Origin of the sequence: Dyella sp. (assembly GCF_036746095.1) — a bacterium.
Classification (GTDB): domain Bacteria; phylum Pseudomonadota; class Gammaproteobacteria; order Xanthomonadales; family Rhodanobacteraceae; genus Dyella_B.
Genome location: NZ_DAIOEU010000010.1, coordinates 1 through 57,671 on the forward strand (window position 1 = coordinate 1; position 57,671 = coordinate 57,671).

Annotated in this window: 51 protein-coding genes and 1 riboswitch (1 of these 52 running past the window's edge); of the genes, 6 read left to right on the plus strand and 45 right to left on the minus strand. The window is 62.6% G+C overall.

Going from position 1 to position 57,671, the window contains the following annotated elements; translation table 11 throughout:
- Positions 1 to 2,831: valine--tRNA ligase (locus tag V7M64_RS06615; RefSeq protein ID WP_333677965.1), on the plus strand; the 2,831-nt coding region annotated here is incomplete at its 5' end.
- Between the two features lie 126 nt (positions 2,832 to 2,957).
- Here the strand turns inward: V7M64_RS06615 and rimI are convergent.
- Genes rimI through pssA form a run of 3 tightly spaced genes read right to left on the minus strand, consistent with a single transcriptional unit; the run spans position 2,958 to position 4,677 of the window.
- Complete coding sequence (gene rimI, locus V7M64_RS06620; protein WP_333677967.1) at positions 2,958 to 3,425, minus strand: ribosomal protein S18-alanine N-acetyltransferase; 468 nt, start codon at positions 3,423 to 3,425, stop codon at positions 2,958 to 2,960.
- Positions 3,425 to 3,904, minus strand: a complete 480-nt coding sequence (locus V7M64_RS06625; protein WP_333677968.1) for a hypothetical protein — start codon at positions 3,902 to 3,904, stop codon at positions 3,425 to 3,427. Before V7M64_RS06625 ends, rimI begins: the two co-directional genes overlap by 1 nt.
- Positions 3,901 to 4,677 carry a CDP-diacylglycerol--serine O-phosphatidyltransferase gene (gene pssA, locus V7M64_RS06630; protein ID WP_333677969.1) on the minus strand — a complete coding sequence of 259 codons (777 nt, stop codon included), beginning with the start codon at positions 4,675 to 4,677 and terminating at the stop codon, positions 3,901 to 3,903. Before pssA ends, V7M64_RS06625 begins: the two co-directional genes overlap by 4 nt.
- A 221-nt stretch (positions 4,678 to 4,898) precedes the next feature.
- Here pssA and V7M64_RS06635 point away from each other — a divergent pair, with 221 nt between their 5' ends.
- From V7M64_RS06635 to V7M64_RS06645, 3 genes are all read left to right on the plus strand, one after another.
- Positions 4,899 to 5,336: a DUF4124 domain-containing protein gene (locus V7M64_RS06635; protein WP_333677970.1), complete on the plus strand. Its 438-nt coding sequence runs from the start codon at positions 4,899 to 4,901 to the stop codon at positions 5,334 to 5,336.
- 164 nt (positions 5,337 to 5,500) lie between these two features.
- Positions 5,501 to 7,201 carry a proline--tRNA ligase gene (locus V7M64_RS06640; protein WP_333677971.1) on the plus strand — a complete coding sequence of 567 codons (1,701 nt, stop codon included), beginning with the start codon at positions 5,501 to 5,503 and terminating at the stop codon, positions 7,199 to 7,201.
- Between the two features lie 279 nt (positions 7,202 to 7,480).
- Positions 7,481 to 7,810 carry an H-NS histone family protein gene (locus V7M64_RS06645; protein WP_333677972.1) on the plus strand — a complete coding sequence of 110 codons (330 nt, stop codon included), beginning with the start codon at positions 7,481 to 7,483 and terminating at the stop codon, positions 7,808 to 7,810.
- A gap of 123 nt (positions 7,811 to 7,933) precedes the next feature.
- Here the strand turns inward: V7M64_RS06645 and V7M64_RS06650 are convergent, their stop codons facing one another.
- From V7M64_RS06650 to V7M64_RS06780, 27 genes are all read right to left on the minus strand, one after another.
- Positions 7,934 to 9,220, minus strand: a complete 1,287-nt coding sequence (locus V7M64_RS06650; protein ID WP_333677973.1) for a threonine/serine exporter family protein — start codon at positions 9,218 to 9,220, stop codon at positions 7,934 to 7,936.
- 71 nt (positions 9,221 to 9,291) lie between these two features.
- Positions 9,292 to 9,732 (minus strand): NfeD family protein, encoded by a 441-nt coding sequence (locus V7M64_RS06655; RefSeq protein ID WP_333677974.1) that lies wholly within the window; start codon positions 9,730 to 9,732, stop codon positions 9,292 to 9,294.
- A gap of 16 nt (positions 9,733 to 9,748) precedes the next feature.
- Positions 9,749 to 10,705, minus strand: a complete 957-nt coding sequence (locus V7M64_RS06660; RefSeq protein ID WP_333677975.1) for an SPFH domain-containing protein — start codon at positions 10,703 to 10,705, stop codon at positions 9,749 to 9,751.
- Positions 10,706 to 10,789: 84 nt separating this feature from the next.
- Complete coding sequence (locus tag V7M64_RS06665) at positions 10,790 to 12,157, minus strand: ATP-binding protein (RefSeq protein ID WP_333677976.1); 1,368 nt, start codon at positions 12,155 to 12,157, stop codon at positions 10,790 to 10,792.
- A gap of 194 nt (positions 12,158 to 12,351) precedes the next feature.
- Positions 12,352 to 13,695 carry a sigma-54 dependent transcriptional regulator gene (locus V7M64_RS06670; RefSeq protein ID WP_333677977.1) on the minus strand — a complete coding sequence of 448 codons (1,344 nt, stop codon included), beginning with the start codon at positions 13,693 to 13,695 and terminating at the stop codon, positions 12,352 to 12,354.
- Between the two features lie 374 nt (positions 13,696 to 14,069).
- A complete protein-coding gene (locus tag V7M64_RS06675; RefSeq protein WP_333677978.1) occupies positions 14,070 to 14,849 on the minus strand; it encodes a hypothetical protein in 780 nt (259 codons plus the stop codon).
- Between the two features lie 49 nt (positions 14,850 to 14,898).
- Complete coding sequence (locus V7M64_RS06680; protein WP_333677980.1) at positions 14,899 to 16,155, minus strand: FtsX-like permease family protein; 1,257 nt, start codon at positions 16,153 to 16,155, stop codon at positions 14,899 to 14,901.
- Positions 16,156 to 16,167: 12 nt separating this feature from the next.
- Positions 16,168 to 17,502, minus strand: a complete 1,335-nt coding sequence (locus V7M64_RS06685; RefSeq protein ID WP_333677982.1) for an ABC transporter permease — start codon at positions 17,500 to 17,502, stop codon at positions 16,168 to 16,170.
- Between the two features lie 29 nt (positions 17,503 to 17,531).
- A complete protein-coding gene (locus V7M64_RS06690) occupies positions 17,532 to 18,767 on the minus strand; it encodes an FtsX-like permease family protein (protein ID WP_333677984.1) in 1,236 nt (411 codons plus the stop codon).
- Between the two features lies 1 nt (position 18,768).
- Positions 18,769 to 20,073, minus strand: coding sequence for an ABC transporter permease (locus tag V7M64_RS06695; protein ID WP_333677986.1), 1,305 nt, complete (start codon positions 20,071 to 20,073; stop codon positions 18,769 to 18,771).
- A 12-nt stretch (positions 20,074 to 20,085) separates the two neighbouring features.
- Positions 20,086 to 21,315, minus strand: a complete 1,230-nt coding sequence (locus tag V7M64_RS06700) for an FtsX-like permease family protein (RefSeq protein WP_333677988.1) — start codon at positions 21,313 to 21,315, stop codon at positions 20,086 to 20,088.
- Between the two features lies 1 nt (position 21,316).
- Positions 21,317 to 22,621, minus strand: a complete 1,305-nt coding sequence (locus tag V7M64_RS06705; protein WP_333677990.1) for an ABC transporter permease — start codon at positions 22,619 to 22,621, stop codon at positions 21,317 to 21,319.
- A gap of 12 nt (positions 22,622 to 22,633) precedes the next feature.
- A complete protein-coding gene (locus V7M64_RS06710) occupies positions 22,634 to 23,842 on the minus strand; it encodes an FtsX-like permease family protein (protein ID WP_333677992.1) in 1,209 nt (402 codons plus the stop codon).
- Positions 23,843 to 23,851: 9 nt separating this feature from the next.
- Complete coding sequence (locus V7M64_RS06715) at positions 23,852 to 25,153, minus strand: ABC transporter permease (RefSeq protein WP_333677994.1); 1,302 nt, start codon at positions 25,151 to 25,153, stop codon at positions 23,852 to 23,854.
- A 27-nt stretch (positions 25,154 to 25,180) separates the two neighbouring features.
- A complete protein-coding gene (locus V7M64_RS06720; protein ID WP_333677996.1) occupies positions 25,181 to 26,434 on the minus strand; it encodes an FtsX-like permease family protein in 1,254 nt (417 codons plus the stop codon).
- A gap of 12 nt (positions 26,435 to 26,446) precedes the next feature.
- Complete coding sequence (locus V7M64_RS06725; RefSeq protein WP_333677997.1) at positions 26,447 to 27,772, minus strand: ABC transporter permease; 1,326 nt, start codon at positions 27,770 to 27,772, stop codon at positions 26,447 to 26,449.
- Positions 27,773 to 28,090: 318 nt separating this feature from the next.
- On the minus strand, positions 28,091 to 29,317 hold the full coding sequence (locus V7M64_RS06730; RefSeq protein ID WP_333677998.1) for an FtsX-like permease family protein: 1,227 nt from the start codon (positions 29,315 to 29,317) through the stop codon (positions 28,091 to 28,093).
- A gap of 9 nt (positions 29,318 to 29,326) precedes the next feature.
- Entirely contained in the window at positions 29,327 to 30,646 is a 1,320-nt protein-coding gene (locus V7M64_RS06735) for an ABC transporter permease (protein ID WP_333677999.1), read from the minus strand.
- A 40-nt stretch (positions 30,647 to 30,686) separates the two neighbouring features.
- Positions 30,687 to 31,919, minus strand: a complete 1,233-nt coding sequence (locus tag V7M64_RS06740; protein ID WP_333678000.1) for an FtsX-like permease family protein — start codon at positions 31,917 to 31,919, stop codon at positions 30,687 to 30,689.
- A 9-nt stretch (positions 31,920 to 31,928) separates the two neighbouring features.
- Complete coding sequence (locus V7M64_RS06745; protein WP_333678001.1) at positions 31,929 to 33,239, minus strand: ABC transporter permease; 1,311 nt, start codon at positions 33,237 to 33,239, stop codon at positions 31,929 to 31,931.
- Between the two features lie 36 nt (positions 33,240 to 33,275).
- A complete protein-coding gene (locus V7M64_RS06750; RefSeq protein ID WP_333678003.1) occupies positions 33,276 to 34,511 on the minus strand; it encodes an FtsX-like permease family protein in 1,236 nt (411 codons plus the stop codon).
- 18 nt (positions 34,512 to 34,529) lie between these two features.
- Positions 34,530 to 35,849: an ABC transporter permease gene (locus tag V7M64_RS06755; RefSeq protein WP_333678004.1), complete on the minus strand. Its 1,320-nt coding sequence runs from the start codon at positions 35,847 to 35,849 to the stop codon at positions 34,530 to 34,532.
- A gap of 213 nt (positions 35,850 to 36,062) precedes the next feature.
- Positions 36,063 to 36,785 carry an ABC transporter ATP-binding protein gene (locus V7M64_RS06760; protein ID WP_333678006.1) on the minus strand — a complete coding sequence of 241 codons (723 nt, stop codon included), beginning with the start codon at positions 36,783 to 36,785 and terminating at the stop codon, positions 36,063 to 36,065.
- A gap of 26 nt (positions 36,786 to 36,811) precedes the next feature.
- Positions 36,812 to 38,083, minus strand: a complete 1,272-nt coding sequence (locus V7M64_RS06765; protein ID WP_333678008.1) for an efflux RND transporter periplasmic adaptor subunit — start codon at positions 38,081 to 38,083, stop codon at positions 36,812 to 36,814.
- Between the two features lie 860 nt (positions 38,084 to 38,943).
- The gene (locus V7M64_RS06770; protein ID WP_333678009.1) at positions 38,944 to 39,501 is read right to left on the minus strand and encodes a hypothetical protein; all 558 of its coding nucleotides are present in this window, start codon (positions 39,499 to 39,501) and stop codon (positions 38,944 to 38,946) included.
- 54 nt (positions 39,502 to 39,555) lie between these two features.
- Positions 39,556 to 39,720, minus strand: a complete 165-nt coding sequence (locus V7M64_RS06775) for a hemin uptake protein HemP (RefSeq protein WP_333678112.1) — start codon at positions 39,718 to 39,720, stop codon at positions 39,556 to 39,558.
- 132 nt (positions 39,721 to 39,852) lie between these two features.
- Positions 39,853 to 41,349 carry an asparagine synthase-related protein gene (locus V7M64_RS06780; RefSeq protein ID WP_333678010.1) on the minus strand — a complete coding sequence of 499 codons (1,497 nt, stop codon included), beginning with the start codon at positions 41,347 to 41,349 and terminating at the stop codon, positions 39,853 to 39,855.
- 391 nt (positions 41,350 to 41,740) lie between these two features.
- On the opposite strand from V7M64_RS06780, the gene V7M64_RS06785 reads away from it, so the two are divergent.
- Positions 41,741 to 42,145 (plus strand): hypothetical protein, encoded by a 405-nt coding sequence (locus V7M64_RS06785; RefSeq protein ID WP_333678012.1) that lies wholly within the window; start codon positions 41,741 to 41,743, stop codon positions 42,143 to 42,145.
- Positions 42,146 to 42,203: 58 nt separating this feature from the next.
- On the opposite strand, the gene V7M64_RS06790 is transcribed toward V7M64_RS06785, so the two are convergent.
- The 12 genes from V7M64_RS06790 to ribD form a co-directional block, all read right to left on the minus strand.
- On the minus strand, positions 42,204 to 43,172 hold the full coding sequence (locus V7M64_RS06790) for an aldo/keto reductase (protein ID WP_333678013.1): 969 nt from the start codon (positions 43,170 to 43,172) through the stop codon (positions 42,204 to 42,206).
- 34 nt (positions 43,173 to 43,206) lie between these two features.
- Complete coding sequence (locus V7M64_RS06795; RefSeq protein WP_333678014.1) at positions 43,207 to 43,992, minus strand: hypothetical protein; 786 nt, start codon at positions 43,990 to 43,992, stop codon at positions 43,207 to 43,209.
- Positions 43,993 to 44,139: 147 nt separating this feature from the next.
- Entirely contained in the window at positions 44,140 to 44,637 is a 498-nt protein-coding gene (locus V7M64_RS06800; protein WP_333678015.1) for a phosphatidylglycerophosphatase A, read from the minus strand.
- Entirely contained in the window at positions 44,634 to 45,596 is a 963-nt protein-coding gene (thiL, locus tag V7M64_RS06805; protein WP_333678016.1) for a thiamine-phosphate kinase, read from the minus strand. Before thiL ends, V7M64_RS06800 begins: the two co-directional genes overlap by 4 nt.
- Before the next feature lie 209 nt (positions 45,597 to 45,805).
- Complete coding sequence (gene nusB, locus V7M64_RS06810; protein WP_333678017.1) at positions 45,806 to 46,252, minus strand: transcription antitermination factor NusB; 447 nt, start codon at positions 46,250 to 46,252, stop codon at positions 45,806 to 45,808.
- Positions 46,252 to 46,713 carry a 6,7-dimethyl-8-ribityllumazine synthase gene (gene ribE, locus V7M64_RS06815; RefSeq protein WP_333678018.1) on the minus strand — a complete coding sequence of 154 codons (462 nt, stop codon included), beginning with the start codon at positions 46,711 to 46,713 and terminating at the stop codon, positions 46,252 to 46,254. Before ribE ends, nusB begins: the two co-directional genes overlap by 1 nt.
- Positions 46,714 to 46,869: 156 nt before the next feature.
- Entirely contained in the window at positions 46,870 to 47,823 is a 954-nt protein-coding gene (gene ldcA / locus V7M64_RS06820; protein ID WP_333678019.1) for a muramoyltetrapeptide carboxypeptidase, read from the minus strand.
- Positions 47,824 to 48,053: 230 nt separating this feature from the next.
- Positions 48,054 to 50,276 (minus strand): glycoside hydrolase family 3 C-terminal domain-containing protein, encoded by a 2,223-nt coding sequence (locus V7M64_RS06825; RefSeq protein WP_333678020.1) that lies wholly within the window; start codon positions 50,274 to 50,276, stop codon positions 48,054 to 48,056.
- A gap of 139 nt (positions 50,277 to 50,415) precedes the next feature.
- Positions 50,416 to 51,507, minus strand: a complete 1,092-nt coding sequence (gene ribBA / locus V7M64_RS06830; RefSeq protein WP_333678021.1) for a bifunctional 3,4-dihydroxy-2-butanone-4-phosphate synthase/GTP cyclohydrolase II — start codon at positions 51,505 to 51,507, stop codon at positions 50,416 to 50,418.
- 118 nt (positions 51,508 to 51,625) lie between these two features.
- Entirely contained in the window at positions 51,626 to 52,267 is a 642-nt protein-coding gene (locus V7M64_RS06835; protein ID WP_333678022.1) for a riboflavin synthase, read from the minus strand.
- A 132-nt stretch (positions 52,268 to 52,399) separates the two neighbouring features.
- Positions 52,400 to 52,575, minus strand: a riboswitch (FMN riboswitch).
- A 75-nt stretch (positions 52,576 to 52,650) separates the two neighbouring features.
- Entirely contained in the window at positions 52,651 to 53,664 is a 1,014-nt protein-coding gene (locus V7M64_RS06840; RefSeq protein WP_333678023.1) for a Gfo/Idh/MocA family oxidoreductase, read from the minus strand.
- A 27-nt stretch (positions 53,665 to 53,691) separates the two neighbouring features.
- Complete coding sequence (ribD, locus tag V7M64_RS06845) at positions 53,692 to 54,786, minus strand: bifunctional diaminohydroxyphosphoribosylaminopyrimidine deaminase/5-amino-6-(5-phosphoribosylamino)uracil reductase RibD (RefSeq protein ID WP_333678024.1); 1,095 nt, start codon at positions 54,784 to 54,786, stop codon at positions 53,692 to 53,694.
- A gap of 145 nt (positions 54,787 to 54,931) precedes the next feature.
- On the opposite strand from ribD, the gene cysK reads away from it, so the two are divergent.
- Positions 54,932 to 55,888: a cysteine synthase A gene (gene cysK / locus V7M64_RS06850; protein WP_333678025.1), complete on the plus strand. Its 957-nt coding sequence runs from the start codon at positions 54,932 to 54,934 to the stop codon at positions 55,886 to 55,888.
- A gap of 339 nt (positions 55,889 to 56,227) precedes the next feature.
- On the opposite strand, the gene nrdR is transcribed toward cysK, so the two are convergent.
- The 3 genes in view from nrdR to glyA are tightly spaced (at most 5 nt apart) and all read right to left on the minus strand, a layout consistent with a single transcriptional unit that may run on beyond the window.
- Positions 56,228 to 56,764 carry a transcriptional regulator NrdR gene (nrdR, locus tag V7M64_RS06855; RefSeq protein WP_333678026.1) on the minus strand — a complete coding sequence of 179 codons (537 nt, stop codon included), beginning with the start codon at positions 56,762 to 56,764 and terminating at the stop codon, positions 56,228 to 56,230.
- A 3-nt stretch (positions 56,765 to 56,767) separates the two neighbouring features.
- Positions 56,768 to 57,481 carry a hypothetical protein gene (locus V7M64_RS06860; RefSeq protein WP_333678027.1) on the minus strand — a complete coding sequence of 238 codons (714 nt, stop codon included), beginning with the start codon at positions 57,479 to 57,481 and terminating at the stop codon, positions 56,768 to 56,770.
- Positions 57,482 to 57,486: 5 nt separating this feature from the next.
- Positions 57,487 to 57,671, minus strand: partial view of a serine hydroxymethyltransferase gene (glyA, locus tag V7M64_RS06865; RefSeq protein WP_333678029.1) — the 3' end only. The gene runs 1,069 nt beyond the window's last position; only the last 185 of its 1,254 coding nucleotides appear in the window; the start codon falls outside the window, past its right edge; its stop codon occupies positions 57,487 to 57,489.

The window sequence follows — 57,671 nt, forward strand, 5'->3', positions numbered from 1 at the left end:
CGTACTGCATCCTGCTGCCGCCGCCGAACGTCACCGGCACCCTGCACATGGGCCATGCGTTCCAGCAGACGGTGATGGACATGCTGATCCGCTACCAGCGCATGCGCGGCATGAACACGCTGTGGCAGGTCGGCACCGACCACGCGGGCATCGCCACGCAGAAGATCGTGGAGAACCAGCTGGCGGTAGAGAGCAAGACCCGTCACGACCTGGGCCGCGAACCGTTCGTGGAGCGCGTGTGGCAGTGGAAGGAGGAATCCGGGTCCACCATCACCAACCAGATGCGTCGCCTCGGCGTCGCCGCCGACTGGTCGCGCGAGCGCTTCACCATGGACGAAGGCTTGTCCGCCGCGGTGCGCAAGGTGTTCGTGGACTGGTATCGCGCCGGCTTGATCTATCGCGGCAACCGTCTGGTGAACTGGGACCCGGTACTGGGCACGGCGGTATCCGATCTGGAAGTGAATAACGTCGAGCGCGATGGGCATATGTGGTCGATCCGCTACCCGGTTAGTGGCAGTAACGAAAGCCTCGTTGTTGCCACCACCCGCCCAGAGACCATGCTGGCTGACGCTGCGGTAGCAGTGCATCCGGAGGACGAGCGTTACCAGCATCTGATCGGCAAGATGGTCGATCTGCCTCTCACTGGCCGCAAGATTCCGGTGATTGCAGACGAGTACGTGGATCGCGAGTTCGGAACAGGCTGCGTAAAGATCACCCCCGCGCACGACTTTAACGACTACGCGGTGATGGAACGCCATCTCGACATCGGCATTCAATCCATGCTTACGCTGGATGCGAAAGTCATCAGTCGTGCTGATGAAGAAAAAATTTGGGGTAGCGGCGTCGCACCACGAATCACGAAGCACCGCCTCATCACTATCGACAGCCCATTCCTTACAGACTTCATACCAGTGAAGTATCAAGGATTGGATCGCTTCGAGGCACGCAAGCAAATCTTGGTCGATCTAGATGCCAATGGTTTCCTGATCGAAACCAAGCCACACAAACTGCAGGTACCGATCAGCCAGCGCTCGGATGCCGTCATCGAACCGATGCTCACCGACCAGTGGTTCGTCGATCTGACCAGCGACACACAAAAGGATGGCCGTGCGGGTGGCCGCAAAGCGATCACCGACCCCGCACTCGACGCCGTGCGCTCGGGCGCGATCAAGTTCGTGCCGGAGAATTGGACCACCACCTATACGCAGTGGCTGGAAAACATCCAGGACTGGTGCATCAGCCGCCAGTTGTGGTGGGGCCATCGCATTCCGGCGTGGTACGACGAAGCCGGCAATATCTTTGTCGGCGAAAACGAAGCCGATGCGCGCAAGCATGCGTCCGTCGAACCCGTTGGCGCGTTGAAGCAGGACGAAGATGTGCTCGATACCTGGTTCAGCTCCGCGCTGTGGCCATTCTCCACACTCGGCTGGCCGTTCCAGGGCGAAGTAAAGAACGAACACGGCGACGTAGTCGCCAACTGGGAGCAAGACAAGCTCTTCCTGCCCAGCGCTGTGCTCGTCACCGGCTTCGACATCATCTTCTTCTGGGTCGCGCGCATGGTGATGGCGACCTTGTACTTCACCAAGCAGGTGCCGTTCCGCGAGGTGTACATCAACGCGATCGTGCGCGATGCGGAAGGCCAGAAGATGTCCAAGTCCAAGGGCAACACGCTGGACCCACTGGACCTGATCGACGGCATCGAACTGGAACCGCTGGTGGAAAAATCCACCAAGTCGCTGCTGATTCCACAGGTGCGTGAAAAGGTCGAAAAGCGCATCCGCAAGGATTACCCGCAAGGCATTCCCGCCATCGGCACCGATGCGTTGCGTTTTACTTTCGCGGCGCTGGCCAGCTACAGCCGCACGATCAACTTCGACATCAAGCGCGCGGAAGGCTACAAGGCGTTCTGCAACAAGCTGTGGAATGCGGCGCGCTTCGTGCTGATGAACCTGCCGGACGGTGAATTGCCTGCGCCGGCCGGTGCGCCGGTTACCGAAGCGGAACGCTGGATTCTCACGCGCTTGAAGCACACGCTGGTGGAGGTCGAACAGCACTTCGTCACTTATCGCTTCGACCTGCTCGCGCAGGCGCTGTACGAATTCGTGTGGAATGAGTACTGCGACTGGTTCCTGGAACTGTCCAAGCCCGCCTTGAATGGTGACGATGCGACGGCCGCGGCATCGACGCGCCACACGCTGCTGGTGGTGCTGGAAACCGTGCTGCGCGCGCTGCACCCGATCATTCCGTTCATTACGGAGGAGATCTGGCAAACAGTAGCGCCGAAGCTCGGCATTCACGTCGAAAGCATCTTCCTGCGTCCGTGGCCGAGGGCCGGCGAGATCGCTGCGGACGACGCTGCCACTGCCGAGATCGAGTGGTACAAGAACGTGCTGAGCGGCATCCGCCGCATTCGCGCGGAAATGAACATCGCACCCGGCAAAACCATCCCGCTGCTGCTGGCCGACGGCGATGCCAGCGATCGCGCGCGCGCGGCCAAGTTTGCCGCGCAGATCAGTTTCCTCGCACGCGTGGAAGCGCCGCAATGGATTGCTGCCGGCGCCGACGAACCCGCCGCTGCGGCAGCCGTGGTCGGCGCGTTGCGCGTGCTGATCCCGCTTGCCGGATTGATCGATCTGAGCGCCGAAAAAACACGGTTAGCCAAGGAAATCGCCAAGATCGAAAGCGAGATCAAGAAGTGCGAAGCCAAACTCGGCAATGCCAACTTCGTGGCGAATGCGCCGGCCGAGGTGGTGACGCAGGAACGTCAGCGCATTGCCGATTGGAGTACGCAACTGGGTGCGTTGCGCGAGCAGATGCGCAAGCTGGGTTGATGCACGATCGATAACGCGTAACGCCGATGGCCGTCATTCCCGCGAAAGCGGGAATCTATTTTTTGCTTTTGCATCAGAGCAAATGGATTCCCGCTTTCGCGGGAATGACGGCCATACATAGGCGGCCTACGCCGAAAACTCCAGCGCCATCACGATCGCATCCTCGCGCCCATCATGCGCGGGGTAATAGCGCGGACGCCGCCCGATCTCGCGAAAGCCCAGCGACACATACAGCGCCTGTGCATTCGGATTGGACGGCCGCACTTCCAGGAACACCCGCTCGGCGCCATTCCAGCGCGCGATATCCAGCAGGCGTTTCATCAGATGCCGGCCAAAGCCTTGCCCGCGCTGGTCCGGTGAGATGCATACGTTCAACACGTGCGCCTCGCCCGCGCCCACGGAAAGAATGCCGTAGCCGATGATCCGTCCTTCCAGGCACAACACCCACGAGGGATGCCCGGCCTTCAGGCAATCGCCGAAGATGCCCTGGCCCCACGGAAAGGCATAGGAAGCATGCTCCAGCTCACTCACGCGCGAGAGGTCTTCCCGCCGCATGGCGCGCATCTCCAAGGAGGGGCGCGCGACGGCAACCATCACCGGGCCCCAGCCGCCAGTGCGCGGCGCAGCGTGCGCAAGGCCTGCCACAGCCGCCGCTTGGCACTGGCCTGGGTGAGGATGTCCGAGGGCGCATCGGCCAGCACGATATGCGCATCGCGCATCACCTGCGCCGGCAGCGCACGCCCTAATGCATGCGCCTGGGCCTGGCCGAAGACCAGATAGGCCGGCGCATGCGGTACCTGCATGGATTCGCCGTCGAGGGCCTCGATGCGTGGCGCGCGCGCCAGCAAGGGGCCGAAGGCCGAGAGCGCGCGCCCGAGCAGATCCAGCTCACGCACCGCGCACCCGCGCGGCAATACCACCACCACACCGGCCGGCAGCTGCCGAGCTTCGGTCGCCTGGACAGGCGAGGCTACCGAGGTCGCCTCAGCAACGGCCCGCCGCTGCCACGCCACCACGCCCAGCGCGCGCAGCACGCGGGCTCGATGCACCGGGCTGGCAACGACAGCGTTCATACCGCGCCACGGCGCATACGCTTGCGGCGTGCGGCCAGGCCCCACACCGTCACCACCGGCCCGGACAGCAGGAACAGCGAAAACACCGCCAGCAACACGCGCGGCGGATCGACGAAGAATGGCACCAGGATCAACACGGCGATCAGGATCCACAGGAACGGCACCTTGTCGCCCATCGGCAAGGACTTGAAGCTGTAATAGCGGAAGCGGCTCACCATCAGCAGACCCACGATCACCGCCATGAAGGGCATGCCCATGTTGAGATCGGCGCCGCTGTAGCCCCAGCTGTCCATGCTCCACACGAAGGACATGCACACTGCCGCCGCCGCAGGGCTGGGCAGGCCCTGAAAGTAGCGCTTGTCGGCCACGCCGACCTGGGTATTGAAGCGCGCCAGGCGCAGGGCCGCGCAGACGGCATAGATGAAGGCTGCCGCCCAGCCGATCTTGCCCGGTAGCGGCCCGAATTCCTTCAGGCTGGAAAGCGACCAGTTGTACATCACCAGCGAAGGCGCCAGGCCGAAGCTCACCAGGTCGGAAAGCGAGTCGTACTGCACGCCGAACTCGCTCTGCGTATGGGTAAGGCGCGCCACGCGGCCATCGATGCCGTCCAGCAGGGCAGCCACGAACACCGCAATGGCCGCGTCCGTGTAGCGCCCGCCGATGCTTACGACAATGGCGTAGAAGCCGGCGAACATGGCGCCGGTGGTGAACAGGTTCGGCAGGAGGTAAATCCCGCGATGCCGCGGCACCCGCGATGGTGTCGTCTCGCTCATGAAGCCGTCCATGATGGAATGCGGGCCAGTTTAGCAGGGTGATGCCTGGCGCTTTCAGGGCGGTGAAGGCTGCGTGGAATGGATCGGAACGTCACTAGGCCCGGCGCAAGCGTGCGAGCCAGCACGTTCCCGATACTCCGCCGCATCGCCCGCTTGAGTCCCAACCGCGCCGGTTGTTAACTAGCCGTGTTTTCCACCGTTCCCTTTTTTGGAGTCTGCTCATGCGTCGACTGTCCATTGCCGTGGCGCTGCTGCTGGTTGCGCCCCTGGCCTGCGCCCAGGTCTACAAGTGGACCGACGCCCATGGCACCACCCATTACTCGGAATCGCCGCCGCCCACCGGCACCAAGTACAGCCAGGTCAGCGTCAACACCGGCAGCTCCGCGCCGGCCGCCGACAACACGCCGGCGGCGCCAGCCAGCAGCAACAGCAGCAGCCAAAACACCGGCAGCCCGCCACAGCCGAGCACCATGGCCGACACGCCAGAGAACCGTACCAAGCTGTGCGCCTCGCTGAAGGCGAACATCGCCACCTTGCAGGGCAGCGGCCCGGTGGTCATGACGGGTACTGGCGGCCAACAACAGTTGCTCAATGCGGACCAGCGCAAGCAGCAGCTGGGCGCGAGCCAGTCGCAGTACAACCAGTATTGCGGGACGTAAGGCGCAACGCGTCCCATGGCCGACATTCCCGCGAAAGCGGGAATCCATCGTGCTCTGGGCCAATGAAGCACAAATGGATTCCCGCTTTCGCGGGAATGACGGCCACGAGATAACCAAACTGCCGGCTATAATCGATCCTTTATCCCGATAGCCGACACGTCCCAATGCGCCTTAGCCAATTCCACCTGGGCACCGTCAAGGAAGTCCCTGCCGACGCCGAGATCGCCAGCCACCAGCTGATGATCCGCGCCGGGATGATCCGCAAGCTCGCCTCCGGCCTTTACACCTGGTCGCCACTGGGTTTGCGCGTGCTGCGCAAGGTGGAAGCGGTCGTGCGCGAGGAAATGAACCGCGCCGGCGCCATCGAAATGCTGATGCCTTCCGTGCAGCCGCGCGAGCTGTGGGAAGAAACCGGCCGCTGGGAAAAATTCGGCGGCCAGCTGCTCAAGATCAAGGACCGCAAGGAGCAGGAATTCTGCTACGGCCCCACGCATGAAGAAGTCGTCACCGATTTCGCGCGCAACGAGCTGAAGAGCTACAAGCAGTTGCCGGTCAACTTCTACCAGATCCAGACCAAGTTCCGTGACGAGATCCGTCCGCGCTTCGGGGTGATGCGTGCGCGCGAATTCCTGATGAAGGATGCGTACTCGTTCCACCTCACGCCCGAATCGCTTGGCGAAACCTACGATGTGATGTACCAGGCGTACGCACGCATCTTCACGCGTCTTGGCTTGACGTTCCGCGCCGTGCAGGCCGATACCGGCGCCATCGGCGGCAGCGCCAGCCATGAATTCCAGGTGCTGGCCGAATCAGGCGAAGACCTGCTCGCCTACTCCGATGCCTCCGATTACGCCGCCAACGTCGAGAAAGCCGAAGCGGTTGCGCCTGCCATCACACGCCCCGCGCCTTCCGCAACGCTGCAGCGCGTGGACACGCCGCGCGTACGCACGGTGGAGGACGTCACCAAGCATTTCGGCATCAGCGCCGATCGCGTGTTGAAGACCTTGCTGGTGCGCGGCAAGGATGGCCTGGTCGCGCTGTGCCTGCGCGGCGATCACGAGATCAACGAAGTGAAGGCCAGCAAGCTGCCCGAACTGCCGGGTGAATCCGTGCTGGCCTCCGACGAGCAAATACTTGCCAGTGTCGGTGTACGTCCCGGCTTTATCGGCCCCATCGGCCTGCCCGACAACATTCCCGTGATCGTCGATCGCAGCGCGGCGGTGCTGGCCGATTTCGTATGCGGCGGCAACGCCAACGACACGCACTACACCGGCGCGAACTGGGAGCGCGACGCGCGCATCACGCGCGTGGAAGACCTGCGCCAGGTCGTGGCGGGCGACCCTTCGCCGGATGGCCACGGTACCCTGCACATCGCACGCGGCATCGAAGTGGGCCATGTCTTCCAGCTCGGCAGCAAATATGCCGAGTCATTGAACGCCACCGTGCTCGACGACCAAGGCAAGAAACAGGTGATGCTGATGGGTTGCTACGGCATCGGCGTCAGCCGCATCGTGGCCGCGGCGATCGAGCAACGCCACGATGATGCCGGCATTGTCTGGCCGGAGCCAATGGCTCCCTGGCGCGTGGCGGTGTGCGTGATCAATCCCAAGAACGCACCGGAAGTGAATGCCGCTGCCGAATCGCTCTACGACGAACTGTCCGCGCGCGGCATCGAAACCGTACTGGACGATCGCGGCCTGCGCCCCGGTGCAATGTTTGCGGATATGGAATTGATCGGCATTCCGCATCGCGTGGTGGTGAGCGAGCGCGGCCTGGCTGCCGGCACGCTGGAATATCGTGCACGTACGGCCAGTGAAAGCAGTGCGATTACGCGCGACGGATTGTTTGAAATACTGACTGCATAAGTGTGAGGGACTTCGTTCCCTCACCATGCCGTCATTCGCGCGAAAGCGGAAATGACGACCATTGGGGTTTTGGTTACGTTGCTGCCACTACGCTAAACGGCCATACAACTTTTTTCACGCCATCGATAGCTACATTATCCGCAGGAAAATCCTTTTTCCTACACGAATGCGCTTTACAATTTCGCGTTTAATGCGAGAGAATCAAAATGCATCGGGCATTTACTTCTAAATCAATAGCCCGGCATATCCTGCTCATTTGCTTTTACCGGAGTCCATTTTATGGCGATTGATATCAAGAGCCTCAACCAAACCCAGCTCAATGACCTGATCCAGAAGGCGCAGGCGCGCCAGCAGGAACTCGAGAAAGAAAAAGTCACCCGCGTGCGTGAAAAGGTATTCGCATTGCTGAAGGCCGAAGACATCAGCTTTGATGAAGTGTTCGGCGGTGGCGTCGCGGTGCGCGGCAAGCGTCGCGGCACCGGCACGGTGGCGCCGAAATACCGTAATCCGGCCGATCCGGAACAGACCTGGTCGGGTCGCGGCAAGCGTCCGCGCTGGTTCAACGACGCACTCAAGGCCGGCAAGAAGGAAAAGGATCTGGCGATCTGATTTTCCTGTATGGATCAAAGAAAGCGCCGGCCAATGGCCGGCGTTTTTCTTTATCACGTCATGATGTAGAACTCGTCATTCGGCGAAGGCGCAATGACACCAGGCATGCCGCGAAATATGCGGCTACAAAGACCGTCGCGGCGCAATCAGCAATTCACCAAACATCAACCCGGCCACCAGCGAAATCAAAATCGTCACCAGCAGCACCATCGAATCAAAACCCAGTGACGCATTGCGCTCCAGCAAATACGAAACACTGCGAAAACCCACGCTTCCCGGCACCAGCAACAAAATGCCCGGTTCGCGGATCACTGCCCCCGGACGCCCGGCATAACGCGCGTACACATTCGCCAAGGCGCTCAACAACAGCCCGCCGAGAAACACACCGAACGGCGCACCGTTGAGATTCGGCGAAATCGCGCCGCCCAACCTGGTGGCCAGATAACCCACGATCACCGCGACGATCACCGCCGGCCAGTCACGCCACGCGGCACGAAACAGCATGGCAAACGCAATGGCTGCCACGAGCAGCGCCGGATAGTCCATCCATTCCGGCAACGCCGGCAACGCGAAATCGCGCGGCTCGATACCGAACACCGCGCACACTTGCGTCGCCGCCACCGTGCCGAAGGTGAGCTTGAGCAGCGTCGACATCGCCCCGCCCATGCGCGCCATGCCCGCCACCAGGTGCAGGCTGGAAATCTCACGCACCGCGGTCGTCAGCGACATGCCCGGCACCAGTACGATCAAACCCGCCAGCACCACTGACTTGATCGCCAACGGCACCACGAAAGCACTGAAGACGATCGCCACCAAGGTCGCCACCATCGCGCAGATCGCGTCGCTGGCTACCTGCAAGCGGGGGCGCGTGGCCGAGAGGATGGTGATCATGCCGATGATCAGTCCCACCAAACCGGCGACGCAAAGATCCACCCACGAGCTGTGCAGGAACAACGCATCGATGGCCGCTGCGGACAAGCCGTAGCTGATGATCACGCCGGCCTGCTGACGCGGCGTATCCGGCAGCTCCAGTGCGCGCAACAGGCGAAAGCCCTCGCGCAGGTCCAATTCGCCGTCGATCACCCGATCGGCAATCTCGTCGGCGCGGCACAGCTTGTCCAGGTTCACGTCGCCGGGGGTCAGGCGGATCACTTGGGTGACCTGCGCAAGACGCGCCTCATCGCCGTGCGCCAGATCCGAGAAGGAAATGATGATGGCGGTGGGGCTGGACCACACATCCGCATGCAAGCCAATGCGTTGCGCCGATCCACTGATCGCCATTTCCAGGCGCGGCGAGGCGGCGCCGTATTTATGCAGGCGAGTGGCGAGTTCCACCAGAAAGGCGATACGGGTATTGAGTGCCGTGGTGGCGAAAGACGGCAACGGCGATCGGATGGCGGATGTGGGCATGGCGCCATTGTTACCGTAAGTGTGGCGCTTGGCACCCATCCTCTCCCCGAAGGGGAGAGGGAGTAAAAACATCAGGCTGGCCTTACTTTCAACGTCGTCCCTTCCACCGCCACCACTTCCACCGTGCTTCCCGCCGGCAGATCGGGGCCGTTGACCAGCCACTGGCCGTCGCCCACCTTGGCCTTGCCGCGCCCGTTGGCAATGGCTTCGATCAGCACATAGCGCCCGCCGATCAGCTGCTCCCCGCGCCGGTTGAGCCGTCCGTCGCCCTGCTCGCCTTTCTGCAACGCCGGCCGGACGGCATACCAATAAACCGCGCACGACACGAACGCGAGCACCACGAACACGATCGCCTGGGCCACCATCGACAAGCCCGGCATCAGCAGCACCAGCAGGCCGGTGGCGGCGGCGCCCATGCCGATCCACAGCATGAAATAGCCGGGCATGATCACCTCGATGGCAATCAGCACCAGCGCGACGATCCACCATAGGTAATGCGCAGCAACTGTCATGAGTGTCCCCTTCCGCTCAGCCCGCCGTTGGCGGCGTGCGCCGCGTGGCGGCCAGTTTTTCCTGTTGCTGTCCCAACGACTCCTTCGCCAGCTCCGCAATGCCGGCCAGCGAACCGATGATGCCCGTGGCCTCCACCGGCAACAGCAGCATTTTCTGGTTGGGTGAGTGGGCCATTTCCTTCAGCGCTTCCACGTATTTGTTGGCGACGAAGTAGTTCAAGGCGCTTACATTGCCATCGGCGATGGCGTCGGAGACCAGCTTCGTGGCTTCCGCTTCGGCTTGCGCCAAACGGATACGCGCCTCGGCTTCGCGGAATGCCGCTTCCTTCTTGCCGTCTGCCGCCAGGATCGCCGATTGCTTCTCGCCATCGGCCTTCAGGATCGCCGACTGACGCAGGCCTTCCGCCTCCAGAATCTGCGCACGCTTCTCGCGTTCGGCTTTCATCTGGCGCGCCATCGAATCGACCAGGTCGCGCGGCGGTGCGATGTCCTTGATCTCGATGCGATTGACCTTGACGCCCCACGGATGCGTGGCTTCGTCCACCACCGTGAGCAGCTTTGCGTTGATCGCATCGCGCTGGCTGAGCGATTCGTCCAGGTCCATCGAACCGAGCACGGTGCGGATGTTGGTCATCACCAAGGCCAGCGCGGCCTGCTCCAAATTGGCCACTTCATACGCCGCCTTGGCGGCATCCAGCACTTGATAGAACATCACGCCGTCCACGCGCACCACGGCGTTGTCCTTGGTGATCACGTCCTGGCTCGGCACGTCCAGCACCTGCTCCATCATGTTCATCTTGCGGCCGATCTCATAGATGAAGGGAACCAGGAAATGCAGGCCCGGCGTCAGCGTGCGCGTGTAGCGCCCGAAACGTTCCACTGTCCATTCGTATCCCTGTGGCACGATGCGCACCAGCTTCGCCAGCACGATGATCGCCACTACCACCACTACCAACGCAAAAATACCGCCCATGAAATGTCCTCCTTGTCGACTCGAAGGAGTATAGGGCAGTGCCCTGGACAGAATGGCGCCCGCCGACGCGTGCGCTTTTACGGATCACGCTGGCTGCGGCAGCAACAGCGTCACGCGCAAGCCGCCATCCTCGCGATTGGCCAGGGCGATTCGCCCGCCATGCGCCTCGCTGATCTCGCGCGCCAGCGCCAGGCCCAATCCTGTACCCGAACGCTTGGTGGAATAGAACGGCAGCAGCGCCTGCGCCAGCACCGCCTCGCTCATGCCGGGGCCGCGGTCGGCCACGTCGATGCGCAGCTCATGGCCGACCATGTTGAGCGACAAGGTGACGCCTTCCGGCGCGCTGCCCGACTCATGCGCATTCTTCACCAGATTGATCAGCACCTGCTCGATCTGCACCGGATCGAACCAGCCCGATTGCGATGGCACGCTGCTCGCCAGCTGAAACCGGCAATGCAAGGCGAGCGCATCCAGAAACGGCTTCCACTCCACCGACGCCGTACGCGGTGCCGGCAACTTGGCAAAACGCGCGTAGCCGTCGATAAAACCATGCAGGTGACGCGCACGCTCGCCGATGGTGGCAAACACGCCCGGCAGGCGCTGCACGTCGCCGCGGCGCGCCAGTTCGGCACCGGAGTGTGCGAGCGAGGAAATCGGCGCCAGCGAGTTGTTCAATTCATGGCTCACCACGCGGATCACGCGCTTCCACGCCGCCACTTCCTGCCGCGAGAGCTCGCGCGTCATGCGGCGGAACAATTGCAGGCGATGCGGCCGCCCCTGCAAGCGGAATGCACGCTGCGAAAGATGGAAGGTTTCTTCACTGCCTTCCATTTCCACGCTGAACAGCGCATCTTCCGTGCCTTCCGTCGCCTTGCGCAGCGCTTCGGGCATGGCGGCGATCAGCGTGCCAAAATGCAGGCCGTTGAGGCTGCGTCCTTCATTGAACAGGTGCCGGGCCGCGATGTTGGCGTAAGCGACACGGCCGCTGCCGTCGGTCAGCACCAGGGCCACCGGCGTGTTCTGCACCACGGTATCCAGCAACAGCTCGCGTTGCGCCAGATTCTGCCGTTGTTCGCGCAGCGTCTGCCCCAGCTGGTTGTGCACGCGCACGAGATCGCCCAGTTCGTCGTGGCGGTTGAGCGCCAGCGAAATACTGAAATCGCCGTCGCGATAGCTCGCCACCGCACCTTCCAGCGCACGCAGCAGGCGCTTCACCGGCACCATCACCATGTGCGCGAACCACCACGACAGCGGCGCCAGGATCGCCACGCAAATGATGATCGCTTCGGTGCGGTCAGGCGTGGCAATTTGCAGCGTCAGCTCTTTGCGTACCCACGCCAGCGTTGCCGGCAAGGGCCATTGCGTGACGCCGGTATAGACCAGCGCGCCCATCAATGCCGCCAGGGCCAGCAAGAAGGCGAGGCGGGCTTCCAGCGATCTCAGGCGGCGCATGGGATGGCCCTGGTTGGAGGCGCATGCATTGGCATGGCTCAGTCTCTCAGTGGATTGCGGCTGTTCTACACGTTGCTGCCCATGTGCGCCACTGCTGGAAGGTGAGTCAAACTTCCATGGCCGTCATTCCTGCTTTCGCTGGAATGACGACCATCAAAGACCATGAGCATCCTGGTTTGCTGACGCCTCACGCGTCACGCCTGCGTCATCAATCCATACCGCTCCATGCGCCGATACAACGCCTGCCGCGACAAGCCCAGCGTCTGCGCTGCACGGCTTACCACGCCGTCCGCCTTCTGCAGCGCTGCCTCCACCACCTCGCGGGTGGGTTCGTCCAGGTTGCGCACGGCGGTGGCTCCCGCCTGCTGCGGCAGATTGAGCAGTTCCGGCGTGATCGGTCCGCTACCGGCCAGCAAGGCCGCACGCTCAATGGCGTTTTTCAGCTCACGCACGTTGCCCGGCCATGCGTAGGTGAGCAATGCCTCGCGCGCCGCTTCGTTGAGCTGCGCACGGCCGGCCAGGAAATGCTCGGCCAATGGCAGTATGTCGTCGATGCGCTCGGCCAGCGGCGGCAGGTTCACGTCGATCACGTTGAGGCGGTAATACAGGTCCTCGCGGAACGTGCCCGTGCGAATCATGCCCTTCAGATCCGCATTGGTCGCACTCAACACGCGTACCTTTACCTTGCGCGTGCGGCCGGAACCCAGCCGCTCGAACTGTCCCGTTTCCAGCACGCGCAGCAGTTTCACCTGCCCTGGCAATGGCAGGTTGCCGATTTCATCCAGGAACAGCGTGCCACCATCGGCCAGCTCGAAGCGCCCTTCGCGCGCCTTGTTGGCGCCGGTATAAGCGCCCGCTTCGGCGCCGAACAGTTCCGCCTCGATCAGCTCGCCCGGCAACGCGCCGCAGTTCACCGCCACGAAGGGCCCGTTCTTCACCGACGAATTGGCATGCACGATAGCCGCGATGCGCTCCTTGCCGGAGCCGTTGGGGCCGGTGATCAGCACCGGCACTTCCGAGCGCGCCACCTGGCAGGCCAGGTCGATCGTGCGCGCCATCGCTTCGGAGGCGAACACCAGGCTGTCGAGCTCATAGCGGCGCTGCAGGTCTTCGCGACGCTTGCGGCGCTCCATGCGCGTGCGATTCACCTCGCGCGTGGACTCCGACAGCTCCAGCAGGTTTTCCACCGTGGTCAACAGCTTGGCATCGTCCCACGGTTTGGCCAGGTAATCGGCCGCGCCGGCCTTCACCAGCTCCACCGCGGTTTCCAGGTGGGTCCACGCCGTGAGCAGGATCACCGGCAGATCCGCATGACGCTGGCGGATCGTGCGGAACAGCGCCACGCCCTCCTCGCCGGAGGTGGTGTCGGCCGTGAAATTCATGTCCTGGATCACTACGTCCACGGACTGGCGCGCCAGCGTGGCCAGGCCATCCTCGGGCGTGAGCGCCACCAGCGGCCGCACGTCGTGCAGCGAAAGCAGCAGCGACAGCGCCTCGCCCACGGCCGGGTTGTCATCGATGATCAGTACGGTACGCATTCGTCGTCTACACATGCAGGCATGGATGCCGCTCCTGCCGGAAAGGTTGCCATGCCAAATGGCCTAGGGATGCTCTGGTCTATCCACGTGCCCGGCATGACGTCCAGAAGGCCCGCAGGGCGTGTCGCGTGGCGCAGGGAAGACTGGCGCCGCGCGGCACACCCTGCGGGCTTCTGGACGTCACCCCGTCTTTGTATTCAATGTGTTGGGCCACACGGTATGCGCGCCTCGCTTCGCCCCGCCGTCTCGACATACAACCAGTATGCCTTCACCGTCGGGGCGAAGCGAGGCGCGCATACCGTGTGGTGACGGGTACGTGGAATAGATCAGAGCATCCCTACGTACATCAAGACTGATGGCGGAGTACTTCATGCTCAGTCGATGGCCGGCAGTCTGGCGTCTTCCAGACGCTTGCGTGCCTTGTCGTATTGATCGCGCGGCATCTGCACCAGCAGCGGCGACTTTGCCGGATCGAACCACTCGATCAGCTGTACGACATCGTCCTTGGGCATGGCGGTACAGCCTACCGTACCCTGCCTCGCACCGCGCCAGATATGCAGGAAAATGCAGGAGCCGCCAGCAGGCCGGGTCGGGCTGGTGTTGTGATTCACGTAGACGCCCCAGTGATAAAGCTCGTCATCCCGCAACATGTGCTCGGAGCTGTTCCAGTCCGGCGCGTGGACCTTCTGGCGGTCGACGATGCGGTTGTAGTACTTCGAACCTGCATCGTCCACGCACTCGACCGATGGTGTGAGCGGTACGTAAGACATGCGCGAACCGGCCAGCAATTGCGCTTCGTACCCGAACGCCGTGCCCAGCGAGAACACACCCGCCGGCGCCTTGCCATCCCCTTCGTGCTTGATCGGGTCGCCCGCATCGGCGCCCAGCTGCTGGTTGCCGATCACGCCGCTGCCCCACGCCAGCCCGGCCTTTCCCACCACGATGGGAAACGGTTGGCCAATGGCTTTCCACTTGGCGTGGATATCGTGACGCTCGAAGCGTTGCAGCGTGCCGCTCACGCTGTTCCAGCCGGCGGTGGTGACGATCACCATCTGGCGCGCATCGCCGAGTGCGCCATGCGCGCGCACTGGCAATGAAGGAAGCAGGCCTGACGCGCAAATCGCCAGCAGGGAAAAGCGAAGCCACGTGCTCATCTGCCATTGGGCTCCTGCAAGAAAGAGTCAATACGGTACATCGAATCGCTCATACGGATCGCGTCGCCACCACCGGCGGCACTGCCGCGGCACGCATGGCTGGTGCCAACACGCCCACCTGCCCGATCGCCAGCATCACTAGCGCACCTATCGGCAGATAGGTCCACGGCAAATGCGGCAGCTCGTAGTAATGCATGAGCAGGATGTTGCCGGCATAGGCGAGCGCCATGCCGAGCACGATGCCCGCACTGACGATCAGCAGGTTTTCCGTCAAGAAATAACCCAGTATTTGTGCGCGACGTGCGCCAAGCGCGCGACGTATGCCGATCTGCCGCGTACGACGCTGCACCCAGAAACCGGTAAGACCCATGATGCCGGCCAGGGTGACGATCACGATCGCCAGCACCATGCCCAGCAGCAGCCACAACGCCGCGCGGGAATTCTTGAAGGCGCTGTCGCGCTTCTGGTTGTAGGTTTCCACGCGTGCCCGCGCGCCGCCCGCGGCCACACCACCGAATTGCCGCTTGATCGCGTCTTTCACTCCCTTCAACGCGATGTCGCGCATGGCCGGATTCACGCGCACGGCGTAACTCAACATGGCTGTATTGCCGATGTTGCGGGCGAGCAACACGGTGTAGTCCGCGCGCCCGTCCGTGGCCAATCCGATCTCGTTGCGCAGCAAATGCTTGACCACACCGACCACCTGGTAGCCGTGATCGCTCCTATCCGTTGAATCCGGATCGTGCAGCAACTGCCCCACGGCAGGCGCCGCGCCGAACAGTTTATCGGCCAGGGCCTGCGTGATGATGATCGGCTGCGTCACGCCGGTATCCCAATCCGAATCGGGGCCATTGCTGGCGCCCAAACCCCATGGCCGATATTCGCCAGGCAGAAAATCCCGCCCTGCCACCATCTGCAATCCCAGTGTCTGCACCAGGCCTTTGCCGAAGAACGCGTTGACGCTCACCGCTGCATGCGTCGCACCCTTGAGGTTCACCATAAGCGAGGCGATGCTCACCATCGGCAGGCCGAAGCCCGATGATGCGGCACGCACGCCGGGTACCGCGCGCAGCGCTTCTTCTCCAGCGACGGATTCGGCCGCGGTGTAGGTTCGCCCTTGCGCGGCCAGGTTATCCACCAGGATCAGGTTGTCGGCATCCACGCCGCTCGGCGCCAGCATCGGCTGCAAGCGCTGCCACGCCAGGAAAAAAACGTTGCACAGAATGGCGCACGCCAGCGCCACCTGCAGCAGAACCAGTGCAGGCATCAGGCTATGCCGACGCAAGGGAGCCAGGATGATATGCATGCGCATGTCTCCTCAAGCGCTTTTGACTTGCAAGCCGGGCTGTACCAGCGAGACTCGCCATGATGGCAATAGCCCCACCAGCACGCCGACAGCAAGGGCGAGCGCAAAGAGTCCCGCGAACATCGCCACGTCGAGCCGCGCCAGATCGGTGAAACCCTGATCCTGCATCCGCAACAAGCTCAGCCCCAGCAGGGTAAGCGGCCACGCCAAGAAACCACCTAACAGGCAAACCATGCCGGCCTCCAGCAAGTGATGCAGCATCACCGCGCGACGCGACGCGCCCAACGCGCGCCGAATGCCTACTTCCGCACCGCGACGCATGAACTTCGCCGCCAGCAAGCCGGCCACATTCACCATGCACAGCAGCAGGAACGAACCGGCCAGCCAGACGTTGAGCCGTACGTTATCCGGTATCGCGTTCTGCAGCGTCAGCCATTGCTGCACGTTCAACAGCTGCCATTGCGGCTTCTTGCCATAACTGGCCAGTGAATGTTGTTGCTGCTCGGCATAGTGCTCCAGAAAGCTGCGGTATGCCGCCACATCCTGCGTCGTATTCAACTGCACCCAAGCGGCCAGCCATTCGCAATGCACGGGATCAACGGCAATGTATTGCCTGCTTTTTTCCGTTACGTCATCGCAACTGTCCGTGCTGGACGCGGCGAGCCCCGCATCGATGGCGGCCCCGAAAGGCACGAGGATGCTTTCGCGATCGCTGCCGCTGAAAGCCCAGGCATTCAAACCATAGAAATGCGGCTGCGGTGAATAAGGCTGGCTGATGCCGATCACGCGAAAGGCGTGGTGTTTGATCTGCACGACTCGTCCGATGGCCTTCGTGGTACCGAACAGTTTTTGCGCCAGTTCGCTATCCATCACCGCGACGGGCGCGCGTGCAGCATCTTCTGCCGCGGTCCAACTGCGCCCGTCGCGCAACGCCACGCCGAACATCGGGATGAAATCGCTGCTCGTGGCCAACAAGTGCTCATTGGATGGCTCGCCCCGATCGCCCTCCACGGGCGCGTCCAAATCGGCGACGGCCGCTTGCAGCGATCCTCTATGCGCCGCCAGCAGCGCTTCGGCATCCGGCATCTTCAGGCGCTTGTAGTCATAGGTGGCCCAATCGTTATCGAGGGAGGTGTACGTCTGCGGCTTGGCCTGCACCGCATCGAACCATGCGAGATACAGATGCTGGCTTCGCCCGGGCAAGGGATCGGCGGAAAGCATGTGCAACAGCGCCAGGGTCGTCATGCTCGCGGCTAAGCCAATCGCCACGGTCAGCACGGCCAATGCCGTGGTCTTCGGAGAACGCCGCAGCCCGCGCAACGCCAATTCCATGCTGTATCCCATCATGTACGGCCGTCCTCCTGGTTTCCTGAACATCACACCGACCGCGTCGCCACCACCGGCGGCACCGCTGCCGCGCGTAAAGCCGGCCCCAGCACGGCGGCCTGCCCCAGACACCACAGCAGAATGGCGCCAGCGGGGAAGTACAGCGCCGGCAAACGCGGCAGTTCGTAATGCACGATCAGGAACAGGTTGATGCCGTAGGCCAGCACCATGCCCAGCGCGATGCCCATGGTGGTGAGCAGGAAGTTTTCGGTTTGGAAGTAGTGAAGGATGTTGCCGCGCGTCGCGCCCAGCGCGCGACGCACGCCGATGCTGTGGTTGCGTTGCGCCACCCAGAAACTGGCGAGGCCGACGATGCCCAGCGCGGTCACGATCAGCAAGGCAATGCAGATGCCTACCAGGATGCCGGCCATCGCGCGGTCGTTCTGGAAGAAATCATGCCGGTGCTGCTCCATCGTGCCTTTGTCCAGCACGATGCGGTCGGGATCGAGCGCCTTGAGTTTTTCCACCGCTGCGCGCAGTACGCGTTCGCGATCCTGCGGTGCGCAGCGGATGACAAAGGTAGCGTTCTGGTCCAGCGTCACGCGCAACGGCCACACGGTGCTGTATTGCGCACCCAGGTTCAACCGGCCCTGGTCCGGCCGGATCAGGTCGGCCATCACGCCAACCACCGTAAACGGCAGGCCCTGCCCGACGTAGAATTGCTTGCCGAGCGGATCCTGCCCCGGCCACAGGCGCTCGGCCATGGCGCGCGTGATCAACGTTGCGCTCGGCAGCTTGCTGTATTGTTTCTGCGCCAGCAGCGAGAACACCTCCGACAGGTCCATGTATTCCTCCGGCTGCAAGTCGCGCCCCTCCACGATCCGTACGCCAAGGGTCCGCACCACGTGCTCGCCGAAGTACTGGGTGGCGTTGAGCGTGGCCACGCGCTGCGCGGGATCGGTCCGCACATCCATGTTGTTGGAGCCGTAGTCGAACGGCAGTTCGTTGATCAACGTGGCCGATTTCACACCGGCCAACGACTGCAAAGCGGCCACGTCCTCGGTGGCGCGCGCCTTGGCATCCGCGCGATTGCCGATGTTGGCCAGCTGCAGGTACACCAGTTCCTGTTCGGCAACGCCGCTGGGCATATCCATGCGGCTCAGGCGCTGGCTGATCAGGAAAATGGTGTTGCAGACAATCGCGCAGGTAAAGGCAATTTGCAGCACCAGCAGGCAACACGTGAGCTTGTGCCGCCGCAGGGTAAACAATATCGGCCGTATATCCATGTCATTGCGCCTTCAATTGCAATGCGGGGGCAATGCGGCACGCACGCCACGCAGGCAACAGCCCTGCCAGCGTGGTTGCCGCCACCGAAGTCACAAACGTCGCCAGCAACATTGCCGCATCCATATGCGCGAGCTTGGCGTAGTCCGACGGCTGCTGGCGTATCAGCCACAGTCCAAGCAGGGCCAGCAGGAAACCCAGCACGCCGCCGGCAAAACCGATCACGCTCGATTCCAGCAGCAGTTGTCCGAACAGCGTGCGCCGCGAAGCACCCAAGGCACGGCGTACGCCAAGCTCGCCCGCCCGGCGCATGAACTTGGCCAGCATCAAACCCACCGTGTTCACCAGGCAGACCACCAGAAAACCCAGCGCCAGCCATGCCTGCAGGCGCGTGTCGCTAGGCACCACCTGGTTGACGTCCAGCCACTGCATCACGTTGCGCAACCGCACGTTGTTCGGACGCACGAAGCGGCCGGCGGCACGCTGGTCATCCGAATAATGTTCGAGAAAGCCCTGGTAGGCCGCCACGCTGGCGGGTGTATCCAGCTCCACCCAGAACTGCAGCCACGTGCACGGCGATTGCTCCATATGCGCCTGGTCGCCACCGCCGTCGCCCCAGCAGTCCATGGAACCATCGTGCTCCATATGCAAATCGCGCGAGGTCGACAGCGGCACATAGACTTGTTCGTAATTGGCATAGGTACCCATGTACAGATCGTAGAAGTGCGGATTCGGCCGCCAGTCGCCCAGCACGCCGATGATGCGGAAATCCGCCTTCTGCAAGCGCAGCGTCTTGCCCACGCTGTTCTGGCCGCCGAACAGCTTGTCATTGAGTTCCGCGCTGATCACCACCAGGCGCGCCTTGGCGTCATCTTCCGCCTCGCCCCAGCCATTGCCGTACTGGAACGGCACGCCGAACATCGGGAAGAAATCGGCGGTGGTGTAGCGTGCGCTTGCATGGAATGGATCAATGCTCGCCTGCGCCGGCTGCAATGGCACCATGCCGCCGGTCATCAGCGCCTGGCGCGTCGCGCGTTTCGCATGCAGCAGGTACATGCCGTCGATCCAGGTCAACTGCCCCGGCGGTTCGACACCTGGCGTGTAGGCCTGCATGTCGCGCGGATCGAGCTGCGGGTAATACAGCGATCCGCTGCGCCCTGGCAGCGGATCGCCGGAGAGCACGTGCAATACGGTCAGCGTGGTCATGCATGCACCGATGCCCAGGGCGATGGCAAGCACCATCAATCCGGTCAGCATCTTGTTTCGCCGCAGGCTGCGCACCGCCAGATCCAGGTAATAGCCAAACATGCTCGCTCTCCTTCAGGCCGATCGCGTTGCGACCACCGGTGGCACCGCTGCCGCACGCAGGGCAGGCCCAAGCACCGCCACTTGCCCCAATCCCCACAACAACAGCGCGCCAATCGGGAAATACGCAGCCGGCAGACGCGGCAATTCGTAGTGCACGATAAGGAACAGGTTGACGCCATAGGCCAGCACCATGCCCAGCACGATGCCGAAGGTGGTGAGCAGAAAGTTCTCAGTCTGGAAGTAGCGCAGGATGTTGTTGCGCGTTGCGCCCAGCGCCCGGCGCACGCCGATACTGCGATTGCGCTGCGCAACCCAGAAGCTGGCGAGGCCGACGATGCCCAGCGCGGTAATCACCAGCAGCGCCAGCGATACGCCGATGAGCATGCCGGCCATCGCACGATCGTTGCGGAAATAGTCGTATCGCAGCTGATCGTAAGTGCCCTGTTCCAACACGATGCGGTCGGGATCGAGCGCAGTCAGCCTGGCCACGGCTGCCTTCAGCACTCGCTCGCGGTCCTGCGGCGCGCAACGAAGCACGTAGTAGGAACCGGAATCCATCGCGAAGTGCAGCGGATGCATCACGCTGTAGCCGGCACCTGACTCGAAGCGGTTGGACCGTATCAGTTGCTTCACCACGCCGACCACCGTCAGCGGGATGTTTTGCCCCGCATAGACCTGCTTGCCAAGCGGATTCTGGCCGGGCCAGAGCCGCTCGGCCATCGCCCGGGTCACCAGGATCGGCTTGGGTATCTTGCTCAGGTCGCCGGTGCGCAATCCCGCGTAGACGTCGTCGAGGCTGCGGTATTCCTCGGGCCTGAAGTCACGTCCCGCCAGCAATTGCACACCGAGTGTGGGCAACACGTTCTCGCCAAAATACTGCCCGACGTTGATCGTATCCTTCTGTTGGGAAGGGTCCAGTTTTATGCCCATGTTCGACGAGCCGGCACCGAACGGAAGATGGTTGACCAGGGCCACGGAGGTTGCGCCGGGCACTTCGCGCAAGGCGGCCAGATCGGCCGCCGTGCGAGGCAGGGCATCGGGCTGGTCGCCGATATAGGCCATCTGCACGTAAACCAGTTCGTGCTCGGCGATGCCCGAGCTCATGTTCATCCGCTCGATGCGCTGGCCGATGAGGAACACCGCATTGCAGACGATCGCGCAGGTGAAGGCGATTTGCAGGATCAGCAGGGCGGCGGTGAACTTGTGCCGCTGCAAGGTGGAAAGGATCGGCTTGATGTCCATGTCAATTCGCCTTCAGCTGCAGGCCGGGGGCGACGCGGCAAGCGCGCCAGGCGGGAAGCAAGCCAGCCAGCAGGCTCGCGCATACCGCCAGCACGAACGTGGCCAGCAGCATGGCGGCGTCCATATGCGCGAGCCTGGCGTAATCTGCCGGTTGCTGGCGTACCAGCCATAAACCCAGCCATGCCAGCAGCAGGCCGCCCGAGGCTCCGGCAAGGCCGATCACCCCGGATTCCGTCAGCAATTGCGCGAACAATGTGCGCTGCGATGCGCCAAGCGCACGGCGCACGCCCAGCTCGCCAGCGCGCCGCATGAACTTGGCGAGCATCAACCCCACCGTGTTGACCAGGCAGACCACCAGGAAGCCCAGCGCCAGCCAGGTTTGCAGGCGCGTGTCGCTGGGCACCACTTGCTGGTAATCCAGCCACTGCATGACGTTGCGCAACCGCACGTTGGGAGGCCGCGCAAAGCGGCCGATGGCATGCTGCTCCTGCGAGTAGTGCTCAAGGAAGATCCTGTATGCCGCCACCTCGGCCGGGCTGTCCAGCTGCACCCAGAACTGCAGCCACGTGCAGGTCATGTGCTCCAGATTCTTCTCGTCCCCGCCGGAGTTGCCCCAGCAATCGGTGGAGCCGTCATGCTCGATGTGCAGATCGCGCGAAGTCGACAACGGCACGAAGACATCCTCGCTGTCCGAATAACTTCCCATGTAGAGCTGATAGAAATGCGGATTGGGATGCCAGTCGCCCAGCACGCCGACGATGCGGAATGTCGTCTTCTGCAACCGCAGTTCCTTGCCCACGCTGTTCTGGCCACCAAACAGCTTGTCGTTCAACTTGGCACTGATAATGGCAACGCGCGCCTTGCCGTCGTCTTCCGCGGCAGACCAGCCGCCGCCGAACTGGAAAGGCACGTCGAACATCGGAAAGAAATCTGCCGTGGTGTACAGCCCCGTCGCATGGAATGGGGCGATGCCCGACTGGGCGGGCTGCACGGGCACCATGCCCTCGGTCATCAGCGCTTGCCGGGTGGCACGCTTCGCCCTCAGCAGATTCATGCCGTCGATCCAGGTGAGCTGGTCGGGCGGTTCCACGTTCGGTCCATAGTTGTCCTTGTCGCGTGGATCGACCTGCGGGTAATACAGCGATCCGCTGTGACCCGGCAGCGGATCGCCGGAAAGTACGTGCATCACCGTCAGCGTGGTCATGCTCGCACCGATGCCCATGGCGATCGCCAGCACCATCAAGCCGGTCAGCGCTTTGTTGCGCTGGAGGCTGCGCACTGCCAAGCCGAAGTAGTATCCAAACAAGATTCGATCCTCCTACACAGTTCGCGTTGCTTCCACCGGCGGCACCGATGCGGCGCGCAAGGCGGGACCCAGCACGGCCAGCTGGCCGAGCAGCCACAACGCCGCAGCACCGCCGCCCAGGTAGTACCAAGGCATGCGCTCCACTTCGTAATGGCGCATGAGATAAATATTGATGGCGAAAGCCAGCATCAGGCCAAGCAGCACACCTGCGGTGCTCAGCAGAAAGTTTTCGGTCTGGAAGTAAGCAAGTATCTGTCCATACGACGCGCCGACCGCGCGGCGTATGCCGATCTGCTTGCGGCGCTGGCCCACCCAGAAACTGGTAAGGCCGACGATGCCCAAGGCCGTCACCGCCAGCATCACCACGCATACCAGCAGCAGCATCCAGGCCAGGTTGCGGCTGCCGGCGAAATAATCCGCGCGCACGTCGGTGAACGGCTTGCCATCCAGCACGGCACCTGGCTCAAGTTTGCCGAGCGTCTGCATGGCTTGCTGCAACACGCGATCGCGATCCGCCGGATCACTGCGAACGATGTAATCGTTCAATTCGGCGCTCGGGCGCTGCGGGAAGAACACGCCGGAATATTTGCCGGCGACACCGGCAAAGCCCGGATCCTGCGCGATCACGTCGGCGATCACGCCCACCACCGTCCAGGCGTCGCCGTCACTGTAGATTTGCTGGCCCAGCGCGTTTTGCCCCGGCCACCAGCGCCTGGCATCGTTCTGGTTGACCAGCACGACATGGCTGGCCGAATGCTGGTTGGGCAGCAGCTCGCCTTGCGCGTATTCCCCGGCGGTGAAATAGCGCCCCTGCAACAGCCGCAGTCCAAGCGCCTGCTCGGCGTTTCTGCCGATGAGGTACACCGAACTGTTGACCTGGCTCTCTGCATTTGGCTTGTTGGTAAAGCCATTGAACCTCGCACGCGGCCCCAAGGGCACGTCGTTGATGGCCGCCGCGGCTTTTACCTCTGGCACGGCACGCAAAGCGGCCAGGTCGCGCGACACGCTGTCGGCGGCGAGACGGCTATCCAGCCCGCCGATGTGGATCACCGAAATGCCTTGCTCATCGATGCCATTGGGCGCGCGGCCGTCGATCACGCATTGCGTGACCATGAACACGGCGTTGCACAAGACCGCGCACGCCAGCGCGATTTCCAGCACGATGAGCAAGGCTGGGATGCGGTGCTTGTGCAGGCTGGCGAGAATGGGGCGGATTTCCATGCTCAGTCCTCAAGCCGACTTCAGCTGCGGGGCGGGCGTCACGGCACAGGCGCGCCAGGCCGGCAGGATGCCGGCAACGAGGCTTGCCATCAGTGCCACGGCAAACGTGCACAAGAACATTTGGACGTCCAAATGCGCCAGCTCCGCGTACTCGGCCGGTTGCTGGCGGATGCACCACAAGCCGAACAGCGCAAAGATCAAACCCAGCGCACCACCGGCCAGGCCGATCAAGCCGGCCTCCGCCATGAACTGCGCAAAGATCGCCTTGCGCGACGCGCCCAGCGCACGCCGCACGCCAATTTCGCCGGAACGGCGCAGGCATTTGGCCAAGAGCAAGCCAACCGTATTGACCATGCAGATCAACAGAAAACTGAAGGCAAGTCCGGTCTGCATGCGCACGTTATCCGGAACCACTTGCTGGCTATCGAGCCATTGCATGAGGCCGGACAAGCCGATGCGGGAGCGCTGGAAACGCCCCAGCGCCACCTGTTGCTGCGCATAGCCGGCCAGAAAGGATCGGTACGCGGCGACCGCCGCCGCATCCGGCAATTGCACCCACAACCCCAACCAGATGCTTGGCGAATTCTCCAGCACCTGCTTGTCGCCGGTCCCGTATGACATCAGGTTGACCGGATCCATGCCCGCCGCCCTGGCCGACTGCAACGGCAGGAACACGGCCTCGCCCTTGCCGTAGTTGGGGCCACCCAGATACAGCGAATAGAAGCGCGGCTGCGGTGCCCACTGCCGGAGCACGCCAACAATGCGGAAATCCTGGTCGTTGATACGCAAGCTGCGGCCGACACTGTTGGCGCCGCCAAACAGCTGATCGTTCAGGAAGTCGGCGATCACCACCACCCTGGCGCGACCTTCGGCCTCCGCTTCGCTCCAGCCGGCGCCATATTGGAACGGCGCTTCGAACATGGCGAAGAAATCGGCCGTGGCCATCACGCCGGTGGCGAAGAAAGGATGCTGCTGCGTCGTCGTGGGCGTGAGCTTGACCTGCGTCATCGCCATCGCCGCCTGGCGCTCGGCCCGATGTGCGTGCAGCAGGTTCATGGCATCGGTGTAGCTCGTGAGCCAAGGCAGCTTGTCGCTGCGGGAGAACGGGCGATCCTTGGGGTACGGATCGAGCTGCACGTAAAACAGCCGCCCGCTCTTTTGCGGCAGCGGATCGCCGGACAGCAATCGCAGCACGGTCAACGTCGTCATCGACGCGCCGATGCCAAGCGCCAGGGTGATCACCATCAAAGCGGTGAGCACCTTGTTGCGCCTGAAACTGTGCAGCGCCAGATCGAGGTAGTAGCCCAGCATCCCGTTTTTTCCCCTGCCCAGGTCGCGTTATGCCGAGCGCGTCGCCACCACCGGCGGCACGTTCGACGCACGCCGTGCTGGCACGAACACCGCGATCTGCCCCAGCACCACGACGACGGCCAGCCCAACCAGCACGTAATAGACCGGCATGCTGTCCATCTCGAACTTGCTCATCAGCAGCCGGTTCAATCCCACCGCCAAGGCAATGCCGACCAGCGCGCCGCCGCCGGCGATCATCAGGTTCTCCAACTGGAAGTAGTGCAGGATGTCGATCTTGCGCGCACCCAGTGCACGGCGTACGCCGATCTGGCGATGGCGCTGCCCGACCCAGAAGCTGGTGAGCCCCACGATGCCGGCGGCGGTGACGGCCAACAGGATCAAGCAGATCACGCCCATCAAGGCGGCCATGCCGATATCGGCGCGATAGGCTTCGGCACGAATGTCCTTGAACGACTTGACGCTGTCGTCGTCGAGCACGCGCATCGGATTGACCGCGTACAACTTCGACGGCACCGCGCGCATGACGGCATCGAGCCGCCCCGGCTTGGTACGCACGGCATAGCGCGAGAAATTGGCGTTCAGGCGCACCGGTTCGATGGTGGAGTTCCATACGAAACTGCTGGCCCAGCTGCTGACGGAAGGCACCTGCAAGCGCTCCACCTCGCCGATGATCGTGCTGGGCGTGCTGGCGCCATCCAGATAAACCACTTTGCCCACCGCATCGCCGTGCGGGTACAACTTGTCCGCCAGTGCCTTGGTGACGATCACCAGATTCGCTTCGCTGGGATCACGGAAGCCCTTGTTGGTCACGTCCCCGGCGGTGAAGTTGCGCCCGGCGATCAAATGCAGGCCCAACGTCTTCATCAGGCTCTCGTCACCGAAGTAATAGGTGGTACGCGCATTGCCTGCGCGCAGCTCCGCGCCGGGCTTCAGCGACATCGCACCATTCCAGCTGGATGGAAACAGCGGCATGGAATTGATCGGCGTGACCGATTCAACATCCGGCATCGCGCGCAGGGCATTGATATCCTCGCGCAGCATGGCGTCCAACTTCTGGATGCTGGCCGCATCGTCGCCGCTCGGCGCGCCCACCCATTGCTGGGTGACCATGAAGAGATTGCTCTCGTCCATGCCGGTCGGGCGCTGCACGTTCTGGATGCGCGCGTAGATGATGAAGATCGCATTGCAGACGATGGCGAGCGTCAAGGCGATCTGCAACGCGATCAGCACCACGCCCGCCTTGTGCTTGCGCAATGCCGCGATCATGGGATGCAAGGTCATGGCAGCGTCTCCTCAGTTGGTTTTCAGCTGCAGCGCGGGCTGCACGCGCGAGGCGCGGAAGGTGGGATAAAGCCCGGCCAGCATGGTGGCGATCACCGCCACGGCCAGGGTGAGCGCCAGCAGGCTGAAATCGACACGCGCCAGCGAGGCGATTTCCTTGGGCAACACCCAGCTGATGCCGTGGATGCCTATCCAGGTCAGCAGCAGGCCGAGCACGCCGCCGGTCACCCCCACCGTGCCGGCTTCGACCAGAAACTGCGTATAGATGGCCATACGCGGCGCGCCCAGCGCACGGCGCACGCCGATCTCCGAGCTGCGGCGCAGGAACTTCGCCAGCAACAGGCCGGCCGTGTTCACCAGGCACGCGATCAGCAGGCCCAGCGCCACCACCAGCGATACTTTTGTGTCGCTCGGCACCACGTGCTCCGACTCCAGCCATGCCGGCAGATCGCGCAGGCGGTTGTTCAGGGGCCAGTTGAATCGTCCAGATGCCTTCTGGTCGTTGAAATAGCCGTCCAGATAATTTTTGTACGCGACCACCGCGGCCTTGTCGTCCAGCTGCACCATGTAGGAAATCCACACGCAGGACGACTGCTGCAAGCCGACGAAGCCCGAGCCCTTCGGAATCTCCGAGCAATTGGTATTGCCGTCGTTCGGCATGCCGACGTCGATGGCGCGGGTGAAAGGCAGGAATACGTCTTCCTGATCGGTAGTGAAGCCGCCGGTATTGACCACGTCGAAATACACCGGCTTGGGGTTCCAGTTATCCAACACGCCGACGATGCGGTAATCCTTGCCGTCGATGTCGATCGTCTTGCCGACGCTGTTGTTGCCGCCGAACAGTTTCTGGTTGAGCTTGGCGTTAATCACCACCACCGCGCTGCGCTGCGCATCGTCACTCGCATTCCAGGCGCTGCCGAACTTGAAGGGCACGTCCAGCATCGGGAAGAACTCGCTGTAGACCGCATGCCCGCCGACATTGATCGGATGCATGTGCGCATCCGGCGGCACAATCGACGGCGACACGCGATACATCGCCGACTGGTATTTGCCGCGGTGATCGCGCATCAGGGCGACGGCGTCGAGGTAGTCCATCGCATCCGGCGGATCATTGTTGTTGGTGGCGTCGAGATGGCCTTTCGGTCCCCAGATATCGATCTGCGGGACGAACAGACGCGAGGACTTCCACGGAATCGGATCGCCCGACACGGCGCGGAATACCGAGTAGCTGGTCATGGATGCGGCCACCCCGAAGGCGACGATCAAGATCATCAATGCGGTGAGGCCCGGACTTCTTTTCAGGCTTCTCAGCGCCAGATCAATGTAATAGCCAAGCATGGTTTGCCTCCCCGTTGTTGTTGAACATCCGTGTGCCTGAAACGCTGTTCTTCGCGGAAAGCGTGTTGTTTCCATCGATATTTGTGCCTGCAGTGATCAGCCTCCTCCCCTGCGACGGCACGAGAGGGTTGGGGCGGGATCGCTTGTGCTTTAGCGCGCGGCCAAATCTCGCCCGGCTATGCGTGCTGGCGACATCACGTCCCCGCCGCTCGCTTCGCGAGCACCCCGCCCTAGCCCTCCCCTGCACGCAGGGAAGGGAACAGTTCTTCGCTGCGATCGGCAGTACGCTCCACTCAAATAACTCACGTACCTGACTGCTCATACGGATCGCGTCGCCTCCACGGGTGGCACGCGGGATGCGCGTAGCGCGGGCGCCAACACCGCCCCCTGCCCGAGCAGCAGCAACGCCGCGACGCCCGCCCATACATAACCTGCACCGAGCCGCTCCATTTCAAACTGCTTCATCATCCAAAGGTTCAGACCCACCCCCAGGACACCGCCGAGCACGACGCCGGCCATGCCGATAAGCAGGTTCTCGGTGAGGAAATAACTGAGAATGTCGTGCTTGGTTGCGCCCAGCGCGCGCCGCACTCCGATCTGCTTGCGCCGCTGCCCGACCCAGAAGCTGGCAAGACCCACGATGCCTGCACCCGTGATCGCCAGCAGTGCCAGGCTGACGACGCCCATCAGGGTGGCCATGCCGCGATCATTGGCGTATGCGCTGTTGCGTATCTGCGCATATGTCTGAATGCCATCATCCGTGGCAATCACACGCATGCGATTTTCGGCATAGAGGGCACCGCGCACGCGCCTGGCCACCTCGTCGAGCTGCCCTGGCTGGGTGCGGACCACGTAATCGGTGTAGTCGGCGATCTGCCTCAGCGGAACCATGGTGGCGTTCCATTCCCATTTCATCATCGGGCTTTGCGTCCACGGAATGTGCATCCGCTCGACCACGCCGATGACGATGCTCGGTTTTGCGCTGACATAGACCATTTTGCCGACGGCATTGCCATCATGGAAAAGCGCTTGCGCCAGCTCACGGGTAATGATGACGACCGGCGGTTGAAGATTGTCATGGGCGTCCATTTGACCGATCTCATCCGGACGGAAGTTGCGTCCGGCGATCAACTTCAGGCCCAGCGTTGAAAGCGTGTGGTCATCCGCGAAGTAGATGGCGGTCTGGGCGACATATTTGAGTTTGTCCGGAACCAGGCCAATGCCATACGACATGCCGCCGCGACGAAGCGGATAGGCGTTGGTCGCATAGGCGTCGACGACACCCGGCACCTGTTTCAATGCGATCAGGTCGGCCGACATTCGGGATGCAATGGCATCCGCATCGGGCTTGCCGGCCCACTGGTTTTCTACGACCAGCACCCGATCTTCATCCACGCCGCTGAGTTCGGACAGATGGGCCAGCCGCGCGTGGATGATGAACAGCGCGTTGCATACGATCGCCAAAGTCAAGGCGATCTGCATGGCGATCAACAGGCCGCCAGCCTTGTGATGTCGGAGCGCCGCCAGGACAGGTTTGATCTGCATCGTCGCCCCTCAGTTGGATTTCAGCTGCCATGCCGGCTGCACGCGCGCCGCACGCCAGGTGGGATAGAAGGCAGCACCGATGGTCGTCACGAGTGCGACCGCAATGGTCAAGGCTATGAGGCTGGCATCCATATGCGCGAGCTTCGCGACATCCGGCTCGAAAACCAGGCCGACACCAAACATGCCCATGCCGGTGAACAACAGCCCAACCACCCCGCCTGTGACGCCCACCATCGCGGCTTCGGCCAGGAACTGCAGGATGATTTCTTTGCGCGAGGCACCCAAGGCGCGACGCACGCCAATTTCGCCAGCACGGCGCAGGAATTTGGCGAGCAGCAAACCCACGGTATTGACCAGGCAGACGAACAGAAAACCCAGCGACAGCAGTAAAGAGATCCGCGTCTCCGGCGGCACGACTTGTTCGAAGTCCATCCATTGCCCGAAGCCGAACAATTTCACCTCGGGCAACCAATCGAAGCGTCCGGCGCGCTTCTGTTCGGCGGCGTAACCTTGCAGGAAAGTGGTGTACGCCTGCACCGCGGCGGCATCCGGTAGCTGCACCCAAAAGGAAATCCATATGCAGTCCGATTGCACCCAGCCCTGCCAGCCGGGCTTGCGGCCTTCGCTACCGTAACAACTGTCATTGCCGTTGGTTTCCGATTGCAGTTCAACGGCGCGGCTGAAGGGCAGAAAGAAATCCGGGGAACCCGAGAACGTACGGCTGTAGACATTCACATCGTAGAAGCGTGGCTGCGGGTTCCAATCCGCGAGGACACCGACGATGCGATAGTCGTGGTCGTCCAGGCGGATCGTCCGCCCGACGCTGTTGGCGCCCCCGAACAATTGCTGGTTCAAATGGCTGCTGATGACCACCACGGCGGCATGCGCATCATCTTGATTGGCATCCCACCCGCTTCCGTAGGCAAACGGCGCACCGAACATGGGAAAGAATTCCCCATAGGTGGCATCGCCTTTGACGGCGAACGGTTCGCGCGAGACATCTTGTGGAATAACCGTGTAACTCACCGGATAGATCGCAGCCTGATGCATGGCCTTGTGCGCGCGCATCAGTGCCACCGCGTCGGTGTAGGTCAACATGTCCGGAAGCTGCCGCGCATTCGCGCGTGCCTTGGGGCCCCACACGTCGATGGCAGGCACGAACAATTGGCTCGACCGGTCGGGTATGGGGTTGGCGGAGACGGCGCGGAATACGGCATACGTCGTCATTGACGAGGCCACGCCAATGCCAATGGCCAACACCATCAACACGGTGAGCACCGGATTGCGGCGCAAGCTGCGCAGGCCGAGCCGGAGATAGTAGGCAAGCATCCCGTTTCTCACTCCCCTGTCCGTTGGCGCGAATGCCCGCTCATGCCGGCCTCGTCGCTTCGATCGGCGGCACGCGCGATGCGCGCAACGCCGGCGCGAACACCGCGCCCTGCCCCAGCAACAGCAAGATCACGATGCCGCCCAGTACGTAGGCCAGCGGCAGCACGGCCAAGGTGAAACGCGTGACCAGCCATAAGTTGAGACCGAAGGTCAGCAGCACGCCGATCAATACGCCCGCGAGACTGATCAGCAGGTTTTCCGTCATGAAGTAACTGAGGATGTCGCGATGCGTGGCGCCGAGCGCACGACGCACGCCAATCTGCCGCCGCCGTTGCCCGACCCAGAAACTGGTGAGCCCGACGATGCCGGCCGCGGTGATGGCCAGCAGCACCGCGCAGATGATGCCCATCAAGACCGCCATGCCGCGGTCGCGCTCGAACGCGCGATGGCGCACTTCGGCAAAACTGAGCACGCCATCCTTGGGATCGATCATGCGCATGCGGTTTTCCGCGTAGAGCGCCTTCGGTGCCGCGTGCATGGCTGCAGCAAGCTGGCCGGGCCTGGTACGTACGAGGTAATACACGCCCCAGGGCATGGCCAGGCGAACGGGCACCACCATCGATTCCCCTGCGTAGGGCGCGCTCCATGTGCCCACATCGGATCGCTGCAAGGTATCGACGATGCCGACGATGGTGATGGGCGCGCTGGTCATTGCGTAAAAACTTTTTCCCAGCGCATCCCCATGGGGGTACAGCTTGTCGGCCAATGGTTTGCTGACAATCGCCACCGGAGGCGCCATTTTTTCGCGCATACCGCGACTCTGTACTTCGTCGGGACGGAAATCGCGCCCGGCAATCAGCTTCACGCCGAGGGTGCCGAGAAAATGCTCGTCGCCGGTAAAATACGAGGCGTCGGTCGTCTCCCCGCGCTGCTCCGGCGTCATGGTGATCAAGTTGTCCCAGCCGCCACCCTTGAACGGATACTGGTTGCTGGGAGTCGCGTCCTGCACTCCCGGCACCTGGCGCAGCGTGGCCAGATCTGCCTGGATTCTTTCCAAAGACTCCTGCGTGGAGTACTGCTCGCCCCACATGTTCTGGATCACGAATACATTGGCTTCATCGACGCCGCTTGGCTCGTCCATGCGCGCGAGGCGCTGATGGATGATGAACAGCGCGTTGCAGACGATCGCGAGCGTCAACGCAATCTGCAGGGCAATCAGGATCGTGCCGGCTTTGTGGCGTCGCAGGGCGGCAAGAATGGGCTGGATATCCATGACTGCGCCTCAGTTGGACTTCAACTGCCAGGCCGGCTGCACTTGCGCAGCACGCCAGGCGGGATAGAACGCTGCCGCCACCGTGGCGAGAATCGCCACCGCGAAAGTCAGGCCGATGAGCGACACATCCACATGGGCGAGCCGTGCAATCTCCGGCTCGAACAACAGCCCCACGCCGGACATGCCCCCTATGGTCAACAGCAATCCCAGCAGCCCTCCAGCCAGCCCGACCGCTGCAGCTTCGATCAGGTATTGCGCATAGATTTCATGCCGCGTGGCTCCGAGCGCACGCCGCACGCCGATCTCGCCGGCCCGACGCAGGAATTTCGCCAGCAGCAATCCGATCGTATTGACCAGGCAGATGACGAAGAAGCACATCGCGACGATCAACGAGATGCGGCTTTCAGGCGGCACCACGTGCTGCACGTCCAGCCACTTCATGACATCGGGCAGTCGCACATTCGGTGCCCAGCCGAAACGGCCGGCGCGTTGCTGCTCGGCGGAATAGCTTTGCAGGAATCGGCGATAGCGCGCGACGTCGCTCGCCGTATCCAGCTCCACCCATGGCATCAACCAGACGCAATTGCTTTGCAGGAATTCATCCCAGCCGTTGTAGCTGATGGTTCCACGGCAACTGTTTCTGCCGGCGTTGTCCAGCTTGAGGTCCAGGGCGCGATTGAGCACCAGATAGAAATCCGGCGGATCGTTGAAACCGCTTTCGCCCCATACATCGTAAAAGCGCGGCGAAGGATCCCAGCGCCTGGTGACACCGACAATGCGGTAATCATGTCCCGATAGCGTGATGCTCTTGCCTACGCTGTTGGCGCCGCCAAACATGCGTTGATTGAAGTTCTGGGTCAGCACGATATCCGACGCGCGATTATTGTCTCCATCCGCATTCCAGCCACTGCCGTACAAAAACGGCACATCGAACATGGTGAAGAAGTCGGCCGTGGTGGCGAAGCCCTGGGTCGATACCGGCACGCTGTTGGCCTCATGCCGCAGGGCAGACAGCATCACCGTGTAAATCATGGCCATGCGCGGCGCCTGGTGCGCCTTCATCAAGGCCATCGCATCCACATAGTTCAACGCGCCCGGCGGCTCGCCTTTTTCGTTGTATTGCGGGCCCCAGCTATCGATCTGCGGCACGAACAGTTGCGACGACTTCGCCGGAATCGGATCGCCGGATACGGCGCGGAATACCGAGTAGGTAATCATCGACGCGGCCACGCCAAAGCCGATCGCCATCACCATCAGCGCGGTGAGCATGGGGTTGCGCTTGAGACTGCGCAGGCCGAGTTGAAAATAGTAGGCCAGCATTCCGCTATTCCCCTTGCCGCTGATACGAAGGTGTGTTCATGCCGTTCTCGTCGCTTCAATCGGCGATACGCGCGAGGCACGCAACGCCGGCGCAAACACGGCGCCTTGCCCAAGCAAAAGCAGCGCGACGGCAGCGGCAAGCAGGTAGCTGCCGGACAGATACGCCACGCCGTAATGCGTCACCATCCAAAGATTGATACCCACGGCCAACAGCGTCCCAACGACGATGCCGCCTACTGCAATCAGCAGGTTCTCGGTCATGAAGTAGCCGAGAATGTCGCCTCGCGTTGCCCCCAGTGCACGCCGGACACCGATTTGCCGACGCCGCTGGCCCACCCAGAAACTGGTGAGGCCGACAATGCCCGCCGCCGTGATCGCCAGCAGCACGGCGCTGACGATGGCCAGGAGCACAGCCATGCCGTAGTCGCGCTCGTATGCTTTGGCACGCACCTGGGCGAAGGTCATGATGCCGTCGCCGGCTTCGAAGATGCGCATGTGGCTTTGCGCGATCAATGCTTTCGGTGCAGCGCGCATCGCTGCGGCAAGCTGTCCGGGGCGCGCACGAACCAGGTAATGGACATAACCGCTGCCGACTTCGCGCATCGGCACCAGCACGGCGTTGTAGGCAAAGGCGTTGTCGTCGCTATCCATCATGTGCGACTGCAACGTATCGCTGATGCCAATGATCGTGGATGGCGTATTGTTGTTGGCGGCGTAGATCTGTTTGCCTAGTGCATCTCCCTTGGGAAAAAGCAGCTTCGCCAGATCCTTGCTGACGATGACCACCGGCCATGAACTCATATCTTGAATCGAGAGCGCCTGAATTTCGTTGGGCGTAAAGTTGCGCCCGGCGATCAGCTTCACGCCCAGCGTATTGAGCGTGTGGTCATCCGCCATATAGATCGACGAGTCCGTGGTCATGTGGACCTGCTCGGGTTTCATGCGGATGAAGTTGTCCCAGCCGCTGCCGTGAAGCGGAAAGCTGTTGAGCGCCGTCGCGTCCTCCACGCTGCCAAGCTGATGCAAGGCAGCCAGGTCAGCTTGAATCTGCGCCGCCGTCTGGCGGTCGGACAGGTTGCCCGCCCATATATTGGATATGACGAAAAGATTGGTCTCGTCCACGCCCGACGGACGGCTGACCCGGGCCATGCGCCCATGGATGATGAACAGCGCATTGCACACGATCGCCAGCGTCAAGGCGATTTGAAATCCGATCAGGATGGTGCCCGCCTTGTGGCGGCGCATGGCGGCGAGGATGGGCTTGATCTGCATCGTCATCTCGTCATCGCCTCAGTTGGACTTCAGCTGCCATGCCGGCTGCACCTGCGCCGCACGCCAGGTCGGATAGAACGCGGCGATAACCGTAGTCAGCACCGACACGACGAGCGTCGTGATCAACAGCGACACGTCCACGCGCGCCAGTTGCGCCACATCCGGTTCGAACAACAGGCCGACGCCCTGCATGCCCGTCACGGTCAGCAACAGGCCCAGCACGCCGCCGGCCAACCCGACCGTGGCCGCTTCCATCAGGAACTGCGCATACACTTCGCGACGGGTCGCACCGAGCGCACGGCGCACGCCGATTTCCGACGAGCGGCGCATGAATTTGGCGAGCAGCAAGCCGATGGTATTGACCAGGCAGATGATGAAGAAGCCGATCGAGACGAACAACGAAATGCGGCTTTCTGATGGCACGACTTTTTTGTATGCCATCCATTCGGTCACATTGCGCAGCCGCACGTTGGGCGCCCAGTGAAAGCGTCCAGCTCGCTGCTGTTCGGCGGAATAAGCCTCAAGGAACGCCCGGTATTTCTGCGCGTCGGCCTGGGTTGGAAGTTCCGCCCAGAATGGAATCCAGGCGCATTCGCGATGCAGCCACTCTTCGTCGCTTGAGAAATGCGCCGGCGACCCGCCGCAATTGTTGCGCCCGGTCATGCCCACGTGCAGGTCGATGGCCCGGTTGAAGACGATGAACACCTGGGGCGGATCGGGATAGAACTCCATGCCGTCGTAGGCGTCGTAATAGCGCGGCTTCGGGTCCCAGTGGCCGGTCACGCCCACGATGCGATACGCATGCATGGCCAGCGTGACCTCGCGGCCGACGCTGTTGGCGCCACCGAACAGCTTCTTGTTCAGCTCATTGCCAATGACCGCGACTGCCGCGTGCGCGTCGTCATCGGCATTCGTCCATGGCGAACCGTATTGGAACGGTACGTCGAACATGCTGAAGAAGTCGGCGCTGGTGGCGTAGCCGTAGGCCGTGGTCGGGAGATCGTTCGGATTCTGGGGCAGTACAGAAGGTCCGATGTCATACAACAAGGTTTGATGCGGCGCTTTGTGGGCTTGCATCAGTGCCATGGCATCGGTGTAGTTGAGCGCTTCCGGCGGCTCATTCGGCGGGTCGTCGTATTGCGGACCGCGGTTGTCGATCTGCACGTTGTAGAGCTGGCTGGATTTCCACGGGATGGGGTTGCCCGATACCACGCGAAATACCGACCAGGTGATCATCGACGCGGCGACGCCAAAGGCAATCGCCATCACCATCAACGCGGTGAGCACGGGATTGCGCTTGAGGCTGCGCAGACCGAGTTGGAGGTAGTAGGCGAACATGGGCTCTTTGGTTTGAGGGATGAAGGCAGCGTGCAAGTGGTCTTGCCGCGATCTGCTACCTCCCCTACCTGCAGTAGGGGAGGGTTGGGGTAGGGTCAAGCCAAGCTCGCGGCAATGTCCGTCCGTGCCCGCGCAGTCCGGCGCTGCCGGACGCGAGCTCCGCTCGCTTATCCCGCCCCTGCCCTCCCCTGCGCGCAGGGGAGGGCGTTGTTGTTAGCTGCGTACTTGTCCTGCGGCCGCCGTGTATGCAGTGTGGAAGCGCGGATCCTCCGCCAGATCCACCACCTGGCCGTCGATGATGTGCACGTTGCGCTGCGCGCGCGCGGCCAGTTCCGGATCGTGCGTGACCATGACGATGGTTGCGCCGTCGCGATGGATTTCTTCCAGCAGTTCCATCACGCCGCGCGCCATCTGCGTATCCAGGTTGCCGGTGGGTTCGTCGGCGAGCAGCAGGCGCGGGCTGCCGGCGAGCGCACGCGCAATGGCGACACGCTGTTGCTGGCCGCCGGAGAGTTCGGCCGGATAGTGCTTGGCGCGCGAGGCGAGGCCGACGCGTTCCAGCGCGCCCATGATGCGTTCCTTGCGCTCCGGCGCCTTCATGCCACGGTAGCGCAGCGGCACTTCCACGTTGTCGAACACGTTGAGGTCCGGTATCAGGTTGAAGGCCTGGAAGATGAAGCCGATTTTTTCGTTGCGGATCTTCGAGCGCGCGTTGTCGTCGAGATTGCTGACGTCAAGGTTATCCAAGTGATACGTGCCGCCGGTGAAGGTTTCGAGCAGGCCGGCGATGGTGAGGAAGGTGGTTTTACCGGAACCGGACGGACCGGTCACGGCGACGAATTCGCCTTCCTTCACGTCGATGTTGAAATCGCGGAGCGCGTAGGTTTCCACCACTTCGGTGCGGTAGACCTTGGAGAGATGCGTCATTTTCAGCATGGTGTCATTCCTTCTGGGTTTGGCCATTAACGGCTTATCACGACGCGCTGCGCGCCTTTGAAATTGTCGGTACCTGAGATCACGATGTTGTCGCCTTCTTTGAGGCCATCGAGGATCTCCACCTTGTCGATGCTGCTTTCGCCCACGCGGATCGGCATCTTGGTGGCCATGCCATCGCGTACGACGTAGGCGTAGCTGCCACCGGACTCGTCCACGAAGGATCCGCGCTGCACGGTGAGCACGTTTTCGCGGTGGTCGAGCAGGATGCGTACGGAGAGGCGCTGGTTCTGGCGCAACTGCTTGGGCGTGCCGCCATCGAAGCGTACGCGCGCGGCCACTTCGCCGTTCACCACTTCCGGCGAGATGGCGCTGACCAAGCCCTTCCAGGTATTGCCGTTGCCGCTGATTTCGCCGCTCATGCCGACGGCGAGATCACGCGCGAAGCTTTCGGGCACTTTCACTTCCACTTCCAAGGCGGACAGATCGATCACGCTGAGCAGTTGTGCATCCTTCGCCACCGTGGCGCGTTCGGCGATGAACAACTGGCCCACCTGGCCATCCACCGGCGAGCGCACGTTGAGGTTGTCGACCTGCCGTTGCAGGTCCTGCACCATCAGCACCTGGCGATCATGCGCCAGCTTCTTGGCCTTGATGTCGAAAACGCCGGTGTCGTTGCCCAGGTTCAGGTCGGCCTTTGCGTGCGCCAGCGCGATCTTTGCTTTCTCCAGCGCGTCATTGGCCTTGTCGACGTCCATCTGCGGCACGCCGCCGAGTTTGTACGCCTTGTCGTAGCGCTGGTAGTCGCGCGCGGCGGTTTCCTCGTCGATCTTGGCGTTGTCGTACGCCTTCTGCATCTGCGACTGCTTCTGCCGCGCATCGATCTGCGCGCGCTGGTAGTCCACTTCCATGGCGTCGGCGTTGGATTCTTCCTGGGCGAGCTTGTTTTTCAGCTCCGGACTGTCGATCACCGCCAGCACCTGGCCTTTCTTCACCGTATCGCCGGCATGCACCTGCAGCGTGACGGCGCCACCGTAGGTGGCGTAGAGCGTGGGGCTCACCGCCGCCACCACCTGGCCTTCGGCCGCGATATCGCGTATGAACGGCCCGCGCTGCACGGTGGCGAATGCCAGCCTGGACGCGCTTACCGAGGCATCGGCGGAAAACAGGCGTGTGACGTTCGGCAGGAACAGGGCCAATGCGACCACGGCGACGATGGCGCCGCCGATCCACAAGGCCTTCTTCTTGGGACTGGACTTGACCTCGATCAGTTTGTCCTGGGCGGAAGTGTCACGAATCATGGATAAGGTCCTTGGCCGCGGACAGTGCGGCCCCTACGCCATGCTCAGCAATCCGCGTGCCAGCGCAGAGCGCACAAATTACGCGCCTTTATTCAAACACTTGCGTTGGCCATGGCCATCAGACTCGCTGTCCGCGGACACCTCCCGGACAGCGGACAGCGGGCCGCATCGGGGTTTCGTCGCACCCGTTCGCCCTGCACACTAGCGCGCTGCACCCTCGCGCAGCATCGACCACCGCCTGACAGCAATGAGCGTTACTTACACCCGCGATCAAGTCGCCACATGGTTTGGCAAGCACACCGTCGCCAAGGCGATGGGCTGTCTGCGCAAGGTCTCCGATCTCAACTGGGATGGCCGCACTTTGCGCGGCACGGTGCAAGGGTCCGAATTCATCCCCTACCGGACCGAGGGTTCACTTCTCAGGCAGCAGCCGGCCACGAGTAGAACGCGCTGAATGCTCGAGCCCCGTGGGCTATCGTTGCAAACACGCGGCGGCCCTGCTGCTGGCCACTTTGCAAGAGCCGACCCACGGCGCCGCTGCCATCCGCCCCGAAATGTTGCGCTGGCTGGAGCACTTTCGCGAGGAGGTGACTCGGGCGGGGCGCAAGCCATCCAGCACCAAAAGCAAGACTACGCATACTTTGCTGTATGCCTTTCACGCCGGCCGGAACGATGCCCCTTGCGTGCGTATCTACAAGGCACGCCTGAACACTGCGGGCGCGGTGCAGGCACAGCGTCCGCGACGATTTTCCGAATGCCGAAGAAGTGCGTGCACAGCTGTTGAAGGTCGCTGAACCGAACGATCCTGTCCATGAAGAAAATGGCGCCATTGATGACACCATTTGGCAAGTCACCCTTGACTACGCCTGCAACATCAAAGCTTCCGCGCGCGCGATGCTGGTGGCGATACGGCTGCCGAGCGATGAGAGCACGGTTGCGTCCCGCCGCTCCAGTAGCGCCAATCCGCCAACGCGGCGCAAGCGGAAATTCACCACACTGGCGCAATCCGGCCGAAAGGGTTCCGTTTCCACAGGCGGGGCGATGTGTGCCACGCAGGATGCAGTCATAGCATCCCAGCCGAGATAGTCGGTGTCTGGCAACAAATGCCATCGCGCCTGCGTGCGGCCGAGAGCATCGACACATTCGCACCATTCGCGTGGGCCATCATCAGTGACCGCGCTGATTGACGTCAGCTTGTGCGCACCAAGCAAAGGCAGGAAAGCTCGCTGCACCACCAAGCCTTGCGGTAGCGCTGGAGGAAATGCCCTATTTGCGGCCGCATGGAAGTAAAGCACGCTGCCGAGTCCGGGAAGCATCTCGATCAATGCACGCGGCGTAATGAGCCGAGTACGACGCGATACGGCCGCTCGCGGCGCATGGCGGCAGAACGTGGGAGGGGACGCAAGCCAGTCGAACATGGCGATCTCCTGCATGAAGACCCGGCTGGCGTTGGCGCTGGCGGAGGGAGTGGGTTACTTGGTAAGGATCAGCTTGCCGTTGCGCGTGAGGCGCAGGTGGTATTCGCTGCCCATGTGCTGGATCACCAGCTCGCGTTCGCCAGCCAGCAGGCGCTGGCTGGAAATGCGGCGGATCGGTGGGGTTGCCGGGACATCCGGCTCGTTCGCACGGGACAGCATCGGCGGCTGCGGCAGGCGCGAAAGGGTGAGTAGCGTGCCGGTCGTGGACATGCGGGACTCCATCGTCGAGGGACAACAGGATGATAATGATTCTCATTTGTGAGTCAAGCGGCCCCGGCGCGCTCTTGCGGCCTAGGAGGTCACGCGCAACGCTTCATCATCGTTCGCCACGGCCGTCGTGCGGCTCGTGCGGCTAAGCAGCCACGGCAGCGTTACCGCGAGCAGGTAGAACTTCGAGGCGAAGAATTTATTCCCGAGGCAATGGCGATGCCCCTCCAGCCACGCCGCCGCCCCAGGAAGGATCGCCCGTGCTTGCAAGGCGAACGCGTGCACCTGCTCGAAGCATTGCCGTGCCAGGCCTGGCACGTCGAAGCGGAATGAACCCTTGTGCTGCACATAAGGCAATTGCTGGAAATGCCGCGCGATATAGCGGCGTTGCAAGACCTTGTTCAAACCGTGGCGACCGACCAGGCGATCGTCCGGCACGTCGTTGAATAGCCATTCGCAAAACGGCTTGTCGCAATACGGATAGGCCATGCGCAAGCCCAGCGAGTTCGCGCAATACAGGCTCTTGGCGAAGCCGCCTGCTTCCAGCATGGCCAGGACGATACGCCGCACGCCTTCCGCCGACGGCGCAGCCCGCACGGCATCCTGGAATACGTCCATGCGCTGGCGCGATTGCACCGACGCGCTCCAGCCGAACAGCGCATCCACCTCGCGATCGCTGAAACGCGAGCCGGGGATGTAGCGCTCGAACGGATTCATTTGCAGGCTGGCTAGCGCAAAGCAAAGTTTGAAGTTTTGGCGGACGAACGGATAGGTGAGCCATGCGGCAGGTATGGCCATCTGCCTTGCCAGCCCAATGATCAGGTAGTCCCGCAGATGCATGGGCACGCCAAAGAACAGATCGACGCCCATGGCGTCGATGATGCCATCGCCGTGGTGGTGACCTATTTCGGTGGCGAGGTCGGCGTAGGACAACATGGCAAAATCCGCCGTCAACAGCGGCATCCGCGGGATCATCGCCAGGTAGCGGTCGTAGGCACGCCGCGGATCGCACACCAGCGCTTCATGACGCAGGCCGACCCGGCGCGCCACGAAACGTGCCGATTCGACTTCGTTTTCCTCCTTGCCGCCCAGATAGGTAAGGCAGGTGGTATCAGGCCGAACATCCGCGACGGCAATCGCCACGGAGGTCGAATCCTTGCCGCCGCTCTGCAAAAACCATGGCGCCTTCACGTGCGTCGTACATCGCTGCACGGATTGCGTGAGCAGCCGATGGTAAGAGCGCAGCAATGCATCGTCGCTCACGGCATGGGAAGGCGGCCGCGCCGTGGCCGAGGCGGACTGATAAGGGAATTGAAAACGCAGCTCGTCCTGCGTGCCGGGTTGCACGGCAAAGCCGGTAGTCAGGATCTTCACATCGCTATAGATGGTGTGCGGCGGATACACGAACGAATTGCGCAGCAAATCGGCCAGCGAAACCATGTCGATCGATGCGCCGCCGTCCCTGTCGCGCCGATCCAATGTGGAAAAATCCACATCGCCGGCGTAAGGACTGGTGCGAATATGGATGCTGCTGGAGCTTGACGACGCCTGGTTCGTGCACTCATGCGACGCGCTATTCATATGATCTCCAAGATGGAGTCAGGTGCATGCGGGCACCCGGCACGATCACGCCGGGCGCCAAAAAAAACTCATAAGCAGTGGTCTGTGCCGGCCAAAACGAAAAAGGTTGCCTGGTCGCTGCCGGTGCACGGCACCGTCGCCATGGCTTACGGGGCGTCTGCACGCGGCAGCCAGTGGACAACCATTCCAGCCCTGGCAGGTTTGCGGCCGCCGGAATGGCCACCCGCGTATGCCGCTGCAACACGCGCCACGAATAGCGAGATTGCATGACGCAACCTGGCCCCGTTTTCGCGCTCTGTCACCGTTTTTTTCGTGATCGCGCGCGCAACTTGCAGGTGTTTCGCGCCTTAGCATCCCGCAGCCGCATGGTGCGGCCAACAAGGAGAGCAGCATGAAACGTCTCGTATGTTTGTGCGCGTTGTTGTTTGCGGGCCATGCGATGGCCCAGACCACTTGCTCCAATGCGACGTTATCGGGCAAATACCTTGCCACCACCGAAAACGCCACCCTTGCAGCCGGAGTGAATATTTTCGTCATAGCGAAGATCAACGCGAATGGTAATGGCACGGCTAATGCCAACATCGCCTACACGGAAAGCGGTGGTCTCTTGAATGGGAACACGACGGAGGCGCTTAACTACACGATCAGCAGTGATTGCACCATCACTGCCAACGCAGTTCTTGCAGGCATACCCGTAGCAGTCACGGGCTACATTTCGCCCGACGGCACCAAGATTGTCGTTATCGCTGACGGGGTCGGCGTTGCGCTTAACGGAACGGGGGTAAAGGTTAATTGAGCAAGACTCCACGGGCGAGGACGGCAACCGCCGCCCTCGCCCACGCATCAGCAGATCGTCAAGCCAGCGCTTGCTCGATTCTTTCCTTCAACCCCAGGTCAAACCGCGGCAACAGCTCCAGCGCGCCAAGATTCTGCTCCAGCTGCTCCTTCTTGCTTGCACCCAACAACACCGTCGATACGTTCGGATTGGCCAGGCACCAGGCAATCGCAAGTTGCGCCGGCGTGGCACCCACTTCTGCGGCTATGGCAGGAAGATGTTTTACCTTTGCCACGCGTTCACCGCCTTCACCCAGCACCATGTCGCGCAACCACTCGTAACCCGGCTGCATAAGACGCGAATCATCGGGAACGCCCTGGTTGTACTTGCCGCTCAGCAAACCGGAAGCCAGTGGCGACCAGATGGTGGTGCCCATGCCGTAGCTGGCATACAGCGGCGCGTATTCCTGCTCAACGCGTTCGCGATGCAGCAGGTTGTATTGCGGCTGTTCCACCACTGGGGCATACATGTGCATGGCTTGCGCGAGGCGGTGCGCTTCGTGAATCGCTGCGGCGGGCCATTCGCTGGTGCCCCAATAAAGCACTTTGCCCTGTCGGATCAGCGTATCCATGGCGGCGACGGTTTCCTCGATCGGCGTTTCCGGGTCGGGGCGATGGCAGAAATAAAGATCCAGGTGGCCCACGCGCAAACGTTCCAGCGCCTGGTGGCAAGCTTCGATCACGTGCTTGCGCGACAAGCCTCGCTGTGTCGGCCGCGGTTTTTCTGCCGCACCGAAATACACCTTGCTCGACACGCAATAGCTGTCGCGCGGAAAGCGCAGATCCGCCAGCACATCACCCATCAGACGCTCGGCTTCGCCGTGGTTGTAGGTTTCGGCATTGTCGAAAAAATTGACGCCGTGATCCCAGGCCATGGCAAGCAAATCGCGCGCTTCCGAACGGCCGGCCTGGCGACCGAACGTAACCCACGCGCCGAAGGACAGCGCGGACAGCTGCAAGCCGGTGCGGCCAAGGCGGCGGTATTGCATGGCATGATTCTCCGTTGCGCGTTATGTGTGCATGTCAATGGATGTTGAAATCGACGACCGTGCTATCAACCGTCCGCTGCGCATTCTGCGAACGCAATGTGACCGCAACGGCATATTTGTCGAGATAGGCCAGCGTGACCTTGTCCGTCTGGATGCCGTTCGTGTCGATCACACGACAGTTCAACGCGATCGCCTGCCCTTCGATGGCTGGATTGAGCTGCGACGCGCTGTAGCTCTTGCCGCTGTCACACAGGAACTGGCCAGGATCCGGAAAGGTTTGCGCACTCGTCATGCCATACAGATAGACGAAGGCCAGGTGGCCGTTGCTGCCGGTATCCAAGCGCAGCACCTTGCGCACGGCCCGCACGGGCGGAACGGAGTTCGCCTGCGGTGCAATACCCTGTGTCAGGAATGAGAAATAGCCGCGATAGGTCAGCTCCAACTGCGTTGCGACGGTATTGCCTTTGTCGTCCCGCACCGCTTCCACGCGGCGCACCAAGCCGTGGCCCGCATTTTCCAAGGTCATCGCCGTGCTGAACCTGGAAGGCTGCGGGTGATCCGGCGACGTGACCGTATCGCTGGTATGCAAGGTGATTTTTGTGAAGGGGACGGATGCAAGATTCGCGTGCGCGATCGCGGCTTGCACATCCGGCGCGAGCGCGTCGAAGCTGAAGTGCTGCGTGAGATAGGCCGGTGCATCGGCAGCGGGCGCCGGAGGTTGCGGCTGCGGCTGCGCGTCTTGTGCGTGGGCGGCGTAGACGGCCGCAAGCAGCGACACGATCGCCGAGACCGTCAGCCTTTTCGTCCATGCCATGCTCATGGCGGCGCACCTTGGATACCTGGAAGAGGCGCCTACGATAACAAGGTCCATGCAAGTAACCCAAGGACATCGGGGCGTAGGCGGGAATGACGATCCAGGCATCCGGAAACACCAAGAGGCGGGGATTGTCATCCCAGCCTACGAACCTCATGCGTAAGTAAGCGCCAGCTTCAACGCGACGGCGGCAAACACACCGGCGATGACATCATCCACCATCACGCCGAATCCACCTTTCAGATGCTTGTCCAGATAACGGATGGGCCATGGTTTCCACACGTCGAACAGACGGAACAACACAAAGCCGAGCGCGACCGCCCACCACGGCGCCAGCAACGCGGGCAGCAACGCGATCCATTGGCCGATGAATTCGTCCCATACCAGGCTGCGATGATCATCCACGCCCAAGGCACGCCCGGCGACGTCGCAAGCCCATACGCCGATGGCAAAACCCATGACGATCACCAGTACGTTGAGCGGCACCGAAAGCTGGCGCAACAACAACCAAGGCAAGATCGCCGCGAGCGAACCGAAGGTGCCTTGCGCTAACGGCGCGAGCCCCGAACCGAAACCACAGGCGAGCCAGCCGGCCGGGGTCGCGAGCAGCGCGCGGCGTTGTGTTGGCGTAAGAACTTTGCGCTCGCTCATGCGTTGAAGTGATCCCAGCCTGGGCGGCGCGATGCGAGGGGGTGTCCGTCGCGATCGCGCACCGTGATGCCCTCGCCTTCCACCGCGCGGCCGATGCGTGTCGCGCCGCAACCCAGCTTGGCCAGGTCGGCTTGCACGGCGGCAACCTGCTGCGCCGGCACGGTGAAGCACAATTCGTAATCGTCGCCGCCGCTCAGGGCGAAGTCGCGCGAGGTGCTTTCGTCGAACAGATCGAGCAGCGCCGATGAACGCGGCAATAGCGCCGCATCGAGTTCGGCGCCAACGCGGCTGGCTGCGCAGACGTGCCCCAGATCCGCAAGCAGGCCATCGGAAACATCGATACACGCACTGGCACGACCGCGCAGGGCCAAGCCTGCCGCCACGCGGGGCGTGGGACGATTGAGGCGCTCGATCAGATAACGGGTTTGTGCATCGTCGCTATGGCGATAGTTTTGTACGCAGCGCAACCCGCCGGCCGCATCGCCCAATGTGCCGGTCACCAGCACGGCATCGCCTGCCTGCGCCCCCGCCCGTGCGAGCGCTTTGCCGGGCGGCACGAAACCGTGTACGGCCACGCTGATCGTCAACGCGCCGCGCGTGGTGTCACCGCCGACCAGCGCAAGGCGGTACGTTTGCGCCAGTTGCGCAAAACCCGCGGCAAAACCGTCGACAAAGGCGCTATCCGCACTGGGCAAGGTCAACGCCAGCAATGCCCAGGCCGGCGTGGCGCCCATGGCGGCAAGATCGGAAAGATTGACGGCCAGCGCTTTCCAGCCGATATCGGCTGCATCGGTGCCAACGGGGAAATGCACGCCTTCGACTATGGTGTCGATGGCGACGGCCAGTTCCTGGCCGGTTGGTACGGTGAGCAGTGCAGCGTCATCGCCGATACCCAGGCGCACATCATCACGATGTTGCGCGGTGAGATTGCGGATGCGGTCGATGAGGGAGAATTCCATGGATTTTGCCGTGGCCTCTTTGCGTAGACGTCCGCGCTTGCCAGACCGTCCACTTTCGCCTTGCCGTCATTCCGGCGAAGGCCGGAATCCAGTGCAAACATGCCGTGCGCAGCACACATCTCAAGAGGGTTTTGTGTGCTTCGCACTGTGTATTTAACTGGATTCCGGCCTTCGCCGGAATGACGTGCGCTTTGAAACGAGTTGCCGGGTTATCCCTGTTTCTCCGCACCCCGAACGTGTGCCGCCAGCTTATCCAGCACACCATTCACATAGCTGTGCCCATGATCCGCGCCGAAGCGCTTGGTCACTTCGATCGCCTCGTTGATGATCACGCGATACGGCACGTCCGGCCGGTGCTTCAATTCATAGGCGGCCAAACGCAGCGCGGCGCGCTCGATCGGATCGATCTGCTCGACCTCGCGGTCGATGTACGGCTTCAGCGCTTCATCCAGTTCGGGGACGTGCTGTTCCACGCCGCGCAGCAGATCTTCGAAATACTCCAGGTCCGCCACTTCCATATCCTGTTCGTGGCGGAACTGGTCGATCACCGACTTCATCGAGCTGCCGCTCATCTGCCAGGCATACAGCGCCTGCAGGGCGCGGCGGCGAGCGCGCGAGCGCGCGGCGAGATCGATGCCTTCGGGACGCGAGTGCATTACAGCTTTCCGTACAGGTTGACCATCTCGAGCGCGGCGATGGCGGCATCGGCGCCCTTGTTGCCGGCCTTGGTGCCGGAGCGCTCGATCGCCTGTTCGATGGTGTCGGTGGTGAGCACGCCGAAGGACACCGGCACGCCCGAACCCAAGGCGGCCTGGGTCAGCGCCTTGGCGCATTCGCCGGCGACGAAATCGAAATGCGGGGTGGAGCCGCGGATCACCGCACCCAGCGCGATGACCGCGGCGTATTGGCCCGAGTGCGCCAGCTTGTGCGCGGCCAGGCCGATTTCCCATGCGCCCGGTACGCGGATCACGTCGATGGCATCGTCACTCACGCCGTGGCGCACCAGTGCGTCGCGTGCCCCGGCCACCAGCGGTTCGACGACAAAGCCGTTGAAGCGGCCGGCGACAATGGCAAAACGGCCCTTGGGCGTGGCGAAATCGCCTTCGATGATCTTCATGCTGCATGGATTCCTGTGCTGGGCGGCCTGCCCATGGCAAGCGGGGTATTTTACGGGTTTTGGCGAGTGCCACGTAGGCGGGGACGACAATCCCAGCATCGGAAAGCGCTCAGGAGCTGGGATCGTCACCCCAGCCCACGGTCCCGTGAGTGCCGTTCAGGCCATGGAAGGTTCGTGGGGGCGGCGCAGATGCGGATAGCCGTGGAAGTCCAGGCTTGCCCTCCGCCCTACCACGCGCAGCCGCGACGGCACGCCGAACGGCAGGGTGAATTTGTCCGCCGCATGGCCGAACGGCATGCCCGAGAGCACCGGAATGCCGGCGACGCGCCGGATCTGGTTGAACCCATCGGCCAGGTCATAGCCGTTGTCATAAGGGGCCGGACGGCACTGGGTGAAATCGGCCAGGATCAGCGCGCGCTGCTGTTTCAGCACGCCGGACAAATGCAGCTGATAAAGCAAGCGCTCGATCCGGAACGGCGGCTCGCCGATGTCTTCCACGAACAGGATGCCGCCCTCGATACGCGGGAAGTACGGCGTCTGCAACAGGCTGCACAACATGGCGAGATTGCCGCCCCACAGCGGCCCTTCCACCGCCAGTTCCGTTTGCTCCCCGCAGTCCCAGCTGGCATTGCCGTGCGGCGAGCTGAGCGTGCGCCAGAAATGTCGCCAGGTCAGCGGGCTGAGCCGCTGCGCGCCGAAGTCCGGTCCGAGCATGGGGCCGCCGAAGGTGACCAGGCCGCTCTTGGCATACAGCGCCATTTGCAGTGCCGTGAAATCGCTGTGGCCGAGCAATGCGAAGGGTTGGCCGGCAAGACGTTCGCGCAAGGCGTCGTAGTGCAGGTGTTCGAGCAGGCGCGTGGCACCGTAGCCGCCGCGGATCGACATGGCGATGTCCGGCAACGCATCCAGCGTGGCGAGGTTGTTGATGTCAGCCGCGCGTTGCACGTCGCTGCCGGCGTAACGCAGTTCGGTGCGATCGATCACGTCCGTGCCGTCTACCAGGCACCCTGCATCATTCAAGCGCATGATGCCGCGCGTCATGGCTTCGCGGTCGTGCGGGTAGCCGGAGGGAGCGATCAGGCGAAGGTGGCAGGAGGCAGGTGCCTGCATAAGTACTTTGACAATCCGTTGATGAGGATGGGCAATCTATACCATTCGGGCTGACGGACCCGAGATCTGTTGCGGCATCGTTCGGACAATTTGTGGCCGTGCGAATGCTATTCGTTCGTCACCCCGCCGGAGGCCGGGCTGTAGGCTGGGATGAAATCCCAGCTTTTCCAAATTTCCCGATGCTGGGATTTCATCCCAGCCTACGACGTGCGCATTGCGCGTTTACGACATCATGGTGCCAGCGTGGACGCCGCCACCGCCGCCGCACCGTTCAACACGAAGTCGCGCGACGAATGTCCGATCTGGATCGGATAACTCCCCGCCGCGATTTTCCACTGATGCCCGGGCACATCGAACGTCGCCAGCAGGCGTGGATCGATGGTGACCGAAACGGTGCGGCTCTGGCCCGGTTGAAGCGACAGCTTCTCGAAGCCGGCCAGCCGACGCGGCGCTTCACCAAGGCCGCCCGGCAGGCTCACGTACACCTGTGGCGTATCCTTGCCCTCGCGTTGGCCGACGTTGCTCACCTTGAAACTCACCGTCACGTGATCGCCGTGCGTGCTGACGTGCAGGTCGCTGTAGTCGAAGCGGCTATACGAAAGACCAAAACCGAACGGGAACAGCGGCTGCAGGTTTTTCTTGTCGAACCACTTGTAGCCGACGGCGGCGCCTTCGATGTTGTAGTCGACTTCCTGCGCGTTGGTGATCTGCGGGCGCGGCAGTTGCTGTTCGTCCTGCGGGAAAGTGACCGGCAAGCGTCCGGATGGATTCACTTTGCCAGTCAGCACCGCGGCGATCGCATCGCCGCCGCGCGCACCGGGGAACCAGGCTTCCACCACGGCATCGACTTTCGACAGCCACGGCATCTTTACCGGACCGCCGTTTTCCAGCACCACCACGCTGTGCGTGTTGGCGGCTGCAACGGCATCGACCAAGGCGTCCTGGTTGTCCGGCAGCGCAAGGTTCGGTTGATCCACGCCTTCGCAGGTCCACTGCGTGGCGAACACGATGGCCACGTCGGCGGATTTCGCCAAGGCTGCCGCCTTCGCGGGATCGCTGCCGTCGTCGTAGCTGATCTTGGCGTTCGGCAGCAGCTTCTGCAGCGCCTTCAACGGCGAGGAAGGATCGTAGACTTTCCACTGCCAATCCGGACCTTTCACAGCCGGGATCGCCGGACCGCCAATCGGCCACACTTCCGCCGAACCGCCGCCGGAGAGCACGCCGGCATCGGCATGGCCGCCGATGATCGCGATGGTCTTGATCTCCTTGTGCAACGGCAATTGATCGTGCTCGTTCTTCAGCAGCACGATCCCCTCTTCGGCGGCGTGCTGCGAGACAAGGGCGTCGGCTTCGGCATCCAGCGGTTTCTTCTGCGGCGGGTGTTCGAACAATCCCACGGCGTACATAGAACGCAGGATGCGACGCGTCATGTCTTCCAGGCGGCTTTTCGGAATATCGCCCTTCTGGATCGCCTGCAGCAGCGGTGTGCCGAAGCTGCTGAACGTCTGCCCCAGGCTGAAGCCGGTCGCGTGATCGATGCCGGAGACCTGGTCGGTGCCCGCCATCGCATCCTGCACGCCGTGATCGGCGCCCCAGTCGGTCATCACCCAGCCGGGATATTTCCAATCGCCCTTGAGAATGTCATCCAGCAAGTGTTTGTTGGAGCAATCCCACACGCCGTTGACCTTGTTGTAGCCGCACATCACCGAACCGGGATGGCCCTCTTCGATCGCCAACTCGAACGCGAGCAGATCCGACTCGCGCATGGCGGCTTCGTCGATATTGGAGCTGACGGTGAGTCGATTGGTTTCCTGATCGTTCAAGGCGTAATGCTTGATGGTGGAAATGACGTGCTGCGACTGGATGCCGCGAATTTCGCCAGCATCGATGCGTGCGGCGAGCAGCGGATCTTCGCCGAGGTATTCGAAGGTGCGGCCATCGCGCGGCTCGCGCGTGAGATTGATGCCGCCGGCCAGCAAGACATTGATGCCCTGCCGATGCGCTTCGCCGCCGATCATGCGGCCGCCTGCATACGCCACCTGCGGATTCCAGGTGGCCGCCAGGCCCAGCGTGGAAGGCAGTGGCGTGGCATTGCCTTCTTCGCCACGCACATGCGCAGGCTGCTTGCCCGGCCCCTGGTCGATCGGATAGTTGTGCACGCCGATGCTGGCGTCGTTTTCCTGCAAGGCGGGAATGCCCAGCTTCGGCAGCGCCGGCACATAGCCCGCCGCGCCAATGCTGCCCGGCGGTTGCTGCAGGGCCATCATGTCGTTGTAGCTCTGCACCATGTGATGCATGTCTTGGAGCGACATGCGCTTGAGCAGCTTGTCGGCGCGCTGGTCCGGCGAGGCGGCCTGGTCTGCCAAGGCCGGTGTCAGGCAGGCCAGCGAAAGCGCGGTGAACAGGGCGGTGCGGGCAAAAGCGGCGGTACGCGACAGGCGGGCGAGCTTCATCCTGATTCCTTCGGGCGGGTGTCAACCGGTCGAAGGATGCCACGAAGCGCGGCGAGTGGCAGTGATGAATATGGTCAGGCGCGCTTACGATCCTGCTTGAGCCCCTCTCCCCATCGGAGAGGGGCGCTTGCCTCCTGCATCATTCGGCATATTCGACGAATTCCAGGCCGTATCCCGCCAACCCCACCAGTTTGCGCGGTGTGCCGAGCACGCGCAGGCGATGCACGCCCAGGTCGGTGAGTATCTGCGCACCCAATCCCAGCTGGCGCCATTCCTGGTGCTGGTCGCTGGGTTCTTGCAGTGCGGGCTGCCGATTGAGCCGGCGCAGCAGCGCTTCGGCCGTGTCCTCGCCGGACAGCACCAGCAGCACGCCGCGGTTTTCGTCAGCAATGCGGCGCAGGGCAGCCGTGACGGTGAGGCCGAGATCCTCACGCTGCAGGTGCAACACATCGGACAAGGTGTTGCGCACGTGCACGCGGCTCAGTACCGGCTGGCCGTCATCCACGCTGCCGCGCACCAGGGCGAAGTGCAGGCCGTGGCGGATCGCGTCGCGATAGGCCACCAGGCGGAACGAGCCGAACTCGGTCTGCACGTCGTCTTCGTACACGCGCTGCACGGTTTTTTCCGTTTCCAGGCGGTAGCGGATCAGGTCGGCGATGGAGCCGATCTTGAGCCCGTGCTTCCTGGCAAAAATTTCCAGCTCGGGGCGGCGCGCCATCGATCCGTCTTCGTGCAGCACTTCGATCAGTACGGATGCCGGTTCCAGGCCGGCAAGCGCAGCAAGATCGCAACCGGCTTCCGTATGGCCGGCACGCGTGAGCACGCCGCCGGGCTGCGCGGTAAGCGGAAACACGTGGCCGGGCTGCGCGAGATCCTGCGGCTTGGCATCCGGCTTCACCGCCACCTGGACGGTGCGCGCACGATCGTGCGCGGAGATGCCGGTGGTGACCCCTTCGGCCGCCTCGATCGAGACGGTAAAGTTGGTGTGGTACGGCGAGGTGTTATCGCTCACCATCGGGCGCAGGCCAAGCTGGCGCGTGCGTTGTTCGGTAAGCGTAAGGCACAGCAGGCCGCGTGCTTCGCGCACCATGAAGTTGATGTCTTCGGGCCGTACCATTTGCGCGGCCATGATCAGATCACCCTCGTTCTCGCGGTCTTCGTCGTCGAGGATCACGACCATGCGGCCGGCGCGGATGTCTTCGAGGATTTCGGGAATGGTGTTGAATGCCATGGCTATTCCTTGGATTTACCGGGCGCCATGCTTTCTTCTGCCGTCGTTCCCGCGAAAGCGGGAATGACGGCAAAAAAGCCATGGGCCGCGACATCAGTGTGGGTGGTCGCAGCGTTGATCACGCGAAACCGTGCCGTTTGAGAAACGCCTCATCGATCCGCGATGCCTCGCCGCCACCGACCAAGCGCTCCACGTAGCGCGCCACCACGTCCACTTCGATGTTCACCGCATCACCCGCTTTGCGCGCATGGAAAACGGTGTGTTCCACCGTATGCGGAATAAGGTTGACGCCGAAGCGATGGTCGCTGACCTCGTTGACGGTCAGGCTGGTGCCGTCGATGCACACCGAGCCTTTCGAGGCGATGTAGCGCGACAGCGACGCTGGCACTTCGAACGTCCAGCGCTGCGAACGGCCATCCGGCGCGATGGAAATGACCTTGCCGACGCCATCGACATGGCCGGACACCAAATGGCCGCCCAAACGATCGGCAAGCCTGAGCGCCTTTTCCAGATTCACCGGATCGCCTGGCTGGTGCTTGCCCAGTGTGGTAAGTGACAGCGTCTCGTTGGACACGTCGGCGGCAAAGCCGCGCGACTCCAGCGCAATCACCGTAAGGCACGCCCCTGATACGGCGATGCTGTCGCCCAGCTGCACGTCGGAAAGATCGAGATCGGCGGTATCGACGTGCAGGCGCACGTCACCGCCACGCGGCTCCAGCCGCGCGATGCGGCCGACGGTTTGAATGATGCCGGTAAACATCAGCGCACCTCCTTGCAGGAGATGGCTGGACCTTGCTGGTAAGGCTTAGACATGAACGTTCTCCACGAAAACCTGATGTGTGGGAACGCCCCAAGGCAACTGGCACACGCATCGCAAACCTGCGATGCATGCTGCCGTCTTCTTTCATCCGGACTGTGAGCCGCCCCGGCGAACCGGAACAGCATGACCGTCGGCTCCGGCATTTGACCGGATCTGCTGGCCTTCCGGCGTGGCCGGAAGCGCTCGCGGGCTTGAACCTTACGGTTCCTACCGCCGGTGGGGAATCTCGCCCCGCCCTGAAGACGTTTGTTGTGTGAGTGCCGAAATCGGCCGGCGAAGTTTAGCACCGAATGAGATGGCGGCCGTTTGTGCCTGGAGACAGGCTACGCGAACACTTGCCCGGTTTGTTGCCGATAGTCACGCAACACTTGATCCATCACCCAGCCGGTACGGGCTGCGGTCTCGGCGGTCGAGGGGCAAGCCCCTTTCTGCCCGCGCAGCTCGGCGACGATGGTTTCGATCAGCGGCTGCTGGATGTGTGGCGGATTGGCCACGGTGTATTCCTGGGCACCTTGCACAGTGTCCACCCGAATGGGGCCATCGCCGAAAGTGGCGAATACGACGCGCCCGGCATCGCCGATCACCTCCACGCGGTCCTCATGCCGGTAGCTTGCGAAATTCCACAGGCCCGTGCCCAACATGCCGTTGCCGAAAGCAAAGGACATGGCCACGTTGTCTTCGGCGGGATACGCACCAAGCTGATTGCTGGCTTGTCCGCTGACGGCGGCGATAGGGCCGAACAGCCAATCCAGAATATCCAGGGTATGGCAAGCAAGGTCCACGAAGATACCGCCACCGGCTAGTGTCGGCTGCACGCGCCACGGCAAATTCGCCGGGTCGTGATAGCGCGGATGATGCGGCTCGTGCAGCACGACATTGACCATGCGCGGCGTACCGATCGCATATTGATCGAACAGCAGTTCGCGCACTTTGTGGAAGCGCGGCAGGCAGCGGCGGTAGTACGCGACGAACACCGGCACGTTCGCGTCTTGGGCCGCGCGACGCATGGCCACGCATTCGGCATGATCGCGTGCCATCGGCTTTTCCACGTACACCGGTTTGCCTGCGGCAATCGCCATCAATGCATACGGCTTGTGCGTGGAAGGTGGCGTGGCGACGTAGATCGCGTTGACGTCTGCATCCGCGATCAAGGCGGCGGCATCGTCATACCAGCGCGGCACGCCGTGTCGTTGCGCGTAGTCGCGCGCCTTGCTGCCATCGCGGCGCATCACGGCCACCAGCGCCGAACCTTCGATGCGATGGAAGGCCGGGCCGCTTTTGATTTCGGCGACGTCGCCGCAACCGATCATGCCCCAGCGGATGCTTGCCGTACTCATATCGGGATGACTCCGAAACAGGTGAAATCAGCCAACAGGCCGCAGGCGCAAACGCAGGTCCTGGCCGATGGCGCGGGTATCGAGCACGTTGAGCTTCCAGCGCGCGGCCATATCGGCCAGTGGTGGCAACGTCAGCAAAGGCCTTGCCGTGTCGCCCAATAGCAATGGTGCCATGTAGATCAGCAGTTCATCGGCCAGGCCTGCGGCAAACAAGGCACCGCATAGCGTGGGGCCGGCTTCGACATGCAATTCACTGCAGCCACGCCCAGCAAGCAAGGCAAGGGCGGCATGTAGATCGAGGGCCCCGTTGCGCTCGGGGAGGGTGATGCACTCCACTCGCGTAAAGCGGTGGTCGGGAATGGCCGAAGCAGCGTGCAACATAAGGGTGGGCGTTTGGCCGTCCAGAACATGGCTGTCGGCGGGAGTGCGCAGGTGGCGGTCGAGAACCACTCGCACTGGCGTGAATGGATGGCCAGATTCGTCCATCATCCCAACCCCATCCCCGGCGGGGAGAGGGAGCCTCACGGTAAGTTGCGGGTTGTCGGCAAGCACCGTACCTACGCCGGTAAGAATGGCCGAACTGCGTGCCCGCCAGCGCTGCACATCTGCTCGTGCGGCCCCGCCGGTAATCCATTTCGATTCGCCATTGGCCAGCGCAGTACGTCCATCCAGGCTCATCGCCAATTTCACGCGCACCCAGGGACGATGGCGTTCGATCCGGCTGAAGAAACCTATGTTGATCTCGCGTGCCGCCTCCCGCATCAGGCCGCTTTCCACGGTGATGCCCGCAGCACGCAGCTTGGCGATGCCCTGCCCGGACACCTGGGGAAATGGGTCTTCCGCCGCGATGACCACCCGGCCGACACCGGCGGCGATCAGCGCATCGGCGCAGGGTGGCGTGCGGCCATGATGCGCGCAGGGTTCCAGCGTGACGTAGGCGGTGGCGCCGCGCGCTTCCGCACCCGCCTCGCGCAAGGCATAGACTTCGGCATGCGGTTCGCCGGCGCGCACGTGCCAGCCTTGTCCCACCACTCGTTCGCCGTGGGCAATCACGCAGCCCACGCGCGGGTTGGGCTGGGTGGTGTACAGACCCCGTTCGGCCAGGCGCAGTGCCTGGGCCATGTGCATAGCATCGACCACGGAAGCTGTCATGGAAGCGTCTGAATATGGATATGCAAGATCGTCAGTGTGCGCGATCGTCCGGCATTTGTCGCGCCGGCAAAATCGGGAGTAGCCTAGAAATCTTACTTGCGCAAAGGGCCACGTCATGATCTACGACAACATCCTCGATACCATCGGCAACACGCCCATCGTCCGCCTGCACCGTGTGGCCCCTTCGCACGTGACGCTGTATGCCAAGGTGGAAGCGTTCAATCCCGGCGGCTCGGTGAAAGACCGCCTGGCCATCGCCGTCATTCTCGATGCGGAAAAGAAAGGCCTGCTCAAGCCCGGCGACACGGTGGTGGAAGCCACTTCGGGCAACACCGGCGTGGCGCTGGCGATGGTGTGCGCCGCACGCGGCTATCGCTTCGTGGCGGTGATGACGGAAACTTTTTCCATCGAACGCCGCAAATTGATGCGTGCCTACGGCGCCAAGGTCGTGCTGACCACCGCGGCCGAGCGCGGCACCGGCATGGTGCGCCGTGCGGAAGAGCTGTCCAAGAAATATGGCTGGTTCCTGCCGCGGCAATTCCAGAATCCGGCCAATCCGGCTTACCACCGCAACACCACCGCCGCGGAAATCCTGCGCGATTTCGCCGGCAAGCGGCTGGATGCGTTTGTCACGGGCTGGGGTACCGGCGGCACGCTCACCGGTGTGGGCGAGGTGCTGAAGGTTGCACGGCCCGATGTGAAGATCGTGGTCGCCGAACCGGTCGGCGCATCCATGTTGCAGGACAAGCCATGGCAGCCGCACAAGATCCAGGGCTGGACGCCGGACTTCGTGCCCGAGGTGCTCAATCGCAAGGTGTTCGACATTGACCTGCCGGTGGATGACGTCGTCGCTCGCGATACCTCGCGCCGATTGGCGAAGGAAGAAGGGATTTTCGTCGGCATCTCTGCCGGCGCCACCGTGGCCGCCGCGCTGCAATATGCCCAGCAGGCTGAGCAAGGCAGCGTGATCCTGGCGATGTTGCCGGATACGGGTGAGCGGTATTTGTCGACTTTCTTGTTTGAGGGTGTGGAAGAGGGGTCGGATGAAGCTTGGCTGGAGACGCAGGGCTAGCCGCTGAGATCCATTTCGCCTGGTCGTCATCCCGGCGAAGGCCCACTGCTGTCCGGCGAAAATGAAGTTCTTCAGAAATGCGCGGGCATAGCACCCGGCATCGAAAATTTCCCATGGAAATTCAGTGCCATCAGCTCGTCATTCCAGCGAAAGCTGGAATCCAGTGCCTTTGCAGATTTTCAAGTCGCTGGATTCCAGCTTTCGCTGGAATGACGTCGTTTTAGCTTTCCCGCAAGAACGGCGAAAAATTTCCCCGGACAGCAGTGGGCGAAGGCCGGAATGACGGTGAGGAATGGGACACATGAAAAAACGCCGGGTATCTCCGGCGTTTTTTATGAATTATCCCTTGCGATGCCCCCGCTTTGCCGCGGCGGCTGCACCAGCTTCGCCCAGCAACGAAAGCTGTAAGCTCTCCAAACCCGGCAAATCGCGTTCCAGCTTCTCGATCTCTTCGCGGAACGCATGCACGTCTTCGAACTTGCGATAGACCGACGCAAAGCGCACATACGCGACCTGGTCCAGCTTCTTCAACTCGCGCATCACCAGCTCGCCCACATAACGCGAAGGCACTTCGCGCTCGCCGCTCTTGCGCAAGTCATCGATCACCGCACGCACGGCGGCATCCACGTCGTGGCTGGCCACCGGGCGCTTCTGCAAGGCGCGCTCGAAGCTGGTGCGCAGCTTGCGCTCGTCAAAGCTCTCGCGCCGCTCGCCGCTCTTCACGATCGCCGGCAGTTTCAGCTCCGCCGTTTCGAAGGTATTGAAACGCTCGCCGCACTGCGGGCACTCGCGTCGGCGGCGCACCGTGGCGCCGTCGTCGGCGAGGCGAGAATCGATCACGCGGGTGTCTTCGTGCTGGCAGAAAGGGCAATGCATGGATCAGGCAGCTTTCCCGATACGTTGCTCGCTTGCGGCCCTGACGAACGCCTTCGCCAGTGGCGGGCAGACGCCCTGCAAGGCAGCGCGTTCGTGCTGGAACAGCGTAACGATGAAAAACGGATGGCCGTCCAATTCCAAGGCGCGCACATCGTCCTGTTCGTCGACGGCTGCGACGCGCAGCGGATGGCCGTCAATCGCTGCGCGGAAACCACTACCCAGGCCATAGCGGCAGTGATAGCCCTCTTCGATGTCCTGGGCCTGGTAGATGGCCGCGATTTGCGAGCCACGCAGCAGCTTCACCGTGTCGCGCACTTCGACCAGCCCGCAGCTCAGCGGCACGATCACCGGGCGCGCGGCGTCCGGAGCGGTTTCCGCATGATCGGCGTCGGCCCAGCCCAGCACGTTGCGGGCATATTCCACCACCGCGTGCTGAAAGCCGCCGCAGGTTCCCAGGAACGGCACCTGCGCTTCACGCGCACGGCGGATGGCGGTCAAGGCGCCATCCATGCTGCGGTACGGGCTCGCCGGCACGCACCACAACGCATCGAATGCTTCGAGCGCACTGCCGTCGCCCACCGTCTCGGTGCCGACCCAGTGCGCTTGAACCGCCACACCGGCTGCATCGGCCGCCATCGCCAGCGCGGCGGGGATCGCGCGATGCGCTACCACGCCGTCGTCGCGATCGCCGATCAAACCGATGTGCACGGTATTCATCATGCTTATCCGTAGACAGGGAATTTCTTGCATTGCGCCGATACTTTCTCGCGCACGGCCTTGATCACGCTTTCATCGGCCGGGGCGTCCAGCACGTCGCAGATCCATTGGGTGAGTTCGACCACGTCCGCTTCCTTGTAGCCGCGCGTGGTGATCGCAGGCGTACCGACGCGCAGGCCGGAGGTAACGA

Coding starts and splice junctions, on each gene's coding strand:
- V7M64_RS06770 (WP_333678009.1), bottom strand. CDS start 39,501: ATGTTCGACTGGCTTGCGTCCCCTCCCACGTTCTGCCGCCATGCGCCG.
- V7M64_RS06725 (WP_333677997.1), bottom strand. CDS start 27,772: ATGCTTGGCTATTACATTGATCTGGCGCTGAGAAGCCTGAAAAGAAGT.
- V7M64_RS06790 (WP_333678013.1), bottom strand. CDS start 43,172: ATGCAATACCGCCGCCTTGGCCGCACCGGCTTGCAGCTGTCCGCGCTG.
- V7M64_RS06625 (WP_333677968.1), bottom strand. CDS start 3,904: ATGAACGCTGTCGTTGCCAGCCCGGTGCATCGAGCCCGCGTGCTGCGC.
- V7M64_RS06650 (WP_333677973.1), bottom strand. CDS start 9,220: ATGCCCACATCCGCCATCCGATCGCCGTTGCCGTCTTTCGCCACCACG.
- V7M64_RS06735 (WP_333677999.1), bottom strand. CDS start 30,646: ATGCTTGCCTACTATCTCCGGCTCGGCCTGCGCAGCTTGCGCCGCAAT.
- V7M64_RS06655 (WP_333677974.1), bottom strand. CDS start 9,732: ATGACAGTTGCTGCGCATTACCTATGGTGGATCGTCGCGCTGGTGCTG.
- V7M64_RS06800 (WP_333678015.1), bottom strand. CDS start 44,637: ATGAGCGAGCGCAAAGTTCTTACGCCAACACAACGCCGCGCGCTGCTC.
- V7M64_RS06695 (WP_333677986.1), bottom strand. CDS start 20,073: ATGTTTGGCTATTACCTGGATCTGGCGGTGCGCAGCCTGCGGCGAAAC.
- V7M64_RS06730 (WP_333677998.1), bottom strand. CDS start 29,317: ATGCAGATCAAACCTGTCCTGGCGGCGCTCCGACATCACAAGGCTGGC.
- ribD (WP_333678024.1), bottom strand. CDS start 54,786: ATGGCCCAGGCACTGCGCCTGGCCGAACGGGGTCTGTACACCACCCAG.
- V7M64_RS06715 (WP_333677994.1), bottom strand. CDS start 25,153: ATGCTGGGCTACTACCTCGATCTGGCGCTGCACAGTTTCAGGCGCAAC.
- V7M64_RS06685 (WP_333677982.1), bottom strand. CDS start 17,502: ATGATGGGATACAGCATGGAATTGGCGTTGCGCGGGCTGCGGCGTTCT.
- pssA (WP_333677969.1), bottom strand. CDS start 4,677: ATGAGCGAGACGACACCATCGCGGGTGCCGCGGCATCGCGGGATTTAC.
- V7M64_RS06785 (WP_333678012.1), top strand. CDS start 41,741: ATGAAACGTCTCGTATGTTTGTGCGCGTTGTTGTTTGCGGGCCATGCG.
- nusB (WP_333678017.1), bottom strand. CDS start 46,252: ATGCACTCGCGTCCCGAAGGCATCGATCTCGCCGCGCGCTCGCGCGCT.
- V7M64_RS06840 (WP_333678023.1), bottom strand. CDS start 53,664: ATGAGTACGGCAAGCATCCGCTGGGGCATGATCGGTTGCGGCGACGTC.
- ldcA (WP_333678019.1), bottom strand. CDS start 47,823: ATGCAGGCACCTGCCTCCTGCCACCTTCGCCTGATCGCTCCCTCCGGC.
- V7M64_RS06665 (WP_333677976.1), bottom strand. CDS start 12,157: ATGCGCCGCCTGAGATCGCTGGAAGCCCGCCTCGCCTTCTTGCTGGCC.
- ribE (WP_333678018.1), bottom strand. CDS start 46,713: ATGAAGATCATCGAAGGCGATTTCGCCACGCCCAAGGGCCGTTTTGCC.
- V7M64_RS06710 (WP_333677992.1), bottom strand. CDS start 23,842: ATGGAAATCCGCCCCATTCTCGCCAGCCTGCACAAGCACCGCATCCCA.
- V7M64_RS06740 (WP_333678000.1), bottom strand. CDS start 31,919: ATGGATATCCAGCCCATTCTTGCCGCCCTGCGACGCCACAAAGCCGGC.
- V7M64_RS06755 (WP_333678004.1), bottom strand. CDS start 35,849: ATGTTCGCCTACTACCTCCAACTCGGTCTGCGCAGCCTCAAGCGCAAT.
- V7M64_RS06760 (WP_333678006.1), bottom strand. CDS start 36,785: ATGCTGAAAATGACGCATCTCTCCAAGGTCTACCGCACCGAAGTGGTG.
- V7M64_RS06670 (WP_333677977.1), bottom strand. CDS start 13,695: ATGCGTACCGTACTGATCATCGATGACAACCCGGCCGTGGGCGAGGCG.
- rimI (WP_333677967.1), bottom strand. CDS start 3,425: ATGGTTGCCGTCGCGCGCCCCTCCTTGGAGATGCGCGCCATGCGGCGG.
- V7M64_RS06660 (WP_333677975.1), bottom strand. CDS start 10,705: ATGGGCGGTATTTTTGCGTTGGTAGTGGTGGTAGTGGCGATCATCGTG.
- thiL (WP_333678016.1), bottom strand. CDS start 45,596: ATGGAATTCTCCCTCATCGACCGCATCCGCAATCTCACCGCGCAACAT.
- V7M64_RS06645 (WP_333677972.1), top strand. CDS start 7,481: ATGGCGATTGATATCAAGAGCCTCAACCAAACCCAGCTCAATGACCTG.
- V7M64_RS06835 (WP_333678022.1), bottom strand. CDS start 52,267: ATGTTTACCGGCATCATTCAAACCGTCGGCCGCATCGCGCGGCTGGAG.
- V7M64_RS06635 (WP_333677970.1), top strand. CDS start 4,899: ATGCGTCGACTGTCCATTGCCGTGGCGCTGCTGCTGGTTGCGCCCCTG.
- cysK (WP_333678025.1), top strand. CDS start 54,932: ATGATCTACGACAACATCCTCGATACCATCGGCAACACGCCCATCGTC.
- V7M64_RS06825 (WP_333678020.1), bottom strand. CDS start 50,276: ATGAAGCTCGCCCGCCTGTCGCGTACCGCCGCTTTTGCCCGCACCGCC.
- V7M64_RS06750 (WP_333678003.1), bottom strand. CDS start 34,511: ATGCAGATCAAGCCCATCCTCGCCGCCATGCGCCGCCACAAGGCGGGC.
- V7M64_RS06860 (WP_333678027.1), bottom strand. CDS start 57,481: ATGAATACCGTGCACATCGGTTTGATCGGCGATCGCGACGACGGCGTG.
- V7M64_RS06720 (WP_333677996.1), bottom strand. CDS start 26,434: ATGACCTTGCATCCCATGATCGCGGCATTGCGCAAGCACAAGGCGGGC.
- V7M64_RS06675 (WP_333677978.1), bottom strand. CDS start 14,849: ATGAGCACGTGGCTTCGCTTTTCCCTGCTGGCGATTTGCGCGTCAGGC.
- V7M64_RS06680 (WP_333677980.1), bottom strand. CDS start 16,155: ATGCATATCATCCTGGCTCCCTTGCGTCGGCATAGCCTGATGCCTGCA.
- nrdR (WP_333678026.1), bottom strand. CDS start 56,764: ATGCATTGCCCTTTCTGCCAGCACGAAGACACCCGCGTGATCGATTCT.
- V7M64_RS06795 (WP_333678014.1), bottom strand. CDS start 43,992: ATGAGCATGGCATGGACGAAAAGGCTGACGGTCTCGGCGATCGTGTCG.
- V7M64_RS06780 (WP_333678010.1), bottom strand. CDS start 41,349: ATGAATAGCGCGTCGCATGAGTGCACGAACCAGGCGTCGTCAAGCTCC.
- V7M64_RS06745 (WP_333678001.1), bottom strand. CDS start 33,239: ATGCTGGCCTACTATTTTCAACTCGGCCTGCGCAGTCTCAAGCGCAAC.
- V7M64_RS06775 (WP_333678112.1), bottom strand. CDS start 39,720: ATGCTGTCCCGTGCGAACGAGCCGGATGTCCCGGCAACCCCACCGATC.
- ribBA (WP_333678021.1), bottom strand. CDS start 51,507: ATGGCATTCAACACCATTCCCGAAATCCTCGAAGACATCCGCGCCGGC.
- V7M64_RS06765 (WP_333678008.1), bottom strand. CDS start 38,083: ATGATTCGTGACACTTCCGCCCAGGACAAACTGATCGAGGTCAAGTCC.
- V7M64_RS06700 (WP_333677988.1), bottom strand. CDS start 21,315: ATGGACATCAAGCCGATCCTTTCCACCTTGCAGCGGCACAAGTTCACC.
- V7M64_RS06690 (WP_333677984.1), bottom strand. CDS start 18,767: ATGGATATACGGCCGATATTGTTTACCCTGCGGCGGCACAAGCTCACG.
- V7M64_RS06640 (WP_333677971.1), top strand. CDS start 5,501: ATGCGCCTTAGCCAATTCCACCTGGGCACCGTCAAGGAAGTCCCTGCC.